The sequence below is a fragment of the Streptomyces sp. NRRL F-5755 genome (genome assembly GCF_001279365.1).
Lineage (GTDB): Bacteria > Actinomycetota > Actinomycetes > Streptomycetales > Streptomycetaceae > Streptomyces > Streptomyces rimosus.
In genome coordinates, this window is record NZ_LGCW01000114.1 from 1 (window position 1) to 55,744 (window position 55,744).

56 protein-coding genes and 1 pseudogene (1 of these 57 cut by a window edge) are annotated in these 55,744 nt (G+C 72.0%); 35 read left to right on the plus strand and 22 right to left on the minus strand.

The genetic code is table 11. The annotated features are described in order from the left end of the window. Positions 1–348, minus strand: a 348-nt coding sequence (locus ADK86_RS13090; protein ID WP_159393850.1) for an NAD(P)-dependent oxidoreductase, incomplete at its 3' end; no start/stop codon positions are given. A 28-nt stretch (positions 349–376) separates the two neighbouring features. Then, positions 377–1,080, minus strand: a pseudogene (locus ADK86_RS13095) (TIM barrel protein). A gap of 170 nt (positions 1,081–1,250) precedes the next feature. On the opposite strand from ADK86_RS13095, the gene ADK86_RS13100 reads away from it, so the two are divergent. The 8 genes from ADK86_RS13100 to ADK86_RS13135 all read left to right on the plus strand — a co-directional run bounded on the left by ADK86_RS13100 (position 1,251) and on the right by ADK86_RS13135 (position 8,596). Further along, positions 1,251–1,511 (plus strand): hypothetical protein, encoded by a 261-nt coding sequence (locus ADK86_RS13100; RefSeq protein WP_078620544.1) that lies wholly within the window; start codon positions 1,251–1,253, stop codon positions 1,509–1,511. Further along, positions 1,508–1,888 (plus strand): helix-turn-helix domain-containing protein, encoded by a 381-nt coding sequence (locus ADK86_RS13105; protein WP_053696748.1) that lies wholly within the window; start codon positions 1,508–1,510, stop codon positions 1,886–1,888. The genes ADK86_RS13100 and ADK86_RS13105 overlap by 4 nt, the downstream gene beginning before the upstream one ends. A gap of 171 nt (positions 1,889–2,059) precedes the next feature. Further along, entirely contained in the window at positions 2,060–2,602 is a 543-nt protein-coding gene (gene uraD / locus ADK86_RS13110) for a 2-oxo-4-hydroxy-4-carboxy-5-ureidoimidazoline decarboxylase (RefSeq protein WP_053696749.1), read from the plus strand. After that, a complete protein-coding gene (gene uraH, locus ADK86_RS13115) occupies positions 2,599–3,015 on the plus strand; it encodes a hydroxyisourate hydrolase (RefSeq protein ID WP_030630173.1) in 417 nt (138 codons plus the stop codon). Before uraD ends, uraH begins: the two co-directional genes overlap by 4 nt. Before the next feature lie 5 nt (positions 3,016–3,020). Beyond that, positions 3,021–3,953, plus strand: a complete 933-nt coding sequence (gene pucL, locus ADK86_RS13120; RefSeq protein ID WP_053696750.1) for a factor-independent urate hydroxylase — start codon at positions 3,021–3,023, stop codon at positions 3,951–3,953. Positions 3,954–4,039: 86 nt separating this feature from the next. Next, the gene (locus tag ADK86_RS13125) at positions 4,040–5,446 is read left to right on the plus strand and encodes a nucleobase:cation symporter-2 family protein (protein WP_053696751.1); all 1,407 of its coding nucleotides are present in this window, start codon (positions 4,040–4,042) and stop codon (positions 5,444–5,446) included. Positions 5,447–5,491: 45 nt separating this feature from the next. Beyond that, positions 5,492–6,895 (plus strand): 8-oxoguanine deaminase, encoded by a 1,404-nt coding sequence (locus tag ADK86_RS13130; protein ID WP_053696752.1) that lies wholly within the window; start codon positions 5,492–5,494, stop codon positions 6,893–6,895. A gap of 285 nt (positions 6,896–7,180) precedes the next feature. After that, on the plus strand, positions 7,181–8,596 hold the full coding sequence (locus ADK86_RS13135; protein WP_053696753.1) for a nucleobase:cation symporter-2 family protein: 1,416 nt from the start codon (positions 7,181–7,183) through the stop codon (positions 8,594–8,596). 75 nt (positions 8,597–8,671) lie between these two features. Here the strand turns inward: ADK86_RS13135 and ADK86_RS13140 are convergent, their stop codons facing one another. The 3 genes from ADK86_RS13140 to ADK86_RS13150 form a co-directional block, all read right to left on the minus strand. Then, on the minus strand, positions 8,672–9,535 hold the full coding sequence (locus tag ADK86_RS13140) for a chitosanase (RefSeq protein WP_053696754.1): 864 nt from the start codon (positions 9,533–9,535) through the stop codon (positions 8,672–8,674). Positions 9,536–9,660: 125 nt separating this feature from the next. Then, the gene (locus ADK86_RS13145; RefSeq protein WP_053696755.1) at positions 9,661–10,506 is read right to left on the minus strand and encodes a GNAT family N-acetyltransferase; all 846 of its coding nucleotides are present in this window, start codon (positions 10,504–10,506) and stop codon (positions 9,661–9,663) included. Between the two features lie 67 nt (positions 10,507–10,573). Further along, a complete protein-coding gene (locus ADK86_RS13150) occupies positions 10,574–11,152 on the minus strand; it encodes a TetR/AcrR family transcriptional regulator (protein ID WP_053696756.1) in 579 nt (192 codons plus the stop codon). Between the two features lie 64 nt (positions 11,153–11,216). Between ADK86_RS13150 and ADK86_RS13155 the strand changes: the two genes are divergently transcribed. Next, positions 11,217–12,290, plus strand: coding sequence for an FAD-dependent monooxygenase (locus ADK86_RS13155; protein WP_053696757.1), 1,074 nt, complete (start codon positions 11,217–11,219; stop codon positions 12,288–12,290). Between the two features lie 102 nt (positions 12,291–12,392). Continuing rightward, positions 12,393–14,030 carry a YfcC family protein gene (locus ADK86_RS13160; RefSeq protein WP_053696758.1) on the plus strand — a complete coding sequence of 546 codons (1,638 nt, stop codon included), beginning with the start codon at positions 12,393–12,395 and terminating at the stop codon, positions 14,028–14,030. Positions 14,031–14,048: 18 nt separating this feature from the next. On the opposite strand, the gene ADK86_RS13165 is transcribed toward ADK86_RS13160, so the two are convergent. The 3 genes from ADK86_RS13165 to ADK86_RS13175 all read right to left on the minus strand — a co-directional run bounded on the left by ADK86_RS13165 (position 14,049) and on the right by ADK86_RS13175 (position 17,547). After that, a complete protein-coding gene (locus ADK86_RS13165; RefSeq protein WP_053696759.1) occupies positions 14,049–14,825 on the minus strand; it encodes a VOC family protein in 777 nt (258 codons plus the stop codon). Positions 14,826–15,031: 206 nt separating this feature from the next. Further along, entirely contained in the window at positions 15,032–16,660 is a 1,629-nt protein-coding gene (aceB, locus tag ADK86_RS13170) for a malate synthase A (protein ID WP_053696760.1), read from the minus strand. Between the two features lie 224 nt (positions 16,661–16,884). Then, positions 16,885–17,547: a nucleotidyltransferase family protein gene (locus ADK86_RS13175; RefSeq protein ID WP_053696761.1), complete on the minus strand. Its 663-nt coding sequence runs from the start codon at positions 17,545–17,547 to the stop codon at positions 16,885–16,887. Positions 17,548–17,774: 227 nt separating this feature from the next. Here ADK86_RS13175 and ADK86_RS13180 point away from each other — a divergent pair, with 227 nt between their 5' ends. Next, positions 17,775–18,092 (plus strand): DUF5955 family protein, encoded by a 318-nt coding sequence (locus tag ADK86_RS13180; protein ID WP_053696762.1) that lies wholly within the window; start codon positions 17,775–17,777, stop codon positions 18,090–18,092. A gap of 55 nt (positions 18,093–18,147) precedes the next feature. Here ADK86_RS13180 and ADK86_RS13185 read toward each other — a convergent pair whose 3' ends face one another. Then, a complete protein-coding gene (locus ADK86_RS13185; RefSeq protein ID WP_003983125.1) occupies positions 18,148–18,951 on the minus strand; it encodes an IclR family transcriptional regulator in 804 nt (267 codons plus the stop codon). Positions 18,952–19,392: 441 nt separating this feature from the next. Between ADK86_RS13185 and allB the strand changes: the two genes are divergently transcribed. Then, positions 19,393–20,730 (plus strand): allantoinase AllB, encoded by a 1,338-nt coding sequence (gene allB, locus ADK86_RS13190; protein WP_053696763.1) that lies wholly within the window; start codon positions 19,393–19,395, stop codon positions 20,728–20,730. 16 nt (positions 20,731–20,746) lie between these two features. Here the strand turns inward: allB and ADK86_RS44450 are convergent, their stop codons facing one another. Beyond that, a complete protein-coding gene (locus ADK86_RS44450; protein WP_234345836.1) occupies positions 20,747–22,147 on the minus strand; it encodes an inositol monophosphatase family protein in 1,401 nt (466 codons plus the stop codon). 93 nt (positions 22,148–22,240) lie between these two features. Here ADK86_RS44450 and ADK86_RS13205 point away from each other — a divergent pair, with 93 nt between their 5' ends. After that, a complete protein-coding gene (locus tag ADK86_RS13205; RefSeq protein WP_053696764.1) occupies positions 22,241–22,948 on the plus strand; it encodes an RraA family protein in 708 nt (235 codons plus the stop codon). A gap of 53 nt (positions 22,949–23,001) precedes the next feature. Here ADK86_RS13205 and ADK86_RS13210 read toward each other — a convergent pair whose 3' ends face one another. From ADK86_RS13210 to ADK86_RS13230, 5 genes are all read right to left on the minus strand, one after another. Beyond that, positions 23,002–23,442 carry a hypothetical protein gene (locus tag ADK86_RS13210; RefSeq protein ID WP_053696765.1) on the minus strand — a complete coding sequence of 147 codons (441 nt, stop codon included), beginning with the start codon at positions 23,440–23,442 and terminating at the stop codon, positions 23,002–23,004. Between the two features lie 152 nt (positions 23,443–23,594). After that, positions 23,595–24,290, minus strand: coding sequence for a transcriptional regulator (locus ADK86_RS13215; protein ID WP_053696766.1), 696 nt, complete (start codon positions 24,288–24,290; stop codon positions 23,595–23,597). Positions 24,291–24,454: 164 nt separating this feature from the next. Further along, complete coding sequence (locus ADK86_RS13220) at positions 24,455–26,374, minus strand: beta-N-acetylglucosaminidase domain-containing protein (protein ID WP_053696767.1); 1,920 nt, start codon at positions 26,372–26,374, stop codon at positions 24,455–24,457. Between the two features lie 141 nt (positions 26,375–26,515). Next, positions 26,516–26,680, minus strand: coding sequence for a DUF6126 family protein (locus ADK86_RS43785; RefSeq protein WP_165417061.1), 165 nt, complete (start codon positions 26,678–26,680; stop codon positions 26,516–26,518). Positions 26,681–26,700: 20 nt separating this feature from the next. Next, entirely contained in the window at positions 26,701–27,330 is a 630-nt protein-coding gene (locus ADK86_RS13230; RefSeq protein ID WP_053696768.1) for a helix-turn-helix domain-containing protein, read from the minus strand. A 169-nt stretch (positions 27,331–27,499) separates the two neighbouring features. On the opposite strand from ADK86_RS13230, the gene ADK86_RS13235 reads away from it, so the two are divergent. The 4 genes from ADK86_RS13235 (at position 27,500) to ADK86_RS13250 (ending at position 31,329) form a co-directional block, all read left to right on the plus strand. Further along, on the plus strand, positions 27,500–27,940 hold the full coding sequence (locus ADK86_RS13235) for a ribonuclease (RefSeq protein WP_030592522.1): 441 nt from the start codon (positions 27,500–27,502) through the stop codon (positions 27,938–27,940). A gap of 328 nt (positions 27,941–28,268) precedes the next feature. Next, positions 28,269–28,937: a bifunctional 4-hydroxy-2-oxoglutarate aldolase/2-dehydro-3-deoxy-phosphogluconate aldolase gene (locus ADK86_RS13240; RefSeq protein WP_053696769.1), complete on the plus strand. Its 669-nt coding sequence runs from the start codon at positions 28,269–28,271 to the stop codon at positions 28,935–28,937. Between the two features lie 139 nt (positions 28,938–29,076). Further along, entirely contained in the window at positions 29,077–30,288 is a 1,212-nt protein-coding gene (locus tag ADK86_RS13245) for a cytochrome P450 family protein (RefSeq protein ID WP_053696770.1), read from the plus strand. A gap of 198 nt (positions 30,289–30,486) precedes the next feature. Next, the gene (locus ADK86_RS13250; RefSeq protein WP_053696771.1) at positions 30,487–31,329 is read left to right on the plus strand and encodes a transporter substrate-binding domain-containing protein; all 843 of its coding nucleotides are present in this window, start codon (positions 30,487–30,489) and stop codon (positions 31,327–31,329) included. A gap of 72 nt (positions 31,330–31,401) precedes the next feature. Here the strand turns inward: ADK86_RS13250 and ADK86_RS13255 are convergent, their stop codons facing one another. Next, positions 31,402–32,535: an alkene reductase gene (locus tag ADK86_RS13255; RefSeq protein ID WP_053696772.1), complete on the minus strand. Its 1,134-nt coding sequence runs from the start codon at positions 32,533–32,535 to the stop codon at positions 31,402–31,404. Between the two features lie 93 nt (positions 32,536–32,628). Between ADK86_RS13255 and ADK86_RS13260 the strand changes: the two genes are divergently transcribed. The 9 genes from ADK86_RS13260 to ADK86_RS43130 all read left to right on the plus strand — a co-directional run bounded on the left by ADK86_RS13260 (position 32,629) and on the right by ADK86_RS43130 (position 40,862). Then, positions 32,629–33,000, plus strand: a complete 372-nt coding sequence (locus ADK86_RS13260; protein WP_053696858.1) for a MerR family transcriptional regulator — start codon at positions 32,629–32,631, stop codon at positions 32,998–33,000. A 253-nt stretch (positions 33,001–33,253) separates the two neighbouring features. After that, positions 33,254–33,973 carry a GntR family transcriptional regulator gene (locus ADK86_RS13265; protein WP_053696859.1) on the plus strand — a complete coding sequence of 240 codons (720 nt, stop codon included), beginning with the start codon at positions 33,254–33,256 and terminating at the stop codon, positions 33,971–33,973. Positions 33,974–34,099: 126 nt separating this feature from the next. After that, positions 34,100–35,149 carry a sugar ABC transporter substrate-binding protein gene (locus ADK86_RS13270; protein WP_234345837.1) on the plus strand — a complete coding sequence of 350 codons (1,050 nt, stop codon included), beginning with the start codon at positions 34,100–34,102 and terminating at the stop codon, positions 35,147–35,149. 161 nt (positions 35,150–35,310) lie between these two features. Further along, entirely contained in the window at positions 35,311–36,285 is a 975-nt protein-coding gene (locus ADK86_RS13275) for a sugar ABC transporter substrate-binding protein (RefSeq protein WP_053696861.1), read from the plus strand. Further along, positions 36,282–37,352: an ABC transporter permease gene (locus ADK86_RS13280; RefSeq protein ID WP_053696773.1), complete on the plus strand. Its 1,071-nt coding sequence runs from the start codon at positions 36,282–36,284 to the stop codon at positions 37,350–37,352. The genes ADK86_RS13275 and ADK86_RS13280 overlap by 4 nt, the downstream gene beginning before the upstream one ends. Then, positions 37,349–38,224, plus strand: a complete 876-nt coding sequence (locus ADK86_RS13285; RefSeq protein WP_234345838.1) for an ATP-binding cassette domain-containing protein — start codon at positions 37,349–37,351, stop codon at positions 38,222–38,224. Before ADK86_RS13280 ends, ADK86_RS13285 begins: the two co-directional genes overlap by 4 nt. Before the next feature lie 272 nt (positions 38,225–38,496). Then, positions 38,497–39,618: an ROK family glucokinase gene (locus ADK86_RS13290; protein WP_003983103.1), complete on the plus strand. Its 1,122-nt coding sequence runs from the start codon at positions 38,497–38,499 to the stop codon at positions 39,616–39,618. 20 nt (positions 39,619–39,638) lie between these two features. Further along, positions 39,639–40,271 carry a hypothetical protein gene (locus tag ADK86_RS13295; RefSeq protein WP_234345839.1) on the plus strand — a complete coding sequence of 211 codons (633 nt, stop codon included), beginning with the start codon at positions 39,639–39,641 and terminating at the stop codon, positions 40,269–40,271. A 66-nt stretch (positions 40,272–40,337) separates the two neighbouring features. Next, the gene (locus ADK86_RS43130) at positions 40,338–40,862 is read left to right on the plus strand and encodes a hypothetical protein (protein WP_159393851.1); all 525 of its coding nucleotides are present in this window, start codon (positions 40,338–40,340) and stop codon (positions 40,860–40,862) included. Positions 40,863–40,876: 14 nt separating this feature from the next. Here ADK86_RS43130 and ADK86_RS13305 read toward each other — a convergent pair whose 3' ends face one another. Continuing rightward, positions 40,877–42,049: a hypothetical protein gene (locus ADK86_RS13305; RefSeq protein ID WP_053696775.1), complete on the minus strand. Its 1,173-nt coding sequence runs from the start codon at positions 42,047–42,049 to the stop codon at positions 40,877–40,879. A 96-nt stretch (positions 42,050–42,145) separates the two neighbouring features. Here ADK86_RS13305 and ADK86_RS13310 point away from each other — a divergent pair, with 96 nt between their 5' ends. Continuing rightward, a complete protein-coding gene (locus tag ADK86_RS13310; protein ID WP_053696776.1) occupies positions 42,146–42,502 on the plus strand; it encodes a hypothetical protein in 357 nt (118 codons plus the stop codon). Positions 42,503–42,565: 63 nt separating this feature from the next. Here ADK86_RS13310 and ADK86_RS13315 read toward each other — a convergent pair whose 3' ends face one another. Continuing rightward, complete coding sequence (locus ADK86_RS13315) at positions 42,566–43,471, minus strand: LysR family transcriptional regulator (RefSeq protein WP_053696777.1); 906 nt, start codon at positions 43,469–43,471, stop codon at positions 42,566–42,568. 84 nt (positions 43,472–43,555) lie between these two features. Between ADK86_RS13315 and ADK86_RS13320 the strand changes: the two genes are divergently transcribed. From ADK86_RS13320 to ADK86_RS13335, 4 genes are all read left to right on the plus strand, one after another. Continuing rightward, positions 43,556–43,945: a RidA family protein gene (locus tag ADK86_RS13320; protein ID WP_053696778.1), complete on the plus strand. Its 390-nt coding sequence runs from the start codon at positions 43,556–43,558 to the stop codon at positions 43,943–43,945. 151 nt (positions 43,946–44,096) lie between these two features. After that, on the plus strand, positions 44,097–45,029 hold the full coding sequence (locus ADK86_RS13325; protein WP_053696779.1) for a LysR family transcriptional regulator: 933 nt from the start codon (positions 44,097–44,099) through the stop codon (positions 45,027–45,029). Positions 45,030–45,142: 113 nt separating this feature from the next. Continuing rightward, positions 45,143–46,282, plus strand: coding sequence for an epoxide hydrolase family protein (locus ADK86_RS13330; RefSeq protein WP_053696780.1), 1,140 nt, complete (start codon positions 45,143–45,145; stop codon positions 46,280–46,282). 210 nt (positions 46,283–46,492) lie between these two features. Beyond that, on the plus strand, positions 46,493–47,233 hold the full coding sequence (locus tag ADK86_RS13335) for an AAA family ATPase (RefSeq protein WP_053696781.1): 741 nt from the start codon (positions 46,493–46,495) through the stop codon (positions 47,231–47,233). Between the two features lie 13 nt (positions 47,234–47,246). Here ADK86_RS13335 and ADK86_RS13340 read toward each other — a convergent pair whose 3' ends face one another. Both ADK86_RS13340 and ADK86_RS13345 read right to left on the minus strand, forming a co-directional pair. Then, positions 47,247–47,963 carry a MerR family transcriptional regulator gene (locus ADK86_RS13340; protein ID WP_053696782.1) on the minus strand — a complete coding sequence of 239 codons (717 nt, stop codon included), beginning with the start codon at positions 47,961–47,963 and terminating at the stop codon, positions 47,247–47,249. An 11-nt stretch (positions 47,964–47,974) separates the two neighbouring features. After that, complete coding sequence (locus tag ADK86_RS13345; RefSeq protein ID WP_053696783.1) at positions 47,975–48,862, minus strand: alpha/beta fold hydrolase; 888 nt, start codon at positions 48,860–48,862, stop codon at positions 47,975–47,977. A 179-nt stretch (positions 48,863–49,041) separates the two neighbouring features. On the opposite strand from ADK86_RS13345, the gene ADK86_RS13350 reads away from it, so the two are divergent. The 4 genes from ADK86_RS13350 (at position 49,042) to ADK86_RS13360 (ending at position 53,619) form a co-directional block, all read left to right on the plus strand. Then, on the plus strand, positions 49,042–49,584 hold the full coding sequence (locus ADK86_RS13350) for a DUF1707 SHOCT-like domain-containing protein (RefSeq protein WP_030592575.1): 543 nt from the start codon (positions 49,042–49,044) through the stop codon (positions 49,582–49,584). A gap of 332 nt (positions 49,585–49,916) precedes the next feature. Next, positions 49,917–52,511, plus strand: coding sequence for an ATP-binding protein (locus ADK86_RS13355; RefSeq protein ID WP_053696864.1), 2,595 nt, complete (start codon positions 49,917–49,919; stop codon positions 52,509–52,511). Between the two features lie 188 nt (positions 52,512–52,699). Further along, the gene (locus ADK86_RS40130) at positions 52,700–52,789 is read left to right on the plus strand and encodes a hypothetical protein (RefSeq protein ID WP_063788988.1); all 90 of its coding nucleotides are present in this window, start codon (positions 52,700–52,702) and stop codon (positions 52,787–52,789) included. A 185-nt stretch (positions 52,790–52,974) separates the two neighbouring features. Then, a complete protein-coding gene (locus ADK86_RS13360; RefSeq protein ID WP_053696784.1) occupies positions 52,975–53,619 on the plus strand; it encodes a hypothetical protein in 645 nt (214 codons plus the stop codon). Here the strand turns inward: ADK86_RS13360 and ADK86_RS13365 are convergent. Then, complete coding sequence (locus ADK86_RS13365; RefSeq protein WP_053696785.1) at positions 53,562–54,941, minus strand: MFS transporter; 1,380 nt, start codon at positions 54,939–54,941, stop codon at positions 53,562–53,564. The two genes, ADK86_RS13360 and ADK86_RS13365, sit on opposite strands and share 58 nt — an antisense overlap. Then, positions 54,938–55,744: the end of a PEP/pyruvate-binding domain-containing protein gene (locus ADK86_RS13370; protein ID WP_053696786.1), read on the minus strand. The gene runs 1,206 nt beyond the window's last position; only the last 807 of its 2,013 coding nucleotides appear in the window; the start codon falls outside the window, past its right edge — the gene reads right to left on this strand; it ends in the stop codon at positions 54,938–54,940. Before ADK86_RS13370 ends, ADK86_RS13365 begins: the two co-directional genes overlap by 4 nt.

Genomic DNA, 55,744 nt, shown 5'->3' on the forward strand with positions numbered 1-55,744 from the left:
CCCCTTGCCGGCCGCGGCGGCGGCCAGGTCGACGGAGGTCTGCGGGGTGATCGAGGACATGTCGATCAGCAGCGCCCCGCGCCGGGCGTTGTCCAGGATCCCGTCGGGCCCGTAGGCGATGGCTTCGACCTGGGGGGAGGCGGGCACCATGGTGATGATGACGTCCGCCTCGCGTACGGCTTCGGCGATGGAGGCGGCGGGGGTGCCGCCGGCGGCGGCCAGCCGCTTGAGCTTGTCGGCCTCCAGGGTGTGGCCGGTGACCGGGTAGCCGGCCTTGAGCAGGTTCTCGGCCATGGGCGCGCCCATGATGCCCAGCCCGATCCACGCGATCTTCGGAAGAGTGCTCATGTACGGGGTGCCTTTCGCGAAACGGGGGTCAGTGGGCGGCGGCGCGCAGCGGGCGGGGCAGCCAGGCGAACGCACCGGCGCTGGGGGTGTCGCCGGGCTTGTACTCCAGGCCGACCCAGCCGCGGTAGCCGTTGGTGTGCAGCCGGCCGAGGAGGTCTTCGAGGGGCAGGGTGCCGGTGCCGGGGGCGCCGCGGCCGGGGCTGTCGGCGATCTGGACGTGGCCGGTCTTGCCGGTGTACCGGTCGATGACCTCCTCCAGGTCCTCGCCGTTCCTGGCCAGGTGGTACAGGTCCATCAGGAACCGGGCGTTGTTCAGGCCGGTGGCCGCGTTGACCGCGTCCACCACCTCGATCGCCTTGGGCGCCGAGACGATCGGACAGTCGGGCGACTCCAGCGCATTCAGCGCCTCGATCAGCAAGGTGGCGCCCACCCGGTGCGCGGCCCGCGCGGCCAGCGTCAGGTTCTCCAGCGCCAACGCGTCCTGGGCGGCCGGGTCCACGCCCTGGACGCGGTTGCCGTACAGGGCGTTGAGCGCGGTGCAGCCCAGCGACTGCGCGAAATCCGCGGCCACCTCCACATTCGCCCGGAAGCGCTCGGATTCGGGGCCGGGCAGGGACAGGGCGCCGCGGTCGGGGCCGGGCACGCGGCGGCCGCCGCCGGGCGTTCCAGCAACGGCAGCTCGGTGAACAGGATCGACAGATTGACATCGAAACGCGCCTCGGAGAAGCCCATGAGGGATGAGCGCCCTTCCGTATTGTGGAACTGTGTTTCTGCTGGTTGGAACACTGCCTGCGGATCTCGCGACCTGTCAAGAGCTGGACCGGTGGCCGGACGGGCGCTCGTGGTGCGGTTCCCCGGGCCCGGGGAACCGCACGGCCCGGCGGCGATACTTTGGTGGCATGGTGCGATTGCGAGTGGAATTCACGACGGAACCGTTCGATCTGGACGAAGCGCCCGCCCACGCGGTCGTGGGGCGCGAGATCATCACCGGTGCCGGGCTGGACGCCGTCGACGTCGGCCCCTTCGGCAACACCGCCGAAGGGGAGGGCGAGAAGGTGCTGTCGGCGGTGGACGCGCTGCTGCGCAAATCCCTGGAGGCCGGTGCCACCCGGGTCTCCCTCCAGGTCAACGTGATCGCGCCGGGCGAGGGGGACGCGACGTGACCGAGCCCGCCGATCACCCGTTCGTCCAGGCGGTCAAGCCGCTGGTGGACGCCATGGGCGCGGAGATGGTTGCGCCGGAGCATGCGCAGGGTGACGATGTCGTCCTGGCCTGGGAAGGGCGGGACCGGGTGGCCGTACGGCTGCCGCATCTGTCCGACTCGCTGGATCACCTCCTCGCCGAGCTCCAGCGCCGGCACGGCATGCCGCTGTCGGACCTGGACCGCCGGACCAAGCAGTCGGTGGTGCGCATCCTGGAGGCGCGCGGCGCCTTCTCCGTGCGGCACGGGGTCGAGACGGTGGCCAGTGCGCTCGGCGTCAGCCGCTTCACCGTTTACAACTACCTGAACAGGGACAACGCCACGAAGGGTGCCGACTGACCCGTAAGTGGGGCCGGTTGGACGAACCCGCGCATGCCGCCGTCCGGGCGAACCGGACGGCGGCTTTCTTGTTGCCGAGTTTTCAACAAAGTGTTGACGTGATGTTGCCGGAGGTCTTAGCTGTTTCCAGCCAAGCAGAGCCCGCACCGCACCAGGCCACGGAGGCTACCCGTGTCTTCGAATCCGACGCCGGGCCTCGCCCGGTTCAACGCCGCTTCCGACCGTGCGGCACGAGCCGCACTGCACGAGGCGTGCACCAGCGAAGCGTGGGTCGGTCACCTCCTCGCCCACCGCCCGTACGCCGACACCGAAGCCCTGTACGCCGCCAGCGACGCCGCCATGGCCGAGCTGACCGCGGCGGACCTGGCCGAGGCGATGGCCGGGCACCCGCCCATCGGCCGGCCCACGCCGGGCGACGCGACCTCCTCGCGCGAACAGCGCGGGATGTCCGACGCCGGCGCGGACCTCAAGGCGGAGATGCTCGAACTGAACCTGGCGTATCAGGAGAAGTTCGGGCACGTCTTCCTCATCTGCGCCACCGGACTGACCGGTGAGCAGCTGCGGGACGCCGCCCGTAACCGCGTGGACAACACGCCGGAACAAGAACGCGAGATCGTGCGTACCGAACTGGGCAAGATCAACCGCATCCGGCTGGGCCGCCTCGTCGAGGACGCGGCGGACCCGGCAGACGCCGCAGAAGGAGCGACACCATGAGCAGCGAGACGGCCGCGCACGACACGTCGGTGTCCACGCACATCCTGGACACCAGCGTGGGCCGCCCCGCGCAGGGCATCGCCCTGACGCTCTCGGTACGGTCCGGAGACGACGCGGACTGGAAGGCGCACGGCGCCTCCCGGACCGACGCGGACGGGCGCTGCAAGGACCTGCCGGCCCTGCCGGCGGGCACCACCCACGTACGCCTGGACTTCGCGACCGAGGCGTACCTCGCCAGCAAGGCCGAAACGGCCGACCAGCAAGCCGAGGAACAGCAGGACGCCCCCCGCGCAAGGGACAGCGGAGCTTTCTTCCCGGAGGTGGCGATCACCTTCGCCGTCACGCCGGGCGAGCACTATCACGTACCGCTGCTGCTCAACCCGTTCGGCTACTCCGTATACCGAGGGAGCTAGCACCGATGCCCACGATTCTCGGCCAGAACCAGTATGGCAAAGCGGAAAACCGCGTCGTCAAAATCACCCGGGACGGCGACACCCACCACATCAAGGACCTGAACGTTTCGGTAGCGCTCTCCGGCGATCTCGAAGACGTCCACCTCTCCGGCTCCAACGCCCACTGCCTGCCCACCGACACGACCAAGAACACCGTGTACGCCTTCGCCAAGGAACACGGCATCGAGTCGGCCGAGCAGTTCGGCATCCACCTGGCCCGGCATTTCGTCACCAGCCAGGAGCCGATCAAGCGGGCCCGCATCCGTATCGAGGAATACGCCTGGGAGCGCATCGAGACCTCCGAGGCGGCCGCGCAGTTCATCGGCGCCGACGAGGTCAAGCACTCCTTCGTCCGCAAGGGCCAGGAGACCCGGCTGACCCAGATCACCTACGACGGCGAGAAGTGGCAGGTCATCTCCGGCCTGAAGGACCTCGTCGTGATGAATTCGACGAATTCCGAGTTCTGGGGCTACATCAAGGACAAGTACACGACGCTGAAGGAGGCGTACGACCGCATCCTGGCCACTGAGGTCTCCGGCCGCTGGCGGTTCAACTGGACCGACGACGACGATCGGATGCCCAACTGGGAACGCTCCTACGCCCAGGTCAAGAAGCATCTGATGCACGCCTTCGCGGAAACCTACAGCCTTTCGCTCCAGCAGACCCTCTACCAGATGGGATCGCGGATCATCAACAACCGCGCGGAGATCGACGAGGTGCGGTTCTCGCTGCCGAACAAGCACCATTTCCTGGTGGATCTGGAGCCGTTCGGTCTGAAGAACGATACCGCCGAGGGAGCCGTCTACTACGCGGCGGACCGCCCGTACGGCCTGATAGAAGCCACTGTCCTGCGCGACGGTGTCGAAGCCGAGATCCCGACGGATCTGACCAACCTCTGACGGCTCCCGACGCAGCGCCGTGCCGCGCCGCCCCTCCCCGTCCCGCAGCGGGGAGGGGCCCCGCGAATCCTGAGGGGAAACGCCCCATGGCCGCACACCCACCGCACGCTGAGCAACACCCCGTCCCGCCGGTCCATCCGGTGGACGAGAAGCCGGCACCCAAGCGGCTCGTCCCCGCCGCGCTCCAGCACATCGCCGCCATGTACGCCGGCGTCGTCACCCCTCCGCTCATCATCGGCCAGGCCACCGGCCTGGACACCGCGGGCCGCACCCGGCTGATCGCCGCCAGTCTGCTGATCGCCGGTCTCGCGACCCTGCTGCAGACCCTCGGCGCCGGACGGTTCGCCGGCAACCGGTTGCCGTTCGTCAACGCCGCCTCCTCGGCCGGCATCACCCCGATGCTCGCCATCGCCGAGACCACCGCCAAGGGCCACCAACTCCCCGCGATATACGGGGCGGTGATGGTCGCCGGCGCCTTCTGCCTGACCGTCGGCCCGTTCTTCGGCAGACTGCTGCGCTACTTCCCGCCGCTGGTCACCGGCGTCGTCATCACCCTCATCGGCGTCACCCTGATGCCGGTACCGGTCGGCTGGGCGCAGGGCGGCGACAAGGAGGCCGCCGACTTCGGCTCCATGAAGCACCTGGCGCTGGCCGCCTTCACCCTCGTGGTGATCCTGCTGATCCAGCGCTTCACCCGGGGCTTCGTCAAGCAGATCGCGCTCCTGTTGGGGCTGGTCGCGGGCACCCTCGCCGCGGTCCCGTTCGGCATGGCGAGCTTCGACGCGCTGCGGGAGGCGCCCGTCGTCGCGCTGCCCACGCCCTTCGCCTTCGGCGCGCCGGAGTTCCAGCCCGCCGCCGTGTTGTCCCTGTGCATCGTCATGCTGGTCCTGATGACCGAGTCCGCCGCCGGCATGCTCGCCCTCGGTGAGATCTGCGAACGGCGTACGACCGGTCGGACCATCACCCGCGGATTGCGCACCGACGGCATCGCCACCCTCCTCGGGCCGGTCTTCGGCGGCTTCCCGACCAGCGCCTTCGCGCAGAACGTCGGGGTCGTCTCGCTGACCCGGGTACGCAGCCGGTACGTCGTCGCCGTCGCGGGCGCCACCCTCCTGGTCCTCGGCGCCTTCCCGGTCCTCGGCGCGGTGGTCAACCTCGTGCCGATGCCCGTCCTCGGCGGCGCCGGCATCGTCCTGTTCGGCTCGATCGCGGTCAGCGGCATCCGTACGCTCTCCGAGGCCGGCCTCGACGACAGCTCCAACATCATCCTCGTGGCCGTGTCGCTGGGCGCGGGCATCATCCCGCTCGCCGCCCCGCGGTTCTACGAGGACTTCCCGGCCTGGGCACAGACCGTGCTCGGCTCCGGCATCAGCGCCGGGGCGCTCGTCGCGGTCCTGCTCAACCTGTTCTTCCACCATCTCGGCACCCGGAGCACCAAGGGGGCAGCGGTACTGTCAGCCGCCTCGCCCGGCTCCGGCACTCAAATCCCGTAGGGCCCTGCCGTGCCCGAACCCCAGAGGAAAGCAAGAGGAAGCACCATGGCAGCACCGGCAGCCTCTGACAGCAGGGCGACGCGGCGCATCGTCATCGAGAACTGCGCCATCGCGACCGTCGACGCCGACGGCACCGAGTACGCCTCGGGCCACCTCGTCGTCGCCGGCAACCGCATCGAATCGGTGGGCGCGGGCAAGGCCCCCGAGGGCCTGGAGAACGTCGTCCGCCGTATCGACGGCACAGGCCACCTCGTCACCCCCGGCCTGGTCAACACCCATCACCACTTCTACCAGTGGATCACCCGCGGGCTGGCCACCGACCACAACCTCTTCAACTGGCTGGTGGCCCTGTACCCGACCTGGGCCCGCATCGACGCGCCGATGCTCGCCGCGGCCACCCAGGGCTCGCTGGCCATGATGGTCAAGGGCGGCGTCACCACCGCCTCCGACCACCACTACGTCTTCCCGCAGGGGGCCGGCGACCTGGTCGGCGCCGAGCTGGCCGCGGCCCGCGAGATCGGCGCCCGGATCACCCTGGCCCGCGGCTCGATGGACCGCAGCGTCAAGGACGGCGGGCTGCCGCCGGACTTCGCCGTAGAGACCACCGAGGGTGCGCTGAAAGCCACCGAGGAGGCCATCGACACCCACCACGACGCCTCCTTCGGCTCGATGGTGCACATCGCCGTGGCCCCCTGCTCCCCGTTCTCCATATCCACCGAACTCCTGCGTCAAGGAGCCGAGTTGGCCCGTCGCAAGGGCGTGCGGATGCACACCCACGGCTCGGAGACGGTCGAGGAGGAGAAGTTCTGCCACGAGCTGTTCGGCATGGGCCCGACCGACTACTTCGAGTCCACCGGCTGGCTCGGCGAGGACGTGTGGATGGCGCACTGCGTCCACATGAACGACTCCGACATCGACGCCTTCGCCCGGACGCGGACCGGCGTCGCGCACTGCCCGTCCTCCAACGCGCGGCTCGCCGCCGGCATCGCCCGGGTACCCGACATGCTCGCCGCGGGCGTACCGGTCGGCCTCGGCGTGGACGGCACCGCCTCCAACGAGAGCGGCGAACTGCACACCGAACTGCGCAACGCGCTGCTGATCAACCGGCTCGGCGCGCACCGGGAAGCCGCCCTCGACGCCCGCAAGGCGCTGCGCCTGGGCACCTACGGCGGCGCCCAGGTGCTCGGCCGGACCGCGGAGATCGGCTCCCTGGAGGCCGGGAAGCTGGCCGACCTGGTGCTGTGGAAGCTGGACGGCCTCGCCCACTCCACCATCGCCGACCCGGTCACGGCCCTGGTGTTCGGCGCCGCGGCCCCGGTCACCCTCTCCCTGGTCAACGGCGACCCGGTGGTCGAGGACGGCCGGCTGACCCACGTCGACGAGGAGGCCATCGCCCGTACCGCCCGGGCCGAGGCCCAGCGCCTGGCCCGGATCGCTGCCGAGGGCTGATCCCTGCCCGGCGGCACCCCGAGAACTCGGCCGGGGGGACGGCCCCGGCCGGGAGCTTGTGGATCCGAGCGGGGTCCACAAGCGCCGGAACCCGGGGGCACGGAGGTCGCTCCGTGCCCCCGGCCCGGTCCTGCCGCACCTCATCACCCCCTTATGTGACGGCCCGTCACGCTCCTTTCACGCGCCACGAGCGCGGACCGCTGCTCCACCGCACCCGACGCACGACCTCCGTGACAGCCTCGCGCCGCCGCCCCCTCGCGGCGCAGAAATCGAAGGAGGCCCGCAGTGGCCGCAACCCCAGGGCGGGCGGCGCAGGGCGACCGCAAGCACCCGGTCGACGCAACCCTGCCGCCCTTGAAGATGTTCACCAGTGGCCTGCAGCACGTGGCCGCGATGTACGCGGGCGTGGTGGCCCCGCCGATGATCGTCGGCCCGGCCTGCGGGCTCGGCCCCACCGAGACCGCCTTCCTGATGGGCGCCAGTCTCTTCACCGCCGGAATCGCCACCCTGCTGCAGACCCTCGGCTTCTGGAAGATCGGCGCCAGGCTGCCGTTCGTCAACGGCGTCTCGTTCGCCGGGGTCACCCCGATGGTCGCCATCGGCAAGGCCCAGAGCCCCGGCGACGCGCTGCCCGTCATCTTCGGCGCGGTGATCGTCGCCGGGGTGCTCGGCTTCCTGCTCGCGCCCTACTTCTCCAAACTGGTGCGGTTCTTCCCGCCGGTGGTCACCGGCACCGTCATCACCCTGATCGGCGTGTCGCTGCTGCCCGTCGCCTTCAACTGGTCCCAGGGCGGCGACGCCACCGCGCACGACTACGGTTCGCCGGTCAACATCGGCATGGCGGCGCTCACCTTCGTCATCGTGCTCGTCCTGCGCCGGGTGCTGCGCGGCTTCCTCCAGCAGATCTCGATCCTGCTCGGCCTGGTCGCCGGCACGCTGATCGCGATACCCGTGGGCATCACCGACTTCGGGGCGATCACGGAAGCGGCCCCGGTCGGCTTCCCGGCGCCGTTCCACTTCGGTGCTCCGCAGTTCGATGTCGCCGCCGTGCTGTCTATGTGCATCGTGATGCTCGTCTGCATGACCGAGTCCACCGCCGACATGCTGGCCCTCGGCAAGATCGTGGACCGGCCGGCCGACGAGCGCACCATCGAGGGCGGCCTGCGCGCCGACACCCTCGGCACCGCGATCAGCCCGCTCTTCAACGGCTTCGCCAACAGCGCCTTCGCGCAGAACATCGGCCTGGTCGCGATGACCAAGGTACGCAGCCGCTATGTCGTCGCCACCGGCGGCCTGATCCTGATCGTGCTGGGCCTGTGCCCGGTCGCCGCCTCGGTGATCTCGCTGGTCCCGCTGCCGGTCCTGGGCGGCGCCGGCATCGTGCTGTTCGGGTCGGTCGCCGCCAGCGGCATCCAGACCCTGGCCGCCGCCGCGATGGACAAGGGCGAGAACGCACTGATCGTCGCGGCGTCGGTGGGCATCGGCCTGATCCCCATCGCGGCGCCGCGGTTCTACCACGACTTCCCCAAGGACATGCTGGTCGTCCTGGACTCCGGCATCAGCACCGGCTGCATCGTCGCCATCGTGCTCAACCTCACCTTCAACCACTTCGGCAAGCGGCGCGCCGAGCCGCCGCTGGAGGTGATCCCGCAGCAGCCGGAGCGCGGGGCGCCGGACGCGCGGGCGGCCGGGGTGCACTGAGCCGCGTCCGGGCCCGGACACGCCGACGGCCCGTACCGCGCCGGACTCCCGGCACGGTACGGGCCGTCGTACGGCTCAGCCGATGTGGTAGGAGTCCCCGTACACCTTCCAGTCCAGCGGCGGGTTCAGGTTCAGGTTGCCCTTCTTGAGGAAGACGCGCTGCGCGGTGTCCACGCGGCTGGTGTCGCTGTGCGCCTCCTCCTGCTTCATCGCCCACACCCGCGCGTCCAGGAAGGCGTCGAGGTACGCCTTCTCGTCGCCGCCCTGGGCGGGGGTCTTGGCCTTGGCCATGGCGCGCTTGCGGATGTTGGAGAAGCTGGTCTTGTCGCTGCCGTCGCCGTGCATGACGAGCGCGTCGTAGTACGCGAACTGGCCCAGCACACCGATCTTGTCGGCCTTGCCCTGCTTGACCGCCGGATTGAAGTACACCCGGTCCCGCTCGTCGTTCTGCGCCTTCTGGAAGTCCTTGTCCTGGGCGGCCTTCTTCCAGTCCTTCTCGAAGGCGGAGCCCAGACCCGCGTGCGAGTCGCTGCCGTTGACCTTGCGCAGCGCGGGCAGGTACTTCGCCAGGACGTTGCCGGGCTTGCGCTTGGTGTACAGCTCGACGAGGTCGAGCATGTCGCCCGTACCGGAACAGAAGCCGATGATGCCGGCGGTGTAGCCGCGGCCGTCCTTGATGTCCTCGATGTAGGCGTACTGCTTCTTCCAGTCCAGCGAGGAGTTCTCGGCGCTGGAGACCAGCTGCATGGCGATCTCCTTCTTCGCCGGGTCGTCCAGTCCGGCCGCGGCCTTGGCGGCGGGGGCCGCGACCGGCGTCCGGCCGGTGGCGGCGACCGCGGTACCGGCGACGGCGGTCGCCGGTACGGCGAACAGGACCAGGCCGAGGGTCAGGCCGGTGGCGGGCTTGCGGATCGCCTTGGCTATGGATCGGGCACGCATGGTTGTCCTCCAGGGGAGCGGGCCGATTGGCCGGGGTGCGGTGAGGGACCCCAATCGTTAGGAACCTTTCCTATCAGACTCCGTGGAGGACCGTAACCCGCCAGATCACGCCAATCCCTGGCGCATCAGGCGCGGTTGACCGCACCATCACTCTCCGGCTGCCACACGTACGGCACGGTCGTGGCGGCGCTGACCAGGCCCAGCCGGTCGAGGATGGGGCGGCTGGTCTCCAGGGCGTCGACCTGTACGTAGCGGAACCCGCGCGCCAGGGCGAGCGCCGCCCGGTGTGCGACCAGGGCGCGGTAGACGCCCTTGCCGCGCCAGTTGGGCAGCGTCGAGCCGCCCCACAGGGAGGCGAAGTCGGTGCCCTGGTGGAAGCGCGCCCACGCCGCCGAGACCACCTCGCCCGCCAGCGACTCCGCCACCGTCACCACGCAGGCGTCGCCGTCCCGGCCCGCCGCCATCTCTTCCAGGGCCGGCGCCAGCCAGCTGCGGTCGTCGGCCCAGACGGTCCCGGCCAGTTCCCCGATGCGGTCGAAGTCCGCCCGGTCGGTGACATCCCGCAGCCGTACGCCCTCGGGAAGCGGCGGGCCCCCGGGCGGCCCGGCGACGTCCGCCGCCTCGCCGATGACGACCGTCTCCCGCTCGCCCGGCGTGAACCCGGCGGCGGCCAGCCGGTCCGGCAGGTCGGCGGGCAGGTCATGACCGTGGTACTTCCACTCGACCGGCAGTCCGCGGGCCGCGAAATACTCGCGCTGGGCGGCGATAAAGGCGTCCAGCGCCTCCCCGTCGAGCCCGCCGAGGTCGCGGTAGAGGATCAGCCCGCCCTGGCGGGGGAGGGTTCTGCGCAGCACGGGCCCGACCCGCTCGGTGCCCGGTGTGCCTGGCGCGAATCCGCGGTCCCGCAGTTGTGCGTCGTACGCCGCGCGGTAGCCGGCGGCCCGTTCTCGCTCGGTGTCTGGTGTCGTCACCGGCGTCACTCCACCACAGGCCGGTGGCCGGAACCATCGCATGCGGCCGTGGCGTGGCGCGGCGGCGTCACGGTGCGGCGGGCGGCTCCGCGGCTCCGAGCAGTGCGTCGAGCAGTTCCGCGATGCCCGGACCGGGGTCGAAATCTTCCGCAGGAAAGGCAAGTTGGTGGAAGGTGATGCCGTCCAGGTAATCGAGGAGGATTTCGCAGTGCCGCCGGGGCGCCGGCGAGCCGAAGCGCCGCAGCCACTCCGTGCCCCACCCGACGACTGCCTCGCGCCCCCGGACGAGGGGCGGGCGCAGCTCGGGGCGGGACGAGGCTTCCAGGAAGAGGGCGTAGCGGGCGGCGGTCCTGGCGCGCCCGGGGCCGGTCGCGTGCCGGACGAACCGGGTCACGGCGGCTGCCAGCTCCGGTACGCCGGCGGGCGCGGCCTGCCGCGCGAACTCCTCCCAGTCGCGCCGCTCCAGCGCTTCCAGATGGGCCACGATGCCGTCGATCAGCGCGGCGCGGTTGCGGAAGTAGTTGGACGTGGTGCCGGACGGCACGCCCGCGGCGGCGTCCACCGCCTGGTACGTCAGCCGCCGCGACCCCGCGGCGCCCAGCACCTCGATCGCCGCGTCCAGGACCTCGTCCCGCCGTCGTGCCACCCTGCGCACCTCTCGATACTAAATTTGTAGTGCCGATCTACTATGAACATAGTAGCGTGCGGGCATGGAGCTGACACCACGCACGGCGGCCGTCGTCGGCGGCGGCATCGGCGGGCTCGTCACCGCCCTCCACCTGCGCTCCGGCGGCTGGTCCGTCGATGTCTTCGAACGCGCCCGCACCCTTCCCGCGACCGGCACCGCCCTCGGCCTGTGGCCCGCCGCCCTCGCCGCCCTGGACGCGCTCGGCGTCGGCGCACGCGTACGGGACCTGAGCCGGCCGCAGACCTCCGGTGCCTTCCTGCGCCCCGACGGCAGCCGGATCGCGGCCCTCGACGTCGCCGCCCTCCAGCGGCGTACCGGCGACACCGTCCGCCTGATCTCCCGCCCCGAACTGCTCACCGTCCTGTACGAGGCGAACGGCGGCGCGGTCGCCTTCGGGCGGCCGGTCGACGACATCCGGCCGCTGGAGGACGCGTACGACGTGGTGATCGCCGCCGACGGCCTCAACAGCGCCGCGCGCCGCACCCTGTTCGGCCCCCGCCACCGCGCCCGGTACGCCGGCGCGTCGTCCTGGCGCGGCACGGTGGACGGCGACACCGGCGCCGTCACCGAGACCTGGGGCGAAGGGCTGCGGTTCGGCATCACGCCCACCACGGGCGGGCGCACCAACTGGTTCGCCTGCGCCGTCGCTCCCGAAGGACAGCGCGAGCCGGGCCGCGAAGTCGCCGCCCTGCGCGCCCGGTTCGGCCACTGGCACGCCGGAGTGTGCCACGTACTGGAGCAGCTGACCGAGCCCGAGGTGCTGCGCCGGGACCTCTACTACCTCGACCCGCCGCTGCCCTCGTACGTCAGGGGCCGGACCGCGCTCCTCGGCGACGCGGCCCACGCCATGACCCCCGACCTCGGGCGCGGTGCCTGTGAAGCGCTCGTGGACGCGGTGGTGTTGGCGCGGGCCCTGCGCGCGTCGTCCGAGGTGGCGGCGGCTCTGCGGACGTACGACGCGGAGCGGCGGGCCGTGACCCGGCGGCTGGTGCGTACGGCGCGGCTGATGAACCGGATGGCGCATGTCCGACGGCTGACGGGCTTGCGGAACGCCGCGATGCGGGCGGCGGTGACGCTGGGCGGCCCGCCGTCCTGAGGGGCGGTCTGTACCAGGATGCTGGTGTTTGGGCCGATATGCTGCGATGGCACCTGAACATCAGTCAAGTGAGCGCCCGGCGCCACGGAGAGGGGTTCCGCGGTGGACCCGAACGCCCAGCAGCCATCCGCCCGGAAGCCGGACAACGAGCCGCCGCCCGACGACGACCCGCGCCCCGTCGAGCCCCCGCCGCCCGACGCGGACGCACCTGCCGAAGGAACCGCGCCCGCCGACGGCGACCCGGCGGGCACCCGGCGCCGGTTCACCTTCCCCAGCGCCCTGACCGTCCTGGTCGTCGTCACCCTCGCCGTCTGGGCACTGGCCTTCGTCATCCCGTCCGGCAGCTACGACCGTAACGCGTCCGGCACCCCGCTCCAGGGCACCTACCACCGCACGTCCTCCGGCCAGTCCCTCACCGACCGGCTCGGCGACCTCTTCCTCTCGCCGGTCAACGGCCTGTACGGCGTGCAGGACGCGAAGACCGGACAGGTCGGCCCGACGATGGCGGGCGAACTGTACGGCAGCGCGGGCGTGTTCCTCTTCGTCCTGGCCATCGGCGCGTTCATCACGGTCGTCTTCGCCACCGGCGCGCTGGACCGCGGCATCGGCCGGCTCGCCCACCGCCTCCGGCACCGCGGCGCGCTGCTGATCGCCGGAGTGATGGCCGTCTTCTCGCTGCTCGGCACGGTCGAGGGCTTCGCCGAGGAGACGCTCGGCTTCTACGGACTGGTCGTGCCCCTGATGCTCGCGCTCGGCTACGACCGGATGGTGGCCACCGCGACCATCATCCTCGGCGCCGGCATCGGCGTCCTGTGCTCCACCGTCAACCCCTTCGCCACCGGCGTCGCCTCCTCGGCCGCCGACATCTCGCTGGGCGACGGCATCGTGCTGCGGGTGGCGATGTGGCTGGTGCTCACCGGCGTCACCATCGGCTACGTGATCCGCTACGCGCGCCGCGTACGGGCCGACCCGGACCGCTCGCTCGTCGGCTTCCGGCCCGGCGACCGGGACCGTGCGAAGGCCGCCGAGGACGCGACGGAGCCGCCGCCGCTGACCCGGCTGGACCGGACCGTGCTGGTCACCGTGGCCCTGGTCTTCGCCTTCATGATCTTCTCGGTGATCCCCTGGTCCGGGGTGCTCACCGGGGACGCCGACGCCGCGCCCTACGCCTTCGAACTGGGCTGGTCCTTCCCGCAGCTGGCCGCCCTGTTCCTCGCGGCCTCGGTCCTCGTCGGCCTGCTGGCGCGGATGGGCGAACAGCGGCTCAGCGCGACCTTCGTCCAGGGCGTCGCCGAGTTCGTCTCCCCGGCGCTGGTGATCGTGCTGGCGCGGGGCGTGACCACGATCATGAACAACGCGCAGATCACCGACACGGTTCTGCATGCGGTCGAGAGCACCGTCTCGGGCGTCCCGTCGGCCCTGTTCGGCATCATGGTCTACGTCGTCAACCTGCCGCTGGCCTTCCTCATCCCGTCCACGTCCGGCCACGCCACGCTCGCCATGCCCATCCTGGCGCCGCTGGCCGACTTCGCGCACGTCTCGCGCGCGGTGGTCGTCACGGCCTGGCAGGCGGCCAGCGGCTGGATGAACCTGTGGGTGCCCACCACCGCCGTCATCATGGGCGGCGTCTCGCTGGCCAAGGTCGGCTACGACCGGTACCTGCGCTTCGTCTGGCCCCTGCTGGCCCTCCTCGCCGTCCTGATCTGCGGCTTCGTCGGGCTGGGGGCGGTGATGACGTGAGCCGGTCCGCCGGGCGGTCTACGCGTCGTCCACCCCGCGTACCCGCAGCCCGGCGATTTCGGTACGGGGCGGCCGGTCGCCCGCCAGCAGCAGGGTGGTGATGCGGTCGGCCGGCCCGGCGGTGAAGTGCACGGCCCCGCCGTCGAGCGGTACGACGGTGCCGCCCGTATCCACCGGAACACCGATGAGCGCGCCGAGCCAGGCGGCGGCGCCGCGCGGATCGGGCGTCTCGACGAGGAAGCCCGCGAGGTCGAAGGCGCCGCGGTTGATCCGGCCGGAGGCTTCGTGCTCCCGGCGGAGCGCGGGATCGATCCGGCAGGTGATGAAGAACGGCGCCCAGGGCGGCATGCCGTCGCCCCTCGGCATCGCTTCCTGGAAGGTCACCCGCCCTTCCTGGAAGGAGAAGTCGTGCAGGTCCACGTCGTGCCCGGCGCGGCGCAGGCGCTCGGTGGTGGCCCCGGTGTCCGTGACGTGCACCGCGAAGTTCAGCGGACCGCCGCCCGCGGCTGTCAGGGCGTCGATACGGGGCTGCCATCCGGCCGTCGCCCGCCCGAACGGGGACGGCGCGTACACCTCGCGATCGACGACGGTCAGGATCTCGACATACCGGTCGTCCAGCCGCCAGGCGCCGTTCTGGAACCCCTCGTGCACCGGATTCGTGTGCGCGGGCAGCCCGGCCGCCGTGTACTCCCGTACAGCTGCGGCGACATCCGGCACGCAGTGCAGAAGGTGGTCGAAGCGGGGGGCCTCCGTCGGACGGAGATCGGGCGTGCGGATCGGCTGCGTGGTGGTCATGGTCACCCTCCCCGAGTTGAGTTAGGTAAGCCTAACCGAAAGCGGGTGAGGGGCCCGTGCGTCGTCGTGGCGCGGGCCCCTCGGTCTTGGGTGAACGCCGCTCGGGCCGGACGTCCGGCCCGCGACAGGACGCCGGTCAGGCGCGCCCCAACGATCGACGGACGACATGCCGAAAGGCCCGTAGCGGCCGGGGGTGTGGCAGCCCGTCAGTCCAGCAGCTCGTAAGCCGGCAGCGTCAGGAATGCCGCGTAGTCGGTGTCCAGGGCGACCTTCAGGAGGAGGTCGTGGGCCTGCTGCCAGGCGCCGGCGGTGAACGCCTCGTCGCCGATCTCGGCACGGATGGCGGCCAGTTCGGTGTCGGCGATCTTGCGGACCAGGTCCGCCGTGGCCTTCTCGCCGTTCTCGAACACGACGCCAGCGTCCACCCACTGCCAGATCTGCGAGCGGGAGATCTCGGCGGTGGCCGCGTCCTCCATGAGGCCGAAGATGGCGACCGCGCCGAGGCCGCGCAGCCATGCCTCGATGTAGCGGGTGCCGACCCGGACCGCGTCCACCAGGCCCTGGTAGGTGGGCCGGGCGTCGAGGGAGTCGATGGCGATGAGGTCGGCGGCCGTGACCGACACGTCCTCGCGCAGCCGGTCCTTCTGGTGCGGCCGGTCGCCGAGCACCGCATCGAAGCAGGCGCGGGCGACCGGGACCAGGTCGGGGTGGGCGACCCAGGAGCCGTCGAAGCCGTCCCCGGCCTCCCGGTCCTTGTCGGCGCGTACCTTGGCCAGCGCCATCTCGTTGGCCTCCGGGTCGCGGCGGTTGGGGATGAACGCCGCCATGCCGCCGATCGCGTGCGCGCCGCGCTTGTGGCAGGTGCGGACGAGGAGTTCGGTGTACGCGCGCATGAAGGGCGCCGTCATGGTGACCGCGTTGCGGTCCGGCAGCACGAACTTCTCGCCGCCGTCGCGGAAGTTCTTGACGATGGAGAACAGATAGTCCCAGCGGCCCGCGTTCAGCCCCGAGGCGTGGTCGCGCAGTTCGTAGAGGATCTCCTCCATCTCGTACGCGGCGGTGATCGTTTCGATGAGGACGGTGGCGCGGATGGTGCCCTGTGCGATGCCCACGTAGTCCTGCGCGAAGACGAAGATCTCGTTCCAGAGGCGGGCCTCCAGGTGCGATTCGGTCTTCGGCAGGTAGAAGTACGGGCCCTTGCCGAGGTCCAGCAGGCGCTGGGCGTTGTGGAAGAAGTAGAGGCCGAAGTCGACCAGGGCGCCGGGCACCGGCACGCCGTCGAGCTGGAGGTGGCGCTCGTCGAGGTGCCAGCCGCGCGGGCGCACGACGACCGTCGCCAGCTCCTCGGCGGGCTTGAGCGCGTAGGACTTGCCGCTGTCCGGGTCGGTGAAGTCGATCCGGCGCTCGTAGGCGTCGATCAGGTTCGCCTGGCCGCCGATGACGTTCTGCCAGGTGGGCGCGGAGGCGTCCTCGAAGTCGGCGAGCCACACCTTGGCGCCGGAATTCAGCGCGTTGATGGTCATCTTGCGGTCGGTGGGACCGGTGATCTCCACCCGGCGGTCGTCGAGCGGGGCGGGCGCGGGGGCCACCCGCCAGCTGTCGTCGGCGCGGATGTGCGCGGTCTCCGGCAGGAAGTCCAGGGCGGAGGTCCGGGCGATCTCGGCGCGGCGCGCGTCGCGGCGGGCGAGCAGTTCGTCGCGGCGCGGGGTGAACCGGCGGTGGAGTTCGGCGACGAAGGCCAGCGCGGCCTCCGTGAGGATCTCGTCCTGGCGGGCCGGGGCCTTGCCGGGGTCGACGTCGACGATGGCCAGCGGGGACGGCGCTGGTGCGGACATGAGCTGTCACTCCATTCGGCGGCGGTGCCCGGGCGGCCGTCGGGGCGCGGGCGCGGCACGGGGTGCCACGGGCCGTGGGCGGCGGTCGCGGGCGCCGGTAGGTTCAGGGCGCTTCTGACCAGTGGAGAGTAGTTTCCTTATCGCGGAACTTCAATGGTTTGTTGACGTCGAGATTCTCTCCGTCGACACAAGCGGCGCCCGGATGACCCCCCGTGCCACCGCGGTCACCGCCCTTCGCCTGCCCGCGGCGCGCCCGGCGACGCCAGCCGGAACAGATCCCGCGGGGTGTCGATGTCGTACGGCTCGGCCACATCGGCGCACTCGACGAGCGTGAGCGCCTCCTCGTGCTCCTTCAGGTACGCGCGGGCCCCGCGGTCCCCGGTCGCCCCGGCCGCCACCGCCGCCCACCGCCCGGCCCCGAACAGCACCGGATGCCCGCGCTTCCCGTCGTACGCCGCGGCCACCAGATCCGCCCCGCCCTCGTACGCGGCGATCACCCGCGCCACCGCCGCCGCGCCGATGCCCGGCTGGTCCACCAGCGAGACCAGCGCCGCGCCCGCCCCGGAGTCCGCCAGGGCGGCCAGTCCGACGCGCAGCGAGGAGCCCATGCCGTGCGCCCAGTCCGGGTTCTCGGCCGTCGCGTACGCCGCGAGGTCCGCCCGCTCCCGTACGGTTCCGGCCGCCGCGCCCAGCACGACGAGCACCCGGTCGCAGCCGCCCTCCCGCAGCACCCGGGCCGCGTGCTCGACCAGCGGCCGGCCGCGGAAATCCAGCAGCGCCTTCGGGCGGCCGCCCAGCCGCCGTCCGCCACCCGCGGCGAGCAGCAGCCCGGCGACCGGGCGGCGGACGGGGGAGGGGTTCGAGGCGGGGACTGCGGTGTGTGTCATGGGGCCTGCTTACCCCATGACCGGGTGCGGACGGAGCGGTGGCGGCAGGGTCGGGTGTGGCGGCGGGAGCGGCGACGGACCGAAAACGCTATCGCACGGCAGCGCCGCGCGCGCGTAGGAATTCGGTGATCCTGATTTCGCTCTCCGTATGGCGCTCACCGCGCAGGGTGGCGTTAACTGGCCCGCATTGCGGAGCGGGGTGAACGGCCTTGGAGGGTGCCGTCGTTGTGGAGCAGAGGCAGAAGCACAGGCGAACAGAAGGAGCCGGGGACGATCCGCGGGCCGTCGCCCTGTGCGGCGCGGTGGCCCGGCTGCGCCGGGAACTGGCCCTCCTCCCGGCGGAGTTGTCCGACCGAACGGCGGCCGACGACGAACTGGCCGCGCTGCACACCATGGTGAGCGCGGGGAACCCCGACGTGGCCCGGCTGCGCCGTTCGCTGCTGCTGATCACGGGCGCCGTCGGCTCGGTCAGCGCGCTGGCGCCGGCCCTGACGGACGTACGGGAGCTGATCGGCCTCTACGGCGACCTGCCGCGCCGCTACTGAGCCCCGGCCGTACGGCGGCCGGGGCGGGCCGGAATCCGGGCGCTGTGCCCGGTGCCTACGCCGGGTTCTGGTTGGCCAGGGCCACCGAGAGCTCGGCGGCGATCTCCTGGAGCACCGGGACGATCTTGTCGATGGACGCCTCGGTCACCCGGCCGGTCGGGCCGGAGATGGAGATGGCCGCCGCGGTGGGGGAGTCCGGCACCGGCACCGCGAGGCAGCGGACGCCGATCTCCTGCTCGTTGTCGTCCATCGCGTAGCCGGTACGGCGGACCTCTTCGAGCGCGTCCAGGAAGGTGTCCGGGTCGGTGATCGTCTTCTCGGTGGCGGCGGGCATGCCGGTACGGCCGAGCAGTGCCCGGACCTCCTCCGGCGGGTGGCCCGCCAGCAGCGCCTTGCCCACGCCCGTCGAGTGCGGCAGCACCCGCCGGCCGACCTCGGTGAACATCCGTACCGCGTGCCGGGACGGGACCTGCGCCACGTACACGATCTCGTCGCCGTCGAGCAGCGCCATGTTGGCGGTCTCGCCGGTCTCCTCGACCGCGCGCGCCAGGTAGGGCCGGGCCCAGGTGCCGAGCAGGCGCGAGGCGCTCTCGCCGAGCCGGATCAGCCGGGGGCCGAGGGCGTACCGGCGGTTCGGCTGCTGGCGGACATAGCCGCAGGCGACGAGCGTGCGCATCAGCCGGTGGATGGTCGGCAGCGGCAGGCCGCTGCTGGTGGACAGCTCGCTCAGGCCGACCTCGCCGCCGGCGTCGGCCATCCGCTCCAGCAGGTCGAAGGCGCGCTCAAGGGACTGGACGCCACCGCCGGCGGCTGCGGGCCTGGCTGCGGCGGCGGAAGTGCTGGCGCTGGACGGCGGCACGACGCGTTCCTTTCGGGGCAGGTGGTGGCGGGCTCGGCGCGGGCTGTGGTCGTACGGGTGCCGGGACCGACCCGGAGCAGCCTACCGGTCCCTCCGGGCGGACACACGGCCCCTCGCACACTCGTTCCCGCCGGTCAGCGCCCGTACTCCGGCCCGGCCCGGGCGCTACCCGCGATCACCGGGTGGGGCCACTGGGCGGAGCTACGTTCTGCTGGGCGAAACTCCGTATCCATTCTGTGGAATCCTCCAAGCGTTGGGCTGAGGTACGGATTCCCGTCAGGAAGCCGCTCGCGCGCTCCGGCCGACCGGCGCGATCCGGTGCCACCGCGCCGCCGCCCAAGGGGTCTTGACGGGGTGCGGTCCCGAGTGAAGACTCCGTTCAACAGAAAGTTGAATTCCGTGGTGCGGAAGCCCATCGGAAGCGCACGAGGAGGAGACCGGGTGTCCGAGATCGATCTGGTGCTGCGCTCCACGCGCGTCGTCACTCCTCAGGGGACGCGCGCGGCGACCGTCACCGTACGGGACGGGAAGATCGCGGCGGTCCTCCCGCACGACGCGCCCGCACCGGCCGGGGCCCGGGCCGAGGACTTCGGCGACGACGCGCTGCTGCCCGGCCTCGTCGACACCCACGTCCACGTCAACGACCCGGGCCGCACCGAGTGGGAGGGCTTTTGGACGGCCACCCGCGCGGCGGCGGCCGGCGGCATCACCACCCTCGTCGACATGCCCCTCAACAGCCTGCCGCCGACCACCACCGAGGCCAACCTGCGCACCAAGCGCGAGGTCGCGCGCGGCAAGGCGCACATCGACGTCGGCTTCTGGGGCGGCGCCGTGCCCGGCAACGCCAAGGACCTGCGCCCGCTGCACGACGCCGGGGTGTTCGGCTTCAAGTGCTTCCTGTCCCCGTCCGGCGTGGACGAGTTCCCGCAGCTGGACCAGGAGCAGCTGGCCGCCGCGCTCGGCGAGATCGCCGGCTTCGGCGGGCTGCTGATCGTGCACGCCGAGGACCCGGACCACCTGGCCGCAGCGCCACAGCCGCACGGCCCCAAGTACGCCGACTTCCTCGCCTCCCGGCCCCGCGCGTCCGAGAACGACGCCATAGCGGGCCTGATCGCGCTCGCCCGGCGGCTCGGCGCGCGGGTGCACGTCCTGCACCTGTCCTCCTCCGACGCGCTGCCGCTGATCGCCGCCGCCCGGGCCGAGGGCGTCCGGATCACCGTCGAGACCTGCCCGCACTTCCTCACCCTGACCGCCGAGGAGATCCCGGACGGCGCCACCGAGTTCAAGTGCTGCCCGCCCATCCGCGAGGCGGCCAACCAGGACGCCCTCTGGCAGGGCCTGGCCGACGGCACGATCGACTGCGTCGTCTCCGACCACTCCCCGTCCACCGCCGACCTGAAGACCCCCGACTTCGGCGACGCCTGGGGCGGCATCTCCTCCCTCCAGCTCGGCCTGCCCGCCATCTGGACCGCAGCCCGCGAGCGCGGCCACACCCTCCAGGACGTGGCCCGCTGGATGGCCACCGCCCCGGCCGCGCTCGTCGGCCTGCACGGCAAGGGCGCCATCGAGCCGGGCCGGGACGCGGACTTCGCGGTGCTCGACCCGGAGGCGGCGTTCACCGTCGACCCGGCCGGGCTCCAGCACCGCAACAAGATCACCGCGTATGCGGGCCGTACGCTGCACGGCGTCGTCCGGTCCACCTGGCTGCGCGGCCGGCGGATCAACGACGGCGGGACGCTGGCCGAGCCGTCGGGGGAGCTGCTGGACCGGCAGCCGTAAGACACCGTGGCGCCATTCAGGGGCGCCACCCCGTCTCCTTCGCCCACTCCTCCGCGACCTCCGCCACCAGGTCCACGACCGGGTCCTTGACCTCCGCGTAGCTGCCGCTGTCCGCTGTACGGTGGGCGAGTTCGCGCTTGAAACGGGCGTATGCCGGCACCGCCTCCGGGTGGGCGCGGAACCAGTCGCGGAAGAGCAGCGCCAGCCGCTCGTTGGGCGAACCGGCGCACCGTACATGGAGGTTGACGTCCGGGCCGGGGCCGCCGCGCCGCGTCCACAGTCGCTTCACCCACCGGCCCTGATCGTCGTCCCGGCCCGCCGGTACGTGATCGGTCTCGTGCCGCGAGCGGACGAAGCCCCGTGCCGCCAGCGGCGCGTCGAACGCGTCCGACGCCGCCGCCAGGTCCGCGACGCTCACCTGGAGGTCGAAGACCGGCTTGGCCGCCATGCCGGGCACGGACGTGCTCCCGATGTGCTCGACCCGGCGTGCCTCCGGCGCGAGCGCGGCCCGCAACTCCGCCGTGAGCGCCGCGCCTTCGGCCGCCCAGCCCGGATGGGCGTCGACCAGGACCGCACGCGTGCTGCCCTCCCGTACGGCCTCCGCCACGACTTCCAGGAACGCGTCGTGCAGATGCCCGTTCGTGATCAGCACCGAGCCGTCGCCCTCCAGGACCGGCGCCCCCGTGAGATCGGTGATCCGGCCGCCGCCCTCCGCGACGATCACGGGCAGCGGGGCGAGGTCCTCGTACCCCAGGGCGGGACCCGCGATCACCAGGGCGTCCGCCCGCCCCGCGAGCACGTCCAGCGCGCCGCCGCCGGTCGGCACCAGCCACACCCGCCGGTGCAGCGCGGTCAGCAGCGACTCCGGCCATCCCGCGATGTTGTGCGCCTGCGTACGGGCGCCGGTCAGCTCCGTACGCCCGCCGGCATGCAGCCGCCCGCGTCCCGAGCGCAGCGCTTCCAGCGGGTCCGGGTCCGTACCGAGCAGCAGCCAGCAGCCGAGGCCGCGCCCGGCCGCCACCAGCTGGCGGCTCATCGGGAAGTTGACCACCCCGATCGCGGGCCCGTGCTCGTCCTCGAAGGCGAGGTCGGTGGAGAAGGCGGGCATCCGGTCACTGAACTGCCGGGTGCCGTTGACGGGATCGATCACCCAGCGCCGCCCGGACGCCCCGGCCCGCGGCCCGGCCTCCTCCCCGAGCACCGCGTCCGCCGGGAACGCCGCGGCCAGCTCCTTCCGTACGAACTCCTCGACGGCGAGGTCCACCGCGGTCACCTCGGTGCCGTCCGGTTTGCGCTCGTATGACGGCCGTTCGCCGTGGAACGCCTCGGCGCACATCCGCCCCGCACGCGCGGCGAGACGGACGGCGAAGGCGAACAACTCCTCCGGAACGGGCGGGGCGCCGGTGCTGTGATCCATGGCGTGAGCCTGCCACAGGGCTGGCGCGCCGGGGCGGCAGCACCGGAAGGTAGGTCCGGGCGGCCGTCCGGGACGCCCGGGGAGGAGTGCGGCATGGAACACGACGAGCTGCGACGGCGGTTCGCCGCGCTGACCACGGCCCACCTGGCGGACGCGTGTCTGCGTGCCCGGACGCCGGTGCGCTGCGCGCCGCCGTCACTGCGCGCCCTGGTGCCGGGCAGCCGGCTGGCCGGACGCGTGGCGCCCGCCCGGCACGTCGGCAGCGTTGATGTCTTCCTCGAAGCGCTGGAGAGCGCCGCGCCCGGCGACGTGCTGGTGGCCGACAACGGCGGCCGGACCGATGAGAGCTGCGTCGGCGACCTCATGGCGCTGGAGGCCCAGGCTGCCGGACTGGACGGCCTCGTCGTCTGGGGCCTGCACCGCGACACGGCCGAGCTGCGGGAGATCGGACTGCCGGTCTTCAGCCTGGGCGCGACACCGACCGGCCCGCTGAGCCTGGACGCCCGCCCGGACGGCGCGCTGGACAGCGCCGCGGTGGGGGAGTGGACGGTCGGCCGCGCGGACCTGGTCCTGGGCGACGACGACGGCGTCCTCTTCCTGCCCGCCGACGGCGCCGAAGACCTCTTCTCCCACGCGGAATCGATCCGCGACACCGAACGCCGCCAGGCCGGCCGTATCCGGGCCGGGGTCCCGCTGCGCCGGCAGGTGGGCTTCTCCGGCTATCTCGCCGCGCGCCGGCAGGACCCCGCCCTGACGTTCCGCGACCATCTGCGGTCCGTGGGCGGGGCCATTGAGGAATGACGGTTCCGCTTACGGTTCCACGGAACATGTACGGCGGGAAAGGCCCGCCCCGGTCAATTCTTCGGACACAGGTGGGTGTGCACGGCCTGCAGAATCTTCTCCGCCTGCGCGGCGTTGAATTGCGTGGCGCCCGAGAAACGCTGCCGGGTCTGCTCCACCTGCTTGGCGTGGTCCTTCGGGAAGGAGTGGATCGTACCGCAGGTACTTCTGCCGCGGCTCACCGCGCGTTCCGGCTTGCCGTTCACGATGTCCCGGGAAATCGCGTCGAGCGCGGCCACGTAGCGGGCCTGTGTCGCGGCGTCCGGCTTCGGGGGAATTCCCAGCCGTGCCTCCGCGTCGGCTATCGCCTTGGACGGCTCCTGCTCCGCCGACGGGGAGCCGGCCCCGGCCGGCGCGGCGGGCCGGCCCTCGCTCTTGGCGCTGCCGCCGCACGCGGTCAGACCCGCGGCGGCGACGAGGGCGGCGGACAAGGCAATGGCGGTGCGGTGGTTCACGTTTCTCCCCTGACCGGTGGACATGAGCGGTCATTCTGACAGGGAAAGCGCCGGGTGCTAAGGGGAATTGGAAAAAATATAAAGGTCCCTGTTTTTGCGGGTGCCGTGGGACGGCATGCCCGGTGCCCTTTGCGCGCGTCGCGCGGCGTCGGTCATTCCGCGAGTGCCGCCCAGAACATCAGCTCGTACGCCTGGAGCAGGCGCCCGTAACGGTGCGCGAGGCGGGGCGTGACCCGCGACGTGGCGAGGCCGTGCCGTACCGCGTCGCGGGCCAGGCCGTCGAGTTCCGCGGCGGGCTCGGCGAAGAAGTCGAAGAAGGCGCACGCCGCGTCGGGAAAGCCGTAGCGGGTCCGCAGGGCGTGCGCGACGGTGGCGCAGTAGCCGCCCCACGCCGCGAAGTTGGCGGTCACGGCGATCACCACGTCCGCGGGCTCCGCGCCCAGCGCCAGCCGGGCCACGTACGACGGGTACGCCTGGCACCCGGCCCGCGGCTCGTGATCCCGTACGGCGTCCGCGTCCAGCCCGCAGGCGTCCGCGAGCCCCTGCAACGCGCCCAGCGCCAGCGACTCGCCGTCGGCCAGCGCCCCGAAGAACGCCGCCACCGGCGGATCCCCGTCGGCGCGGTGCGCCAGATGGCGGAAGCTGCGCCGGTCGGCGGCGATGATCTGGTGCTGTTCGAGGGCGAGCGCGGCGAACACTTCGCACGGCGCCTCACCCGCGGCGATCCGCGCCACGAGGGGATTGTCCCCGGCACCGGGCGCCAGCTCCCGCGCCGCGGCCTCCAGGATGCCGTCGGCGGTGGGCGCCCCCGGCCGGCCCGGGGCGGACGCGTCGTTCTCACGGGTCATGCTGGTGCCTCCCCGCGTGCGGGCTGGTGGTGGACCGGCCGGGGTGGGTGCGTACCGGTGATTCTAGGTCCTGTCGTCGCATTTCCGTCGTTCGCCGGAGGGCGGGCCGCGTGGCGAGTGGGGGCGCTTCCCAGCGGCGGCAGGCGGGGATGTGACGCCAGGGCCTAGGACCGGCCGCGCTTCCCGTCGTGTTCGGCGATGGCGTCCGTCACGAAAGTGTCCACCACCCCGTTCGCGACGAGGACCGGGACGCGCTTGCCGTTCATGTCGACATAGACGTACGACTTCGCCGTCTCCACCAGGGCCGGGAGCCGGTCCCGCAGGCGCCGCGCGGTCGCCTCGTCGCCCGCGCGGGACGCCTGGAGCATGCGCAGTGCCGTGCCGGCGGCGCGGCCCCACGCGGCGGTCGCGTCCAGCCACGGCGCGCTGTCGTCGAGGAAGCCGCGGTCGGGGAGGGTGGCGCGCAGCACTCCCGGCGCGTCCTGGAGGGTGCGCAGCGCGGCGGTCAGGCGTGCCGCGCTGCCGGTGTCCCGGAAGTCCCGGATCGCGGCCGCCAGTTCGGGCGACTGCTGCGGGTTGAGGGCGGAGCCGTAGTGGGCGTCGGCGAAGGCGCGCAGCGCGCGTTCGGTGCGCGGGGAGCCGCCGGACAGTTCCTTGAGGGCCGCGGTCCAGGAGACGCGGGCGTCGTAGGCCCGGTCGTTCCAGGCGTAGTCCGCGACCGTGAATAAGGCGATCTTGGAGGCGGCGGGCTGGATCATGGGGTTGGCCGTGATGCCGGCCAGCCGGGCGGGCAGCCCCCGCTCGCGCCCGCTGAACGGGCCGAGCAGCAGCCGGTTGGTGACGTAGTCGTTGACCGGATAGTTGTCCCAGGTCAGGATCGGGTGCCCGAAGACCTGCCGGGCCGCGTCGGCCTGGGCGACGGTCATGACCGGCGCGATCACCCCGACGCCGGTCCACTCCACCAGCACATCCGGATCGAGCTGCGCCTTCAGCGCCGCCTTGTAGGGCGTCGCCCGCACGTCGTAGTACTCGGTCGGCACCATCTGGAGCGGCTGCGCGCCGTCCGCCCGGTGCCCTGCTATGAACTCGCGGTTGACCCGGTTGAGGAGGTGCGCCTGCGCGGCACCGGCGGCGCCTCCGCCGCTGCCGAACCGCTGCTTGTCCGCGGCGCAGTTCCAGTCCGTGTAGCTGATGTCGTCCAGCGGCACCGCGAAGGTCCGCACGCCCATGTCCCACAGCGCCTGGAACTTGCCGGTCAGCGCCTTCAGGTCGGCGTCCGAGCTGTAGCAGACGGACAGACCGGGCGAGAGCGCGTAGCTGAACTCCACGTGCCGGGCCCGCGCCCGGTCCACCAGCTCCTTGAGCTGCGCGAGCCGGTCCGCCGGATAGGGCGAGCGCCACTTCTCGCGCAGGTACGGGTCGTCCTTGGGCGAGTAGACGTACGTGTTCATCTTGTGCGCGCCGTAGAAGTCGAGCTGGTCCAGGCGCGCGGCGTGCGACCAGGGGGTGCCGTAGAAGCCCTCGATGACACCGCGCAGCGGGGTGGCGGGCCAGTCGCGGACGGCGGTGGCACGGACCCGCGCGCCGGGGCGGTCGCGGTGCGGGAGCAGCTGGCGCAGCGACTGGGCGGCGTAGTACGTGCCGGTGGCGTCCGCGCCGGCCAGGGCGATCCGGCCGCCGCCGACGGCCAGCGCGTACCCCTCGGCGGGCAGCCCGTCGGTGCCGCGCGCGCCGAGGTCCGCCAGGGTCCGCGCGGCGCCCGCGCCGTCCACGTAGACGGTCAGGCCCCGGCCTGCCTCAGCGGCCCGTACGACCCGGTCGGCGCCCGCCCGCAGCAAGGAGCGCTCGACGACTTCCAGGGCCGGGCCGTCGGCCCGGGGCCCGGCGACGACCGTGACGGTGGGGGTGATCGTGACCCGGCCGTCGAGGGCGCGTACGGACTGGGGCGCCGGACTGATGGCGGGTCCGGCGGGCGGTCTTTCCCCGGCGTCGGCGGAGCCGGCCGCCCCGGCGGGCGGGACGGTGAGCGGGATGACGGCCAGGGCCAGGGCGAGGGCGGCCGCCGCCGTGCGCGTACGGTGCATCCTTCGGTCCTCCTCGGTACGACGAGGTGCGCGGAACCTGCGTGGTGCGTGCGTGACGAGCGACAGCAGGTTTCACCCGGTACCGGCGGAGGACAATGGATTTTCGCGTCGGGTGGATGGACGTTCCGGCCGCGCGGAGCCTCAGCGGTTCTTGGCGATGATGAAGATGAGGCTCATGAAGGCCAGCAGGGCGTGGGTGGCCACGACGTAGATGAAGACGCGTACGTAGACGCCGCGCGGCGGCTTGTTCTCCACGTACTTGCGGGCGGCGGGCGCGGCCTGGGGAGTGGTGGGGTCGTCGGACATGGCGGGGGTTCCTTCCTCGGTCACAGGCCGCGGCGCGGTGCGGCGTCGCCGAGGCACAGCTCGGCCGCGCCGCTCTGCAGCAGCGTGTGGACGAACAGCAGCTGCGTGCCGCCGCGGGTGGCGGCGGCGATGCGGTGCGGGGTCAGCGAGTCGAAGTGGGCCGCGTCACCGGGGTCGAGCAGATGGACCGTCTCGCCCAGCGTGAGGCGCAGCCGTCCCTTGAGGACGTACAGCCACTCCTCGCCCGGATGCACCCGTACGAGATCGCCCTGCGCGCGCTGCGGTACGTGCACCCGCAGCGCCTGCATGGCCCGTCCGGCGCCGCCCACGGTCCAGTACGTCCAGCCGCCCGCGGGGGACGGTTCGGCGCGGGCGGCCCGGATGACCGGGTCCCGCTCCGGCACGGCCTCGCCCAGCAGATCGGATACCGTTGTTCCGTACATCCGTGCCAGGGCGAGCAGCATCGGCAGCGACGGCTGGCGCTGGTTGGTCTCCAGCCGGGACAGGTGCGCGGGCGACAGCCCCACCCGCCGGGCGGCCGTCTCCAGCGTGAGGCCGGTACGGCGCCGCAGTTCGCGCAGCCGGGGCGCGACGGAGGGCAGCTCGTCGGCCGGCTCGCCCGTGGGCTGCTCGGCAGCGGTGTCGCTCATGTACCCGGTATAGCCAGGTTTCGCCTCTCGGGCAAAAGTTTTGCCTCACAGGCAAGCGGACATTTCAGTGCATTCCCATTGTTCAGCCGGGCGTCGTCCTGTGAACTCCCGGGAAACATCCGTGCCTTGTTATTGACAGGTACCTGTCTACGCGCGTCATGCTGGGTCCATGAAGATCCCCCCACGCATCACCCGGTTCGGCGCCGCGGGCGCCCTCGCGTCGGCCCTGCTCGTCGGCGGGCCCGCCGTCGCCGCCACACCCACCACGGCCACCGCCCCCGTGGCGCACTCGGCCACCGTCCGCCCCGCCGCGCACGTCAAGGCGGTCGGCGACATCTGTTACTCGAAGCTGCCCTCACAGGCCCACGACACCCTGAACCTGATCGCCAAGGGCGGCCCCTACCCGTACCCGAAGGACGGCACGGTCTTCAGCAACCGGGAGGGCATCCTCCCCCAGCAGAAGAGCGGCTACTACCACGAGTACACCGTGAAGACGCCGGGCTCCCCGGACCGCGGGGCCCGGCGCATCGTGACCGGTGAGAAGAAGGACGAGGACTACTACACCGCCGACCACTACAAATCGTTCGACCTGGTCGACCGGGGCTGCTGAGACGGTCGGCCGGTCGGGGCGGCGGAGGCCGGGGAGGATTCCCCCGGCCTCCGCCGTCGTATGTCCGGCCGCCGCGGGCGAGCCGTACGGCATCACGCCCGTTTCCCGGCATACGGCGGGCACCTGGACGCACCCCCGCGAGAGGATTGTCAGTGGTCCCCGGTAGCGTTTCGGTAGAAACGACGAATGGGCGGGCAACGGTGGCAAAGGGACCGGGAGGCGGTCACCTGCGGCGCGGCGCGGCCCAGGAGGCGCCGCGTGCCCGGCCGTTTCGCGGGGACGGGGCGCGTGGTTCTGGCGTTTGAGACAAGGAAGGCGGCGAACTGCCGTGTACCGCTGGGAGATCACCCGGGCCGCTCTGGCGCAGCGTGTTTTCGCCGTCGTCCGCAGCGAGACGTACGACGAGGCCAGCGCCACCGCCGACACGCTGCTGTCCGCCGGGATCACCAGCCTGGAGATATCCCTGACCACGCCGTTCGCGCTGGAGGCCGTCACCACCCTCAGCCGGGAGCTGGGCGATGACGCCGTCATCGGCGCCGGCACCGTGCTGGACGCCGTCTCGGCCCGGATGGCGGTGGACGCCGGGGCCCGCTTCCTGGTCTCCCCGAGCCTGGACGCCGAGGTCATCCGCACCGGCCACCGCTACGGCGTCCCGGTCTTCCCGGGCGTGGCCACGCCCACCGAGATGGTGCGCGCCCTGGAGCTGGGCGCCGACGCGCTCAAGCTCTTCCCCGCCTCCGCCCACCGCCCCGACTGGCTGCGCGACGTCCGCGCCGCCCTGCCGCAGGCCCCGGTGCTGCCCACCGGCGGGGTGACGGTCGACAGCGCCCCCGAGTGGATAGCCGCCGGCGCGGTGGCCGTCGGCATGGGCGCGGCCCTCTCGGAAGGCGACCGGGAGACCGTGGCCAAGCGCGCCACGGACCTGCTCGCCCGCCTCGCGGACGCCGCGCCCCAGCCGCCGGCCGGCCCCGGGACCTCCGGCCTCTACGACATCTGAGGCCGCGCCGCCCCGCGGTACCGCAGGTGAAGCACTCCCCATGGAGGAGGCGGGGCCGCCCGGCTCCTCCGCGGGGCCGATGACCCCCGCCCCCGGTGTCCGTACGGTGACCGAAAAGCCTACGAGGGGCGGACAGGACATGCCGGAAATCATCGACCTGGGCGCGTACGGCCCGGACTTCGTCGCCGACCCGCATCCGTACTACGCCAAGCTGCGTGCCCAGGGCCCGGTCCACCGGGTCCGCATCCCCGAGGCCCAGCCCGAGCTCCAGCACGTGTGGCTGGTCGTCGGGTACGACGAAGCGCGGGCCGCGCTGGCCGACAACCGCTTCGCCAAGGACTGGTCCCGCGCCGCCGTCCCCGTCGTCGACCCCGAGACGGACGCCGAGTGGCAGCTGATGAACATGCTCGACGCCGACCCGCCGCAGCACACCCGGCTGCGCAAGCTGGTGGCCCGGGAGTTCACCACCCGCCGCGTCGAGGCGCTGCGCCCGCGCGTCCAGCAGATCGCCGACGAGCTGCTGGACGCCATGCTGGCCGCCCCGGACGGCCGCGCCGACCTCGTGGAGGCGCTGGCCTTCCCGCTCCCGATGACCGTCATCTGCGCACTCCTCGGGGTGCCCGACATCGAGCGGGACACCTTCCGCGCCTGGTCCAACGAACTGGTCTCGCCCACCGAACACGAGGCGACGATGGCCGCCGCCCGTGAGATGGCCGCCTATCTGGACGGCCTGATCGAAAGCAAGCGGCGCTCGCCGGGCGAGGACCTGCTGAGCGCGCTGGTGCGCACGAGCGACGAGGACGGCGACCAGCTCTCCCGGCAGGAACTGCTCGGCATGGCCTTCCTCCTGCTCGTGGCCGGCCACGAAACCACCGTCAACCTGATCTCCAACGGCGTACGGGCCCTGCTCCAGCATCCCGCGCAACTGGCCGCGCTGCGCGCCGATCCCTCGCTGCTGGACAACGCCGTCGAGGAGATGCTGCGCTACGACGGCCCCGTGGAGACCGCCACCTGGCGCTTCACCGCCGAGCCCGTCGAGATCGGCGGCACGGAGATCCCGGCCGGTGAGGTCGTCCTCGTCGGCCTGGCCGGGGCGGACCGCGACCCGGAGCGCTTCGAGGCCCCCGACACCTTCGACATCACCCGCGAGACCCGCGGCCACGTCGCCTTCGGCCACGGCATCCACTTCTGCCTCGGCGCCCCACTGGCCCGCGTCGAGGGCCGTATCGCGGTCCGCACCCTCCTGGAACGCTGTCCGGATCTGGCCCTGGACACCGCGCCCGAGGCGCTGACGTGGCGCGCGGGCATGACGATACGCGGGCCCCAGCACCTGCCGGTGCGGTGGCGTTAGGTCCGTAGGGCCAGGGAATCCCCGGGCATACGGGACGGGACGGGGCGGCCGGCAAGCCGCCCCGTCCCGTATGCCCGGTCGCGCCCGGCTCTCCCGTCCCACCCTCCGATCACGCCCTTCTCACCCGTCCCAGGCTCTGCCACGCTGACGGCGCGTTCCGCCCACCGCTCACGCCCTCGCCGCGTACAGGAGCCGCCCATGCGCCGCGCCGCCGTCCTCTCCGTCCTGACCTGCGCCCTCGCCCTCACCGCCACCGCACCGACGACCGCCCCGGCCCCGGCCCTCCACTCGGACCGGCCGTCCGCCGCCGCGCACACCACGGCGCGCTCCGCCACCCTCCTCGACGCCATCCCCCGCCGCGGCGTCCTGCGCGTCTGCACCACCGGCGACTACCGCCCCTTCACCCACCGCGACCCCGCGTCCGGGACGTACAGCGGTGTGGACATCTCCATGGCCCGCGACCTCGCCGCGAGCCTGGACGCCACACCCAAGTACGTGGCCACGACCTGGGCGAAGCTCGTGGACGACCTGGCGGCGGGGCGCTGCGACATCGCCATGGGCGGCGTGTCGGTCACCCTCCCGCGCGCCCGCAAGGCGGCCTTCGGCGAGCCCACCCGTACGGACGGGAAGACGCCCATCGTCCGCTGCGGGGACCAGGACAAGTACCGGACGCTGGAGCAGATCGACCGTCCCGGCACCACGGTGATCGTCAACCCGGGCGGCACCAACGAGCAGTTCGCCCGCTCCGTCATCAAGCACGCGACCCTCAAGCGGCACCCCGACAACACCACGATCTTCGACGAGATCATCGCCGGCCGCGCGGACGTGATGATGACCGACGCGAGCGAGACCCGCTACCAGTCCAAGATCCACCCCGAACTGTGCGCCGTACACCCCGACCGGCCCTTCACCTTCTCCGAGAAGGCATACGCCGTACCGCGCGCCGACTTCCCGTTCAAGCAGTACGTCGACCAGTGGGTCCACCTGGCCAAGCACGACGGCACGTACAAGAAGTACGAGGACGCGTGGATGGGGGAGTGAGGCAAGAGCACCCGGGGCCGTCGTCGGGGCGTCGGGCCCTGAGCGGGCCCTGAGCGGGCCCTGAGCGGGCCGTCAGCGGGCCGCGCGGCTCGGGAGGTAGTCGCTGTAGCCCTCCGCGCCGTGCGTGTAGAGGAGCGCGGGGTCGTGGCCGGCGAGCGCAGTGCCGGTGGCGAAGCGGTGCGGGAGGTCGGGGTTGGCGAGGAAGGCCCGGCCGTAGGAGACCAGGTCGGCGCGGCGGGAGTCCAGGAGGGCCTGGCCCGCCTCCCGGGTCGTCGGGGCCCCGTTCTCGCCCACGTTGGCGATGAGGGTGCCGGGCCAGTGGGGCCGCAGGTCGGCCAGCGCCCGGTAGGCCGGGGTGCTCTCGGTGAGGTGGAGGTAGGCCAGGCCCAGGGGAGCGAGGCGGTCCAGAAGGGCGCGGTACACGGGCGCGGGGTCCGCCTCCGCCATGCCGAACTGCGGATTGCCGGGGGACAGGCGCAGCGCGGTGCGGCGGGCGCCGACCGCGTCGGCCACGGCGCGCACGACCTCGACGGGGAAGCGGATACGGCCGGTGACATCGCCGCCGTACATGTCCTGGCGGAGGTTGGTGTTGTCGGCGAGGAACTGGTGGAGCAGATAGCTGTTCGCGCCGTGGATCTCGACGCCGTCGAACCCGGCGCGGATCGCGTTGCGGGCACCGTCGGCGAAGTCCCGTACCGCCGTGCGGATGTCGTCGTGTGTCATGACACGGGGGACCACGGGGTCCTGCTTCCCGGCAGGGGTGTGCTGGGCCTGCGGTACGGGCACCGCGGACGGTCCGGCCGGGTGGCCGCCGTCGATGCGCCCCAGGGGGTGGCCGATCCGTCCGGCGTGCATGAGCTGGGCGAAGATGCGGCCGCCCGCGGCGTGCACGGCGTCGGTGACCCGGCGCCAGCCGGCGATCTGCCGGCCGGTCGCCAGGCCGGGGACGCGCCGGCCGCTCTGGCCGCGGAAGGAGGGCCAGATGCCCTCGGTGACGATGAGGCCCGCCGAGGCGCGCTGTGCGTAGTAGTCGGCGACGAAGGGTAGCGGCACGCTGTCCTCGTCGGCGCGGAAGCGGGTCATCGGGGCCATGACGATGCGGTTGGGCGTGTTCAGGGTGGCGGAGGCGTAGGGGGCGAGGAGGGACGGCGGGGTGTCGGCGGACGGTGCGGAAGGGGGCTGCGGGGCGAGCGTGGTGTGCGTCATGGCAGGACGGTAGAAGGTGACACTAATGTCAGATTCAAGCCCGACAGCCGGGTCCGGCGGTGGCCGGGGGCGAGGGAAATGGGGGAAGAGTCGGTGCGCATAGGGGAGTTGGCGCGGCGTACGGGAGTCAGTGAGCGGTCGCTGCGCTACTACGAGAAGCAGGGGCTGCTGGCGGCGGAGCGGACGGCCGGTGGCCACCGCGAGTTCCCCGAAGCCTGTGTGGACCGCGTGATCCGCATCCAGGAGCTGTTCGCGGCCGGGCTGTGCAGCGCGAAGATCGCGCAACTGCTGCCCTGTATGCGGGAGTACGGCGGCTCGGCGACCGCCACCGCCGCGCTGGCCGAGGATCTGGCGGTGGAACGGAAGCGTATCGACGCGATGATCGGTGATCTGCTGCGTTCGCGGGAGGTGCTGGACGAGGTGATCGCGGAGGCGCGCACGGACGGGGAACGGGGGACGGTGTGACGGGCGGGGCCGGGCGGCGGGGTGCCGGGTCTCGGGGTATGTGAGGAACGGCTTCCCGTACGGCGGTGTGCCCGCCCACGCGGCCGACGGCGCGACCACCTACGCCGCCACCGTGCTCACGCCCACCCCCGACGTGATTGTCCGGACAATGTGACCTCTGGACTTCCCGTCATCTGCCGGGCCGGATACGCTCCCAGCCGTGGGGAAACGCGAAACAGACTCCAAGGGCGACGAGAGCCCCGTCCGCTTCAGCGTGGACCGGAGCAGCCCGGTCCCGCTGTACTTCCAGCTGTCGCAGCAGCTGGAGACGGCCATCGAGACCGGCAAGCTGGCGCCGGGCAGTCTGCTCGGCAACGAGATCGAGCTGGCCGGGCGCCTCGGGCTGTCCCGGCCGACCGTCCGCCAGGCCATCCAGTCGCTGGTCGACAAGGGGCTGCTGGTGCGGCGCCGCGGCATCGGCACGCAGGTCGTGCACAGCCAGGTCAAGCGCCCGCTGGAGCTGAGCAGCCTCTACGACGACCTGGAGGCCGCCGGGCAGAAGCCCGCCACCCGCGTGCTGCTGAACACCACCACCGAGGCCACGGCCGAGGTCGCCGCCGCGCTCGGGATCGCGGAGGGCGCCGAGGTGGCGCTCGTCGAGCGGCTGCGGTTCACGCACGGTGAACCCGTCGCCCACCTGCGCAACCACCTCCCCGCCGGGCTGATCGACCTCAGCACCGAGCGGCTGGAGGAGACCGGCCTGTACCGCCTGATGCGGGCGGCCGGGATCACCCTGCACAGCGCCCGCCAGGCGGTCGGCGCGCGTGCCGCCACCGTCGAGGAGGGCGAGCGGCTCGGCGAGCCCGAGGGTGCCCCGCTGCTGACGATGCAGCGTACGACCTTCGACGACACCGGCCGCGCGGTCGAGTTCGGCTCGCACGTCTACCGCGCCTCGCGGTACGCCTTCGAGTTCCAGCTGCTCGTACGGCCCTGAGCCCGCCGCGCCCCACCGGACCACTGCCCGGGTAAGAATGTTCTGACAAACCATTGACGGGACTCGGCGCGCGCCGCTAGAACTCCTCCAGCCGCCATCGGGCGGCGCGGGAGAGAGGGCGGTTCCATGACGTGTACCGTGCGCAAGCCCCGTACCACCATCCGGCCCCGGACCGTCCGGCCCCGCAAGGCCGGACTCCAGGCGGCCCTGGCGGCCGTCGCCGCCCTCGCGCTCGCCGCCGGGTGCAGCGGCTCCGGCGGCAAGGGGGCCGAGGACAAGCCGAGCGGCGGGGCCGGCGTCCGGCCGGTCGACACGCCCCGTATGACGATCGGCATGGTCAGCCACGCCGGCGAGGGCGACACCTTCTGGGACATCGTGCAGAACGGCGCGGAGCAGGCCGCCCGCAAGGACAACGTGAAGTTCCTGTACGCCAACGACAAGGAGGGCGGCAAGCAGGCCGAGCTGGTGCAGTCCTACCTCGACCAGAAGGTGGACGGGCTGATCGTCACGCTCGCCAAGCCGCAGGCGCTGGCGGCCGTGGTCCGCAAGGCCGTCGCACAGGGCGTCCCGGTGATCACGATCAACTCCGGCGGGCAGTTCTCGGCCCGCTACGGCGCCCTCACCCACATCGGCCAGGACGAGACCGTGGCGGGCCGCGCCGTCGGCGAGGAGCTGAACGCGCGGGGCCGGAAGAAGGCCCTGTGCGTCGTCCACGAGCAGGGCAACGTCTCCCTGGAGGATCGCTGCGCCGGGGTGCGCGCGACCTTCTCCGGCCGGGTGGAGAACCTGAACGTGGACGGCACCAACGCGCCCGCCTCCCAGTCCTCCGTACAGGCCAGGCTCCAGTCGGACCAGGACATCGACGCCGTCGTCACGCTCGGCGCGCCGATGGCCGCGATCGCCGGGAAGGCCCGCGACGAGGCCGGCAGCAAGGCCCGGATCGGCACCTTCGACCTGAACCCGTCCGTGGTCGGGCTCCTGAAGAAGAAGGACATCGACTTCGCCGTGGACCAGCAGCCCTACCTCCAGGGCTACGAGGCGGTGGACCTGCTGTGGCTGCACAAGGCCAACGGCAACGTCCTGGGCGGCGGCAAACCGGTGCTGACCGGCCCGGCCATCGTCACCGGCAAGGACGTACCGAAGCTGGCGGAGTACACCGGGCGCGGGACCCGATGACCTCACATGGAACAGGTGTAACGGATACTTGGGCGGCCGGGACCGATCATTTTCGGCCCAAACCCGGCACAGCGCCCCCGGCGCACAGACAGAAACGACAGCAACGAGAAGGGCACGACCTCGTGGCAAGGGTTCGGAGAGGGGCACGCGCGGTGACCGCGCTGCTGGCAGCGGTGCTCACCGCGTCCCTGGCGGGATGCAGCAGCACCGGCGGCAAGCGCGCCGAGGAAGCGCGCGCCGCCCAGACCGCCGGCGGCAAGGCGGCCGTCAACACCCCCAGGTGGACCTTCGCGATGGTCACCCACTCGGGCGATGGCGACACGTTCTGGGACATCGTGCAGAACGGCGCCCGGCAGGCCGCCGACAAGGACAACATCAAGTTCGTCTACGGGCACGACAAGGAGGCCCAGCGGCAGAGCCAGCTCGTCCAGTCCTACATCGACCAGAAGGTGGACGGGCTGATCGTCACCCTCGCCAAGCCGGACGCCATGAAGGACGTGGTCGCCCGGGCCGAGAAGGCCGGCATCCCGGTGATCACCGTGAACTCCGGCGCCGAGGTCTCCAAGGCGTACGGCGCCCTGACCCACATCGGCCAGGACGAGACCATGGCCGGCGAGGCGGTCGGCGAGGAACTGAACGAGCGGGGCCGCAAGAAGGCCCTGTGCGTCCTGCACGAACAGGGCAACGTCGGCCACGAGCAGCGCTGCGACGGCACGAAGAAGACCTTCAAGGGCGAACTGCAGAAGCTGTACGTGGAGGGCACCAACATGCCCGACGTGCAGTCCACCATCGAGGCCAAGCTCCAGTCGGACCGGGACATCGACTCCGTCGTCACCCTCGGCGCGCCGTTCGCGCCGACCGCCGTCAAGGCCAAGGAGCAGGCCGGCAGCGACGCCGAGATCGACACCTTCGACCTGAACGCGAAGGTCGCCGACGGCCTCAAGGACGGCTCCCTCGGCTTCGCCGTCGACCAGCAGCCGTACCTCCAGGGCTACCAGGCCGTCGACCTGCTGTGGCTCTACAAGTACAACGCCGATGTGCTCGGCGGCGGCAAGCCGGTCTTCACCGGCCCGCAGGTGATCACCAAGAAGGACGCCGCGGCGCTGCAGGAGTACACGAAGCGGGGGACCCGATGAGCACCGCGGACACACCCGTGAAAGCCGGCGGACCGCAGAGCGGCGCCGGACCGGACGAGCGGCTGGTGCACCGGTCGCCGGCGCGCCGCCTGATGAGCCGCCCCGAGCTGGGCGCGGTGGTCGGCGCCGCGGCGGTCTTCCTCTTCTTCTCCTTCGCCGCCGACACCTTCCTGCGCGCGTCCAGCCTCTCGACCGTGCTGTACGCGTCGTCCACCATCGGGATCATGGCGGTGCCGGTGGCGCTGCTGATGATCGGCGGCGAGTTCGACCTGTCGGCCGGTGTCATGGTCGTCAGCTCGGCGCTCGTCTCGTCCATGTTCAGCTACCAGATGACGGCCAACGTCTGGGTGGGTGTCGGGGTGTCCCTGCTGGTCACCCTGGCCATCGGGGTCTTCAACGGCTTCCTGCTGACCCGTACGAAACTGCCCAGCTTCATCATCACGCTCGGTACGTTCTTCATGCTGACCGGCCTCAACCTCGGCTTCACCAAGCTGATCAGCGGCACCGTCTCCACGAAGTCCATCGCCGACATGGAGGGCTTCGACTCGGCCCGCACGCTCTTCGCGTCCCACCTGAGCGTCGGCGGCGTGGACATCCAGGTCACGATCCTGTGGTGGATCGGCCTGGTCGCGCTGGCCACCTGGATCCTGCTGCGCACCCGCGCCGGCAACTGGATCTTCGCGGTGGGCGGCGGCGCGGACGCCGCGCGGGCGGTCGGCGTCCCGGTCACCAAGACCAAGATCGGCCTGTACATGGGCGTGGCGCTGGCGGCCTGGATCTCCGGACAGCACCTGCTGTTCTCCTACGACGCGATCCAGTCCGGCGACGGCGTCGGCAACGAATTCCTCTACATCATCGCGGCCGCGGTCGGCGGCTGCCTGATGACCGGCGGCTACGGCTCGGCGATCGGCGCCGCCGTCGGCGCCTTCATCTTCGGCATGGCCAGCAAGGGCATCGTGTACGCCCAGTGGAACCCGGACTGGTACAAGTTCTTCCTCGGGGCGATGCTGCTGCTGGCCACGCTCCTGAACGCATGGGTCCGCAAGCGGGCGGAGGCGACGAAATGAGCACCCCGGAGAGCACCCCGGACGAGCCGGCGGACGCGGCGGCCCCGGCGCGGGCCGAGGGCAGCCCGCCCCTCGTGGAGCTGGCGGACGTCAGCAAGTTCTACGGCAACATCAAGGCCCTGGAAGGCGTCTCGCTGGAGGTGCACGCCGGGGAGATCACCTGCGTACTCGGCGACAACGGCGCGGGCAAGTCCACCCTCATCAAGATCATCGCGGGGCTGCACCAGCACGACGGGGGCCGCTTCGCGATCGAGGGCGAAGAGGCCCGGCTGTCCTCCCCGCGCGAGGCTCTGGACCGCGGCATCGCCACCGTCTACCAGGACCTGGCGGTCGTCCCCCTGATGCCGGTCTGGCGCAATTTCTTCCTCGGCTCCGAGCCCACCAAGGGCGCCGGCCCCTTCAAACGGCTCGACGTGCAGCTGATGCGCGAGACGACCCGCGCCGAGCTGCTGCGCATGGGCATCGACCTGCGCGACGTGGACCAGCCCATCGGCACCCTCTCCGGCGGCGAGCGGCAGTGCGTGGCCATCGCCCGCGCCGTCTACTTCGGCGCGAAGGTACTGGTCCTGGACGAGCCGACGGCGGCGCTCGGCGTCAAGCAGTCCGGCGTGGTGCTGAAGTACGTGGCGGCCGCCCGGGACGCCGGACTCGGCGTGGTGTTGATCACCCACAACCCGCACCACGCCTACCTGGTCGGCGACCGCTTCGTCCTCCTGAAGCGCGGCACGATGGCCGGCCGCCACACCAAGCGGGAGATCGCCCTGGACGAGCTGACGCGCCAGATGGCGGGCGGCAGCGAGCTGGAACAGCTCAGCCACGAACTGGCGCGGGCGCCCGGGCCCAGCCACCTCGGCGGCCACCCCACCCACTGAGCGGGCCGGCGGCGCGGGCCGTGCCGGGCCCGCGCCGCCATGCGCGCCGTGGCGCGGGTAGGGCACAATCGCAGCGGACCGTGCACGTCACCGCCGCCGGCACGGCACCGCGCGCCCCGGGCACGCCCCGGCGGCGCCCGGACACGTACCGGACCGAACGAGCACCACCGGACCACGCACGCCCGAGGCCCCGGCCTCCCGACACCCGCAGGGACGAGACGACTCTTGCGAGCACGCAGCCGCCGCCACCGCAACGGCGAAGAGGTGGGTCGATGAGCACGTACCGGGACCGGGTGCACCGAGGATCGGCCAGAGCGACCGTGCTGCGCACGGTGGGCACCCGCGAGCGGCGCTCCCACCTGAGCGCGCCCCGTGTGCCGACCGTCGGCATCGACATCGGCGGGACCAAGGTGATGGCCGGCGTCGTCGACGCGGACGGCATGATCCTGGAGAAGGTCCGCACCGAGACGCCCGACAAGTCCAAGAGCCCCAAGGTCGTCGAGGACGTCATCACCGAACTGGTGCTGGACCTCTCCGACCGGCACGACGTGCACGCGGTGGGCATCGGCGCGGCCGGCTGGGTCGACGCCGACCGCAGCACCGTCCTGTTCGCCCCCCACCTGAACTGGCGCAACGAGCCGCTGCGCGACCGCCTCGCGGGCCGCCTGGCGGTCCCCGTCATGGTCGACAACGACGCCAACACGGCCGCCTGGGCCGAGTGGCGCTTCGGCGCCGGCCGCGGCGAGGACCACCTCGTGATGATCACGCTCGGTACCGGTATCGGCGGCGCGATCCTGGAGAACGGCGCGGTCAAGCGGGGCAAGTACGGCGTGGCCGGCGAATTCGGCCATATGCAGGTGGTGCCCGCCGGGCACCGCTGCCCATGCGGCAACCGCGGCTGCTGGGAGCAGTACAGCTCCGGCAACGCGCTGGTCCGCGAGGCCCGCGAGCTGGCCGCCGCGGACTCCCCGGTCGCGTACAACATCATCGACCGGGTCGGCGGCCGCGTCACCGACATCACCGGCCCGCTGATCACCGAGCTGGCCCGCGAGGGCGACGCGATGTGCGTCGAGCTGCTCCAGGACATCGGCCAGTGGCTGGGCGTCGGCATCGCCAATCTGGCCGCCGCGCTGGATCCTTCCTGCTTTGTGATCGGCGGCGGCGTCAGCGCCGCCGACGACCTGCTCATCGGCCCCGCCCGGGACGCCTTCCGGCGCACCCTGACCGGCCGCGGCTACCGCCCCGAGGCCCGGATCGCCAAGGCCCAGCTGGGCCCGGAGGCCGGGATGGTCGGCGCCGCCGACCTGGCGCGCCTGGTGGCCCGCCGCTTCCGGCGCGCCAACCGCCGCCGCGTGGAACGCTATGAGCGGTACGAACGATCGGGCCGGCGATGACGGAGCTGGACACCCCACCCATGACCGACGAACACGATCCGGCGGGACAGGAGCCGGGGCAGGCCGTGCGCGAGGCGCCCGAGCGGCCGGAGCCGCCGGCCGGGCCCCCGGGCGGCGCGTCCGCGGCACCCCGGCCGAGCCGGCGCCGCCGCTGGCTCACCGCCCTGGTGATCTTCCTGCTGATCGCCGTCCCCGCGGGCTACATCGTCATCTCCGCCGAGCAGAGCCGCGACAGCGGCCAGAGCAAGGAGGAGGAGGCCGCGGCCACCGGCCTCTACAACGACTTCCCCTCCAAGGTGCAGCAGCGCATCTACAACGTCCCGGTCCCCGCGGGCTCCACACCGGTCTACTACTACGAGTCCAACGCCTGGCACCGCAGCTCTCTCTACGTCCAGTTCCGCACCAACGAGTGGGGCCTGGACCACTATCTGAAGTGGGCCGGCACCAGCCGTGCAGCTCTCAAGGACGGCGAAATCACCATCACCGGCGCGCAAGCGGCCAAGGTCGGCTGGGACCTGGCGAGCGGCGGCCAGTGGGCCGGCACGTCCCTCAAGGCCGAGGGCCCGGGCCCCAGCCAGCGCATCACGGTGAATTTCGACGATCCGGACCATCCGGTCGTCTATGTCGTCTCCACGGTCGCCTTCAAGCGCTGAGGCCGGTCGGGGCACCGTAGCCATAGCCGCTGATCAAGGGGACATGTCACCCTTTAAGCTGCTCCCATGCTTGATCGTATACACGTGCGCTCCGCCGGACGGGGCCTCGCCATAGCGGCCGCGGCGGTTGTGCTGAGCACCCTCTGCTCCTGCGGCAGCGGGTCGGCGGACCGCACGGAGTCGTCGGCCGCGTCGCCCGCCGCATCGGCGCCGGCCACGACGGCAACGGCACCGCGCCCGCCCGAAGTGCCCGCGGCCCGCCGGGGATCGGAGTCCCCGGCCGCCCGCAGCGCAGCGAAAGCACGGCCGGCTCCCCGGCCCGCCGAGACGGAGCGCGCCGAAACGGCGCCTGCCGACTCGCCCGGCCGGCACGACGGCAGCAACTACGATCACCTCTCCGCCGAGGGCAGGAGGGCGCACGACACCAAGAACTGCGCCAAGATCCCCGGCAAGAAGAAGGGCAGCTGCAACGAGCTGCACCGCAAGTGCCGCGTGAGCGGGGCCACGGCGGTCTCCTCACAGGGCGAGCACCTCACCTGCCGGACCTCTCCGCGGGACGGCCGCCTCCGCTGGCTGGCCGCCGGCGAGTGACGCGTCGGCGACTCTCACCGCAGCCGTGCCGGATCGGTCCGGTTCAGTGCCGCTGCCATCTCCAGGTGCCAACCGTTCTCGTAGACCCCGGTGAAGTGCTCCTGGCCGAGTGCGGCATGGCCGCGGCTGGTCAGTGTGCGGACCGTCAGGTCGGTGGGGTCGTGTGCGCCGCGCAGGCGGGCCGCCGCGCCGAGGAATACGGCCATGTCGTGGAACCGGCCGTGCAGCGCGGCGAGACCGGCCGTGGTCACCGCCACCGTCGCCACGATCGGCATGTCGTGGCTTTCGACCGCCGCCGTGTACGCGCGCTCCAGCGCCTTCGCGGCCCCGGGGCCGTCGGCGAGCGCGAGGCAGAGTTCGCCGCGTACCACGCCGATCAGCGCGTGCCCGTGGTCGCCGCTGAACGGCAGCTGCCCGGACAGTCCGCTCTCGGCCGATTCGACCAGCTCGCGCGCCCGGACGAGGTCGCCGGTCCGTATCCGCAGGCGGGCTTCCCGCGCGTCGAAGAGGACCGCCATCTCGGGCGAGGCCGAGCGCAGCGCGCGCTCCCGGGCCGCGGCGATCAGCTCGCCCGCCCGTCCGGTCGCACCGAGCCGCGCGTGCAGATCGACCAGGCGCAGATTGAGGTAGATCTCGTCGCTGAGGCTGAGCGCCGCGAATTCACGGGCCAGGCTCTTGGCCTCGTCCAGGTCGGCCAGCGCGCCGTCGAGATCGCCGTCGTACTGCCGTAGCAGCGCGCGGAACTGCAGCGCCTTGGTCAGGCCCCAGCGGTCGCCCGCACGGGCGAAGCATTCCAGGGCGGCGGCCACGTCGGGGCGGACCGGGGCGAGACGGCCTTCGTTCTCCGCGCAGCGGGCCCGGTGGATGCGGGCCAGCCCGGCCAGCCACGTGTCCGGCCCGTCGACCAGCCGCTGGATGATCGACGGCGCGGCTTCGGTCCCGTCCAGGGAAGCCAGGCTGATCGTGGCGAGCGCGCCGCCGAAGCCCGGCAGCTCCGGGGGCTCCAGCAGCCGGCCGGCGAGCGCCCACAGCGCCCCGCGCCGCTTCTTGCTCGTGTCGTCGCCCTGCGCGAGCGTGCTGAGCTCGCGCATCCCTTCGGCGACATCACGGGCCGCGCCCGGCTGCCCGCCCGGCACCGCGACCGCCTCGGCGAGCCAGTAGGCCGCGTCGGCGTGCCGGCCGAGCATGTGCCGGTACCAGGTCAGGTTGACCGCGAGCCCGGTCGCGCCGTCCGCGTCGCCGGTGTCGCAGAGGTGGCGGTCGCCTGCACGGCAGGGTGCCCGGTGATCGCCGGCTCGGACCCGTCCGGCAAGTCCGGCCGGACGAAGGTCTCGGTCACCCGCGGCACGGACGCCACGGCGGTCTCCGTGAACGGCGGCCGGGTCGACGCGGTACGGGTCACCGGCTCGTCGATCGTCGTGGCGGTGGGCGAGGGGAAGGACACCGAACTGGTGGAGGTCGGCGCCACCAGCGGCAAGGAGCTCCACCGCGCCCGCATCAAGGACCTCGCCGCGTCCTTGGACATCACGCCCACCCCGGCAGGCTGGCTCGTCTATGCCGAGAACACGGTGACCCGCGTGAACCCCGCCACGGGCGAGAGCAAGCAGTTCGGTCTGCCGGGAACCTTGCAGGACTCCTGACCCAGAATCACCCAGAGCTCCTGACCCAGGGGCATAGGCGCGACGTGGTGGCGGGTGCTGCGCTCAGTCCCCGTCCGGCGCATCCTGGCTGACGGTCGCCAACAGGTGCTCTATCAGCGGGTTCTCGTCGTTCTTGCGCCAGGCGACAGCGACGCGCGTACGGGCGGTATCCGGTGCGATGGTGCGGAAGGCGACGCCTTCGAGGCGGATGCGCCGGATGCTCGCCGGGGCCAGTGAGACGCCGAGCCCGGTTTTCACCAGCGCGCACACGGTCTGCCACTCCACCGCGTGCTGGGCGATCCGCGGCGTGCAGCCCGCGTCGACGCACAGGCCGGTGATCTGGTCGTACAGCTGCGGGCCGACCGCCCGGGGCAGCAAGACGAAGGGCAGGCCCGCCAAGTCCGCGAGTTTCACGCGGCGATGGGCGGCCAGCGGATGAGCGGCGGGCAGCACGGCCACGAAGGGCTCGCGGAGCACCGTCCTGAAGCCGAGGTCCGCTTCGGGGAAGGGCTCGCGTACCAGGCCGATGTCGATGGTCTTGTCGCGCAGGGCGACGATCTGCGGCGCGGTGGTCATCTCCTGGATGTCGAGGTGCACGTCGGGGAACCGCTGCCGGAAGGTATGCAGCAGACCGGGCAGGACGGTCAGGGCCAGCGAGGCGGCGAAGCCGATCCGCAGGCGCCCGGCCCGGCCGCTGCCGATGGCGCGGGCCGCGGCCAGGCCGGACGCGAGGTCGGCGAGGGCCCGCCGCGCGGCGGGCAGCAGTTCGCGCCCGGCCGGGGTGAGGGCGACCTGTCCCGGCCGGCGGCTGAACAGCGCGTGACCGACCTTGTCCTCCAGGCGGCGGATCTGCTGGCTCAGCGGCGGCTGGGCGATGCCCAGGCGGGCGGCCGCGTGTCCGAAGTGGAGCTCCTCGGCGAGCACGACGAAGGCGTGCAACTGCGGGAGGGGAAGTTCGGGCCGTTCCATACGCCCAGAGATATCAGATCGGATATCCAACCATAGCCACGACTGTATTAGACGTATCGGTGCTGGTCGCTTAGCGTTCGCCGCATGACAGAGCGACGTGCGATCCTCAGCGGCTCGACCTTCGAGGAGCAGATCGGCTATGCCCGCGCCGTGGTGGACGGCGACTGGGTGCATGTGTCCGGGACGACCGGGTTCGACTACACCGCCATGACGATCTCCGACGACGTGGTGGAGCAGGCCGAACAGTGCCTGCGCAACATCGAGGCCGCGCTGGCCGAGGCGAAGTGTACCTTCGCCGACGTGGTGCGGGTGCGCTACCTGCTGCCGGACCGCGCGGACTTCGAGCCCTGCTGGCCGGTCCTGCGCCGCTGCTTCGGCGACGTCCGGCCGGCCGCCACGATGCTCGTCTGCGGCCTCGCCGACCCCCGGATGAAGATCGAGATAGAGGTGTACGCGCGGCGCGGCACCGTGTGACGGCGAGGGCGTGGTCAGGTGGCGCGTGCACCTGACCATCCGGTCCCGGCCCGGCCACGGCTGTCCCGCCCGGCCCGGGTACCGGCCCGGGCCAACAAGGGGGCAGCCCTCGACGGTGCTGTCACTGCCGCCGTCGAGCAAAGGGGGAAATATGCTGGAGATACGGGAAATAGAGGCATTTCTCAGTGTCGCCGAAGAACTGCACTTCGGACGGGCCGCGGAACGGCTGCACCTGTCCACTTCGCGGGTCAGCCATCTCATACGGGCGGTGGAGCGCCGGGCGGGCACCCAGCTGTTCGTGCGCAGCAGCCGCTCCGTCACGCTGAACCCGCACGGCGCGCAGCTCTACGCGGGCCTGCGAGCCGCCTACATCCAGATCGAGCGCGCCCTGGACGACGTCCGGCGCGCGGGCGCTCTCGGCGGCGGAGTGCTGCGTGTCGGCTTCTCCACCACCCTGCCCGAGAAGCTGCGGCCCGGGCTGATCAGCGCCTTCGAGCGCCGCCACCCGGAGTGCAGGGTGGTCGCCTCGGGGCTGCCGACCACGGACCTGTTCCGCTGGCTCGGCAAGGAGTGGCCCGTCGATGTCTTCGTGACCTGGATGCCTCCCGCCTCGGCGCCCGTCGAGCTCCCGTTGCACATCAGCCCGGTGCTCCACCGCGTCCCGCGGGCCGTCCTGCTCGGCTCCGGGCACCCGCTGGCCGCGCACGACGCCGTCGACATCGAGCAACTGGCCGAGGGCGGGCACCCGGTGATCTATCCGGAGCTGCCGGCGTGGTTCGGCAAGCACTGGGCGCCGGCGACCACCCCCGGTGGACGGACGGTGCGGCTGCGACGGCTTCCCGCCGCTTACGTCGAGGACGTGCTGCGCCTCGTCGCCGAGGGCGAATCCGTGCATCTGACGTTCGCCTCGCTGCTGGAGGCGTACGGCCGCCCGGGCGTTGCCCTCGTCCCGCTGACCGGGCTGCCGCCGGTTCCGGTGCGGGCGGTGTGGGCGGCCGGGCCGCGGGAGCACCTGGCGGCGGTGTTCGCCGAGTGCGCGGCGGCGTGCGCCGGCGATGACGGGTGGCTCCGCGAAGCCGCCTGAGAGTGCCGGTGCCCGGCTAGGCCGAACGCGCCGGCCGGATCCTTGCGTCTGGCATCACGACCGTGTTGCACTTCGCCGTTGATGCAGGTCACAGGCCACGACAGGCTGTCCGCATGACAGAGATCAAGAGATTCCAGATCGACATCGCCCAGGCCGACCTCGACGATCTGCGCGACCGCCTCGCGCGCACGCGCTGGACCGAAGAACTGCCCATCGACCCCGACGCCGTGCAGACCGGCCCGGTGCAGCCCGGCTGGGAGCGCGGCGTACCCCTGTCGTACGTCAAGGACCTCGTCGAGCGCTGGCTCACCACGTACGACTGGCGCGAGCACGAGGCCCGCCTCAACGCGTACCCGCACTTCACCACCACCATCGAAGACCAGAACATCCACTTCGTGCACGTGCGCTCGCCGCACCAGGACGCCACCCCGCTGATCCTCACCCACGGCTGGCCGAACACCTTCGTGGAGTACACCGGCCTCATCGACGACCTCACCAATCCGCAGGATCCGGCCGACGCCTTCCACGTCGTCATCCCCGACCTGCCCGGCTTCGGCTTCTCCGGCCCCACCCGCAGCCCCGGCTGGAACCGGCACCGGATCGCCGCCGCCTGGGCCGAGCTGATGCGCCGGCTCGGCTACGAGCGCTACGGAGTGCACGGCAACGACGCCGGTGCGTACGTCGCCCCCGAGCAGGGGCGGCAGAACCCGGAGAACGTCATCGGCGTACACGTCAACCAGCTCTTCTCCTTCCCGAACGGCACCCCGGGCGAGTTCGACGGCCTCGGCGAGCAGGAGATGGCGACACTGCAGTTCCTCCAGAGCTTCAACAGCGAGATGTCGGCCTTCGCCGACCTCCAGGCCACCAAGCCGCAGAACCTCGCGCACGCGCTCGCCGACTCGCCCGCCGGGCAGCTCGCCTGGATCGGTCAGCTGCTGGGCACGGCGGTGGACCCGGACACGGTGCTGACCATCGCCACGATCTACTGGCTGACCAACACCAGCGCCTCCTCGGCGCGCCTGTACTACGAGGACCGGCACACCGAGCACCCCACGGAGCCGACGACCGCCCCCACGGGACTGGCGAGCTTCGCGTACGACTTCCGGCCGATCCGGAAGTTCGCGGAGCGCGATCACGGCAACATCGTGTCGTGGAACGACTTCGAACGCGGCAGCCACTGGGCCGCCCACGACACCCCGGACCTCCTGGTGGGCGACCTGCGCCAGTTCTTCCGAGCACTGCGCAAGGGCTGAGAGCCCCACCGGCCACCTGCGGGAACCCTCGGGTCCGCGGGGCGTTAGAGTCGTGGTCCGCTGCCCGGAGCAGGCGCATCCGCGCAGGGGAACGGGGAGTGAAGGCAAAGCTGCGTCTCTTCGCCCAGTGAGGCTCACGGACAGGTCTTCCGGAAGATCCGTCGCCCGTGGCTGCCGCGAGGGGCAGTCAGGTACGACGAAGGTCAGGTAGTGGGCAGTTCGGTATCGACGGGGGCGGGCGAGTCCGCCACAGCGGACCGGGGGCCGGTCTTCCGGCCGCGCGGCGTGGTGGATCTGCGGGGCGTGGAGGACGTTCCGGCGGTGCTGACGTATCCCGCGCAGGCGTTGGTGGTGGTCTCCGGATTGCCTGGCAGCGGTAAAAGCACCCTCTTGCGGCGTTTGTCCCGGGCTGCGCCCGTCATCGATCCGCGAGTGGTCCACGTCGCCTGTGAAGCGGTGATGCCGGACTGGCTGCCGTACGCGGTGTACCGGCCCTGGGCGCGGTGGACGTACTTCCGGTGGCTGCGCAGGGAGGTGCGCAGCGGCGGCCCCCTGTTCGTCCACGACTGCGGCGGCCGGCCGTGGATGCGCCGATGGCTGGCCCGGAGCGCCGTACGCCAAGGCCGCGAACTGCATCTGGTGATGCTGGACGTAGGGGTCGCCGAGGCGCTGTCCGGCCAGCAGGCCCGGGGCCGGTGGGCACCACGGCGCGCCTTCGCCCGGCATCGCAGAGGCTTGGACCGGTTGCTACGGGCATTGTCCGCACCGCACGCAGCACCGCAGGCCGCCGGCACGGCCAATCCCGCATCCCCACCGACCGCCAGAATCGCGGAAACCCCCGACCCGGTGAGCGAGGCGGCATCCGTGGTGTTGCTGGGCCGCCGTTCGCGGGAGCGTGTGGTGGGGGTGGAGTTCGGTGGTGTGCCGGTGGTGGGGAAGGTTCCTCAGTGAGGCCAGGTCCCGATCAAACTCGGCGATCGCGGGAAAGGAGCTCTTCCAGCCGTCGCCATGCTGGTGAAGCGGCGGTGACGTTGGCGTCCATCAGAGCGAGCGTCCCGGGGCCGGGCAGTTCGTGCGGTGGCTGCTGCGCCTTCCAGGCCGCCATGGCGGCGGCGAGGCCGGGCAGCCGCGGGTCGTCGGCTTCCCAGTCCATCGCCTCGTCACAGGTCAGGTAAAGACGCCGGAAATCCGGGTCGGCAAGTGCCTCGTCCTTTGCGGCGACCCACTCCGGGACCGATTCCGGTGCCAGGGCCACCAGCATGATCCAGGAGTCGCGTTCGATACGTACCATGCGCTCGCTGACACCGAAGGCACGCTGCCGGTCAAGGATGTCGATGACCTCGGAGGGCAGGAAGAGGCGGTCTCCCGCGGCCAGGCGCGCGATACTGCGGCGCCGGCGGGTGAGTTCACGCATCCTGCGCGACAGATCCTGGTCGACCTCGGTGACGGCCCGGGCGAACTCCTCGGGCCGGGCGGCGAGGAGTTCGTCGATGCGGGCCAGGGGCACGCCGGCATCGGCCAGGGTCTTGATACGGATCAGGTCCACCACGGCCTGGGCGCCGTAGCGCCGGTAGCCGGCGTCGTCCCGTTCGGGCTCGGCCAGCAGACCGCGCTGGTGGTAATGGCGTACGGCTCGCACCGTGACCCCGACGTGGGCCGCGAGCCGGCCGATGGTGAGCACCGGCGCTCCTTTCAGCACACCCGCTGCCACAGGTCGCGGACGGCCTGGGCGACGGCTTCCGGGCAGTCCGTGGTGATCGTACTGTGCCCGGCCCCGTCCAGCACGCGGTGTTCACCGTGCGGTACCGACGCGGCGAGGGCGTCGTAGAGCCGCCGCTTGCCCGCGCGCATCTGCCGCAGCTTCTTCGGTGACATGAGCACGCGCATGGCGGGGTCGACGCCCAGGGCGGTCATCGCGATCAGCGGTGTAGCGGGCACGGTCCCCGCCGCCTTGAGCTCGTCGCGCCATTCCGGCTGGTTGCTGCGCTCCAGCGCACCCGTCCGCTGCGCCGCCACGGTGAGATGCTGTGCGACCAGGAGATCGCGTATGCCGGGCGGCCATGAGGCGAACATCTTCCGGTAGACGCCCCGGGACAGCAGGCTCACCAGTCGCAGCGCCGCTGTGCCCGGGACCTTCTGCGAACGGAGCGGCGGCATACAGGTCTCCCAGTCCTCCACGACACCGTCGAGATAGACCACGCCCGCCACATCCGCGGGGAACAGCTGCACAAAGCGGCGAGCGTAGGCACACCCGAGGGAGTGCCCGACCAGTACGTAAGGGGCCGCAACCTCCGCGGCGCGCAGCAGCTCCCGCAGTTCGACGGCGACCTCGGCCAAGGAGCGCGGAAGACCGGCCGGGCCGCTCCACCCCGTACCACCACGGTCGTAGAGCACGGAGGTGGTGTACCGGCTGACGCTCTCGTGGATGTTGAGGTAATCCAGGCCGATCGCGCCGGCACCGGGCAGAAAGACCACGGCCGGTCCGCCGTCGCCCGACCGGTGCAGGAACAGGCTCCGTCCATCGATGGCGTAGAAGTGTCCCGGCGGGACCTGACGCGCAGGGCGTGTGGTGGTGTTCATGGAGCGATGGTCCGACCCTGACGCTGGGGCAAGGTCAAGCGGTCGGCTTGATTCCCGAGCCGGACGGAAGGCCGGCATGCCGGCAGGCGAGACGATGCGGTGGTGTTCGACCCCGCGAAATGCCTTGTCCGATCCGGACATCAACATCCAATGCGGGTGCCCGGCCCTAGAGTTGAGCGGTGACCTTTCCGCAGAAAGACCCGTCAGCACTGCTCAGCGACGACGAGCGCGAGGCGGCCGTACAGCGCCTTCAAGAGATATACGCCGAGGAGCGCATCTCGTACGAGGAGATGGACCAGCGTCTCGGCCACGTGCTCGCCGCCAAGACCCACGGCGAGCTCGCGTCGGCTCTGGCCTCGCTCCCGGAGGAGAACCCGGCCCCCGCGTCAACGATCGCCGCGGCCGGCGGACGGATCCGGCGGCGCGGTGCGTGGCGAGTGCCCCGGGTCCTCAAGGTCGGCTCCGCATACGGAAGGGTGCGACTTGACCTGTCCAGGGCGGTCATCGAGCATCCGGTCGTCGACATCGAGCTGCAACTCGGCACCGGTGGAGCCAGGATCACGGTGCCCCGGGACGCGATCGTGGACGTCGAGGGCCTGAGCACCGGATGGAAGGACCTGCGCTACAAGGCCCGGCCGAGTCCCCGCCCCGGCGGGCCGAAGATCCGGATCTTCGGCACGATGGGGTACGGCCGGTTGAGGATCCGGCACGCGCGGCGTTAGTGGTTCACGGGGTACCAGAGGACGTCGGCAACCCGGGTGGTGGGGCGTCGGCCTTGTTCCACGTGCCGCGGAAGGCCCCACCCGTCGAAGAAGACCCGGCTCCGTCTCCGTGGCCCCCGACCCGACGCAACGGCGCGGACGGCGGACCTCGGACCGCGCACGAGGGACAGAGTTGCGTCAACGTTTTCGAACTCCTTCGCGGTTCTTGTCGGTGCGCGGTGACGATGTCCTCAGGAACCTCGCACGCCGACCGGTGCCATGCCGTGAACTCTCCTTCGCCATGCCGCCCGGCGTGCCGCTTTCCGGAAGTGGGGTACGTGGAGGAGTACGTGATGGAGCGGGGCGGCGATGTGACCTGCGGGACAGGGCGGCGGGCCGGCCGGCTCAAGGTTTTTCTCGGGGCTGCTCCCGGGGTGGGCAAGACCTACCGGATGCTGGACGAGGGGCGGCGCCGGGCCGCGCGCGGTACGCGGGTGGTGGCCTTCGCGGAGTGCCACGGCCGTGCGTCCACCGAGGCGATGCTCGACGGGCTGGACGTACTGCCGCGGCTGACGCGCGGCGACGGCGGCGCGGATTTCACCGCGGCCGATCTGGACCGGGTGCTGGAGCTGCGGCCGCACATGGTGCTCATCGACGAGCTCGCGCACACCAACGCGCCGGGCAGCCGGCACGCCAAACGGTGGCAGGACGTCGAGGAACTGCTCGCGGCCGGGATCGATGTCGCGGCCACGCTCAACATCCAGCATCTGGACTCGCTCAGCGACGTGGTCGAGAAGATCACCGGTGTGCCGCAGGACGAGACCGTGCCCGACGCGTTCGTCCGCCGTGCCGACCAGATCGAGCTGGTCGACCTGCCGGCCGAGGGGCTGCGGCGCCGTATGGCGCACGGCAACATCTACCCGCCGGAGAAGGTCGACGCGGCGCTCTCGCACTACTTCCGGCTCGGAAACCTCACCGCGCTACGGGAGCTGGCGCTGCTGTGGGTGGCCGGGCGGGTGGACGAGGCGCTGCGCAAGTACCGGGACGAGCACCGCATCGGCCGGGTGTGGGAGACCCGCGAACGGGTGGTGGTGGCCCTCACCGGCGGCGCGGAGGGCGCCACCCTGATCCGCCGGGCCGCCCGGATCGTGAGCCGTTCGTCCGGTGATCTGCTGGCCGTCCACATCACCCGCAGCCACGACCTGGTGGGCTCCTCGCCCGCCGCGCTGGCCGGACAGCGGCAGCTGACCGAGAGCCTCGGCGGCAGCTACCACTCGGTGGTGGGGGACGACGTGCCCACCGCCCTGCTCGACTTCGCCCGGTCCCAGAACGCCACCCAGCTGGTCATCGGCGCCAGCCGACGGGGCCGGCTGCGGCGCCTGCTGACCCGGCGCGGTGTCGGTGAGACGGTGGTCGAGCGCTCCGGCGACATCGACGTCCATACGGTGACGCATGAACACGCAGGCCAGGGACGCAGATGGGCCGCGCCGGGAAGCGGTCTGCCACGTGTCCGGCGGGTGGCCGGACCGGTGGCCGGCCTGGTGCTTCCCCTGCTGCTCACCCTGGTACTGCGGGCCGTCTCCGGGCCGTTGGCGCTCAACCTCACCAGCGAGGCGCTGCTGTTCCTGCTCACGGTGCTGGGCGTGGCCTGCATCGGCGGGGTGGTCTCCGCGCTGCTCGCCTCCGTGACGACCTCACTGCTGCTGAACTACTACTTCATCCCGCCCGTCGGCCACTTCACGTACGCCGAGGCCAATATCGTCGTCGCCCAGGCCGCCTTGACGACGGTCGCCGTCACCGTCGCGGCCATCGTCGACCGCTCGTTGCGGCTGAACCGGCGGGCCGCCCGGGCCACCGCGGAAGCGGAGAGCCTCATTTCGCTGGCGGGCGGCATTCTGCGCGGGGGCCGGGCGGTGCCCGTCCTCCTGGAACGCACCCGCGAGACCTTCGGCATGGACAGCGTCGCGCTGCGGCCACGCGACGGGGAGGCGGAACCCGGCGCCGCGGGCGGCCCGCCGTCCGGCGGTGGTGACGACCGGGAGACCAGGGTGCCGATAGGGGAGGACAGCGTCCTGGTGCTGAGCGGACGCCGGCTGCCCGCCTCGGAGCACCGCGTCCTGACGGCCTTCGCGGCGCATCTGACCGCGGCCGTCGAACGCGCCCGGCTCGCCGAGGCCGCCGCCGAGGTCGAGCCGGTCAAGGCGGCCGACCGTATGCGTACCGCACTGCTCGCCGCGGTCGGCCACGACCTGCGCACGCCACTGTCCGGCTGCTGGGCCGCGGTCAGTTCACTGCGCAGCCGCGATGTCGAGTTCTCCGCCGAGGACCGCGAAGAACTGCTGGCCACCGCCGAGGAGTCGCTGGCCAAGCTCAGCCGCCTGGTCGACAACCTCCTCGACATGAGCCGCCTGCAGGCCGGCGCGCTGACCCTGCGCCTGGAGCCCGTCGCCCTCACCGAAGTGCTCCCCGCGGCCCTGGACACCCTGCCCGGCTCGCCCCCGGCAGCCGTCGCCCACGTCGCGACCTTGGGGCTGGAGACCACCCCCGACGTACTCGCGGACCCACCGCTGCTGGAACGCGTCCTCGCCAACCTGGTGTCCAACGCGGTACGCCATTCGCCCGCCGGGCGTCCGGTGACGATCGGCGCCAGCGCGCTGGCCGGGCGGGTGGAACTCAGGATCACCGACCGGGGCCCGGGCATCCGGCTGCCCGACCGCGAGCGGGCGTTCGAGCCGTTCCAGCGGCTCGGCGACACCGACAACACCACCGGCCTCGGTCTCGGCCTGGCCCTCTCCCGCGGACTCACCGAGGCGATGGGCGGCACCCTGACCCCCGAGGACACTCCCGGGGGCGGCCTGACGATGGTCGTCTCCCTGCCCGCCGCCCCGGTTCCGGAGGCGGTCCCAGAGGCGGTTCCGGAGGCGGCGATGTCCTCCCGTACGCCGTAGACGTGTGCCATCCGGGCGGACGGCCGGTGAGGCGGGGTACGGGGTGCTGCGCCTCGTTCGGATCCCGTTAGGGAACCGGCCGCGCTGTTCGCCTGCGCCCCGCGTCGCCGACACGGTGGTGACCGGTCGGCAGACAGAGCACCGAGGAGGTCGCAGATGCGCGGAGTCCCGAGGGCGGTGGTGGCGTCGTGAGCGCGGAGCGGGTGGTGGGGCTGCTGGTGGCGGCAGCACTGGTCGGGTTCCTCGTGCTCACGGTCAAATTCCCGGACCGGTTCTGAGCGGGGGTGGTGCGTCGGCGAGTGGCGTGTGCTGTTCAGGGGTATGGCGGGAAGCAGCGATGACGGGGGAGAGGGTCTCTTCCGGGCGTGCAAGGGGCCGTAAGGGGGCTTCGCGCGTCCGTTTGTCACGCACCTGACGTGGGGCGCGTCTGCGTGGCGCGTCGAAGAGAGAGGCGCCGAACGCCATGCAGAGAACCTCTTTCCGTGGCTTCTTCCGTATCGGTCTCGTGCTGCCGGCCGCCGCGGTGGCGACGGTCATGCTGGGTACCACGGCGAGTGCGGTCGTGCCGGCGGACGTGTCGCACGGCGCTCCGGCCGGGGTGCGGACACCTCCGGCGCGCGGCTGCGCCATCGTCTACTTCGATCTGGGCGAGACTCTCGTGCACACGGCCGCGGACTCCGGCATCAGTTACCTGCCGGGTGCGGCCGCGTATCTGCGCACGTTGCGGGAGCGGCACATCAAGGTCGGGCTGATCACCAACGTGCCGTCCTCGTGGGGCAAGACGGACGCCGAGCGCGCTGCCGCCCTGAAGAAGGAGGTCGACGGCGCATGGAAGGGGCCCGTCCCGTTCGCCTGGGAGGACTTCGGCGACCGGATTCTCACTCCGCGCACCGAGGCGGAGCGTAAGCCGGCGCCCGTCCTCTGGAAGCGTGCCAAGGCCGCGGCGCACGGCTGCCGGCTCGTCTACGAGGGGGAGACCGCCAAGGAGACGTATGTGGCGGCTTCGCTCGGTTACGTGGCCTATCGGGTCGGACGGCCCTTCCTTCCCGCCTACCTTCCGGTCCGGGTGGTCGAGTGCCTGGCGTACGGCTCCCGCGGGCGCGCCTGAACCGTTGCGTGTGCGCCTGCGCCGGTACGTACGTCCCCACCCGCACCGCTCCGTGTCCTCATGCTCCGCAGGACCAGTTGGAAGGCGCCGAGCAGCACCGCGGTCGCCAGGGCGCTGTGCCAGAGCAGGGCGTCCAGGTGGCCTGCGGAGAGGTAGGCGCCCACGGCGACGGCCGCCAGCGCGCACACCGCGCGGTCCACGATCGACTCGACCGACAGCAGCGTCGCCCGTGGGGCGCCGGCAGGTACGGCATCGTTGACCAGCTTGCGCTGGATCGGGTAGGCGAAGCCGGCCGCGGCGGCGAACACGCAGAGCAGGGCGACGGTCGTCCAGCTCCCGCCGAGGGTGATGCCCGCCAGGGTGCCCGCGAGGACGAGGCTGAGGACGGAGACCCAGGCCACCGGCGTCAGGCGGCGGCCCAGCCACTGGGGGCGCGCCGAGCCCACGGCCTCCGCCACCGTCATGGCGGCGAGCACCCCGCCGTGCGCGGACTCGCCGATGCCGTGGTCGAGCAGGATCGGCTGGAAGAGGTTGACCTGGCAGATCCTGGACAGGGTGAACACGGCCACGCCCTGGACCATGACCAGCGCCAGCCACGGCGAGGAGACCACGCAGCGCAGCGCGGCCTTGGCGTCGCCCAGCGAGGTGCCGCGCCCGCCCCGTGGTACCCGGGGTTTTCCGGTCCGGCCCGGCGAGGCCGCACCGCGAGCCTGCGTTGCCGTCCGGGGCAGGGCGATGACGCAGATCAGGGAACCGGCCGCGCTCAGGGCGCTCAGGAGGTACGGGGCCGGGTGGACGAGGACCATCAGCGGCCCGACCAGGGGCCAGCACAGGATCTTCGCGGCGAGTCCGAGTGCCCGGGCGGTCCCCTCCGCCTTGAGGTAGTGCTCCTCGCACCGCTCGGCGCGCAGCCCGTCGTACAGGTAGGCGCTGGCCGCGCCCGAGGTGAGGGAGCGGCCGGCGGCGATGGCGAGGAAGTGGACGAGGAAGCCGGAGTACGAGGAACTGACCACCGGGGCGAGGTTCGCGGCCGTCATCACGACGGCGCCGGCCCGCAGGCAGTTGCGGGTACCGATCCGGTCGGCGATCAGCCCGGTCGGGATCTCGAAGAGGCAGAAGGCCACGTAGTAGATGCTCTGGATACCGAAGATCTGCCCGTCGGAGAGGCCGGCGTCCTTCTGGTAGGCGTAGAACACCGGCATCCACCACAGCAGGTTGAACAGCAGCTGGAAGCCGTAGTTGAGCCGGATGATGCGCCGGGCGGTGCCGGTCGGGGGCGTGGCCGCGGGCCGCGCCGCGGAGCGCGGGAGGCGGGGGCTCACAGCGCGTAGGGGCGGATCTGGACCAGGCGGAAGTCGCCCTGGTCGGTCAGCAGCCACTCGATGTCCAGAGGGTCGTCCACCTCGGGGGCGCTGAAGTGGGACTGCAGCAGCCGGCCGGTCAGGGACAGGTCGGCGAGCCGGGCCCGGGTGGCGGCGGGCAGGCCCTCGCTCCAGGAACCGAGGGCGACGGTGCGCCCGCCGCCCTCGACGGTGTTGTAGAGGTACTGCTGCGGAAGTACCTCGCCCTCGACGACCTGTTCGGGCGAACCGGGCGAACAGTTGAGGTAGACGTTGCGGAAGTCCTCGCGCCGGGTGGGGTCGCAGGTCACCAGCACGCCGCCGAGCGCGGCGGGGACGTACTCCTGGATGATCACGCCCATGTAGGTGTCGTCCAGGGATATGCCCACCTGGTGGCGCAGCCGCACACTGCGCGGCGAGAGCAGGGAGGCCCACACCTGCCTTACGGCGTCGAGGAGTTCGCCGGTGCCGTGGACGGTGGTGACGGAGTCGTAGACCCCTGCCGCGGAGAAGCCCGGCAGGTCCTCGGCGTTGGAGGAGGAGCGCACCACGAGCCGGCCGCCCGCGGCGAGCGGGGCGGGGAAGGCGCGGGTGATCTCCCCGGCGACGGTGTCGGGCATCGCGGTGTGCCGGATCAGGTGCTGGATCTGCAGGCAGAGCGGGTCGAGGACGCCCATGGCGTCGAGTTCGAGCGCCATCTTCAGCTTGCCGATGCCCTGCTGGAGCGCGGGGGAGGAGGTGAGGAAGCGGTGCAGGAGGGAGAACGGCAGGGCCACACCCTCGGG

What these genes read in the sequence shown, in the direction of transcription:
- uraH (WP_030630173.1), top strand. Translation starts at nt 2,599, where the DNA reads ATGAGCAGCGAGACGGCCGCGCACGACACGTCGGTGTCCACGCACATC.
- pucL (WP_053696750.1), top strand. Translation starts at nt 3,021, where the DNA reads ATGCCCACGATTCTCGGCCAGAACCAGTATGGCAAAGCGGAAAACCGC.
- ADK86_RS13125 (WP_053696751.1), top strand. Translation starts at nt 4,040, where the DNA reads ATGGCCGCACACCCACCGCACGCTGAGCAACACCCCGTCCCGCCGGTC.
- ADK86_RS13130 (WP_053696752.1), top strand. Translation starts at nt 5,492, where the DNA reads ATGGCAGCACCGGCAGCCTCTGACAGCAGGGCGACGCGGCGCATCGTC.
- ADK86_RS13140 (WP_053696754.1), bottom strand. Translation starts at nt 9,535, where the DNA reads ATGCGTGCCCGATCCATAGCCAAGGCGATCCGCAAGCCCGCCACCGGC.
- ADK86_RS13155 (WP_053696757.1), top strand. Translation starts at nt 11,217, where the DNA reads ATGGAGCTGACACCACGCACGGCGGCCGTCGTCGGCGGCGGCATCGGC.
- ADK86_RS13165 (WP_053696759.1), bottom strand. Translation starts at nt 14,825, where the DNA reads ATGACCACCACGCAGCCGATCCGCACGCCCGATCTCCGTCCGACGGAG.
- aceB (WP_053696760.1), bottom strand. Translation starts at nt 16,660, where the DNA reads ATGTCCGCACCAGCGCCGTCCCCGCTGGCCATCGTCGACGTCGACCCC.
- ADK86_RS13175 (WP_053696761.1), bottom strand. Translation starts at nt 17,547, where the DNA reads ATGACACACACCGCAGTCCCCGCCTCGAACCCCTCCCCCGTCCGCCGC.
- ADK86_RS44450 (WP_234345836.1), bottom strand. Translation starts at nt 22,147, where the DNA reads ATGGATCACAGCACCGGCGCCCCGCCCGTTCCGGAGGAGTTGTTCGCC.
- ADK86_RS13205 (WP_053696764.1), top strand. Translation starts at nt 22,241, where the DNA reads ATGGAACACGACGAGCTGCGACGGCGGTTCGCCGCGCTGACCACGGCC.
- ADK86_RS13215 (WP_053696766.1), bottom strand. Translation starts at nt 24,290, where the DNA reads ATGACCCGTGAGAACGACGCGTCCGCCCCGGGCCGGCCGGGGGCGCCC.
- ADK86_RS13220 (WP_053696767.1), bottom strand. Translation starts at nt 26,374, where the DNA reads ATGCACCGTACGCGCACGGCGGCGGCCGCCCTCGCCCTGGCCCTGGCC.
- ADK86_RS43785 (WP_165417061.1), bottom strand. Translation starts at nt 26,680, where the DNA reads ATGTCCGACGACCCCACCACTCCCCAGGCCGCGCCCGCCGCCCGCAAG.
- ADK86_RS13230 (WP_053696768.1), bottom strand. Translation starts at nt 27,330, where the DNA reads ATGAGCGACACCGCTGCCGAGCAGCCCACGGGCGAGCCGGCCGACGAG.
- ADK86_RS13235 (WP_030592522.1), top strand. Translation starts at nt 27,500, where the DNA reads ATGAAGATCCCCCCACGCATCACCCGGTTCGGCGCCGCGGGCGCCCTC.
- ADK86_RS13245 (WP_053696770.1), top strand. Translation starts at nt 29,077, where the DNA reads ATGCCGGAAATCATCGACCTGGGCGCGTACGGCCCGGACTTCGTCGCC.
- ADK86_RS13250 (WP_053696771.1), top strand. Translation starts at nt 30,487, where the DNA reads ATGCGCCGCGCCGCCGTCCTCTCCGTCCTGACCTGCGCCCTCGCCCTC.
- ADK86_RS13255 (WP_053696772.1), bottom strand. Translation starts at nt 32,535, where the DNA reads ATGACGCACACCACGCTCGCCCCGCAGCCCCCTTCCGCACCGTCCGCC.
- ADK86_RS13270 (WP_234345837.1), top strand. Translation starts at nt 34,100, where the DNA reads ATGACGTGTACCGTGCGCAAGCCCCGTACCACCATCCGGCCCCGGACC.
- ADK86_RS13280 (WP_053696773.1), top strand. Translation starts at nt 36,282, where the DNA reads ATGAGCACCGCGGACACACCCGTGAAAGCCGGCGGACCGCAGAGCGGC.
- ADK86_RS13285 (WP_234345838.1), top strand. Translation starts at nt 37,349, where the DNA reads ATGAGCACCCCGGAGAGCACCCCGGACGAGCCGGCGGACGCGGCGGCC.
- ADK86_RS13290 (WP_003983103.1), top strand. Translation starts at nt 38,497, where the DNA reads ATGAGCACGTACCGGGACCGGGTGCACCGAGGATCGGCCAGAGCGACC.
- ADK86_RS13295 (WP_234345839.1), top strand. Translation starts at nt 39,639, where the DNA reads ATGACCGACGAACACGATCCGGCGGGACAGGAGCCGGGGCAGGCCGTG.
- ADK86_RS43130 (WP_159393851.1), top strand. Translation starts at nt 40,338, where the DNA reads ATGCTTGATCGTATACACGTGCGCTCCGCCGGACGGGGCCTCGCCATA.
- ADK86_RS13305 (WP_053696775.1), bottom strand. Translation starts at nt 42,049, where the DNA reads ATGCTCGGCCGGCACGCCGACGCGGCCTACTGGCTCGCCGAGGCGGTC.
- ADK86_RS13315 (WP_053696777.1), bottom strand. Translation starts at nt 43,471, where the DNA reads ATGGAACGGCCCGAACTTCCCCTCCCGCAGTTGCACGCCTTCGTCGTG.
- ADK86_RS13320 (WP_053696778.1), top strand. Translation starts at nt 43,556, where the DNA reads ATGACAGAGCGACGTGCGATCCTCAGCGGCTCGACCTTCGAGGAGCAG.
- ADK86_RS13325 (WP_053696779.1), top strand. Translation starts at nt 44,097, where the DNA reads ATGCTGGAGATACGGGAAATAGAGGCATTTCTCAGTGTCGCCGAAGAA.
- ADK86_RS13330 (WP_053696780.1), top strand. Translation starts at nt 45,143, where the DNA reads ATGACAGAGATCAAGAGATTCCAGATCGACATCGCCCAGGCCGACCTC.
- ADK86_RS13345 (WP_053696783.1), bottom strand. Translation starts at nt 48,862, where the DNA reads ATGAACACCACCACACGCCCTGCGCGTCAGGTCCCGCCGGGACACTTC.
- ADK86_RS13355 (WP_053696864.1), top strand. Translation starts at nt 49,917, where the DNA reads ATGGAGCGGGGCGGCGATGTGACCTGCGGGACAGGGCGGCGGGCCGGC.
- ADK86_RS13360 (WP_053696784.1), top strand. Translation starts at nt 52,975, where the DNA reads ATGCAGAGAACCTCTTTCCGTGGCTTCTTCCGTATCGGTCTCGTGCTG.